Raw genomic sequence first — 56,445 nt, 5'->3', positions numbered from 1 at the left:
CCGATGAATCGCTGTTTCGGCTGTTCAACTATCAGGCTGACCTGGCGTTGCTCGGGCGCGATGTCAGCGATGAACGATTGATCTCGTTGCCGCTGCGCAATGACCCGATGGTGGCGTTTGTTTCGCGCAATCATCCGTGGGCCGACCGCGAGTCGATCTGCCTCGCGGACCTCGACGACACGCCGCTGGTGCTGCGGGAAATCGGTTCGGTGACGCGTCAGACGCTGGAAGAGGAAATGGCCGGCGCCGGGTTTCGGATTCGTCCGGCCATTCAGGTCGAAGGCCGGGAAGCGGCGCGTGAGGCAGTGGTCGTCGGGATTGGCGTTGGCGTGGTTTCGGCGGCGGAGTTTGGCGCGGATTCGCGGGTGTGTGCGTTGCCGATTACCGACTGCAAGCGGCGGATGACGGAAACGCTGGTGTGCTTGCGCGAGCAGAGTTCGCGGCGGGTGGTGGCGACGTTCCTGGAGATGGTTCGCGAGAGTCTGGTGTAGGCCCTTCTGGCCTCATCGCGGGCGAGCCCGCTCCCACAGGATCTATGGCGACCACCTATTTTGTGTACGACGCAAATCCCTGTGGGAGCTGGCTTGCCAGCGATTGCCGCACCTCGGTCTATCGACCTGGCGCCAACCCGAAAAACGCCTGTATCAAACGCAAATCCCGCCGCCGCTCCATGCACCCGATCATGTGCCGGTTCAGCAACCCCTCGCCAATTATCGGCACCGCCGCCACCCGTGGGTCATGGCTGACCTCCACCGATGACACCACGCCAACGCCCAACTGCGCCGCGACGGCCTCGGTCACCGCCTCGCGACTGTCCAGTTCCAGCAACACCCGCGGGTTCACCTTCGCCTGGACGCAAGCCTCATCGAACGTGCGCCGGGTGATCGAACTCGGTTCGCGCAACACCATGATGACCTGATCCAGGTCCTTCAGCGGCACCCCCTTCGAACGTTGCGCCCAAGGATGCCCCTGCGGCACCAGCGCGCAAATCCGCGACTCGCTCAGCGCCTGCAAATGCAAGCCCTTGCGTGGCTCGACTTCGGTCAACACCGCCACATCGGCATGCTCCGATAACAGCGCCGCCAGGGTTTCCTGCGCATTGCCCAGGCGCAGGTTCACGGTGATCCCCGGATACCGCGCGCGCAGGCTCGCGAGCATCGGCATGACCATGTGCGGCCCGTCCGCCGCCACTTCCAGACGCCCGGTGAGCAATTGCCGATTGGCCTCCAGCATCACTTGAGCTTCTTCGGCCAGGCCAAACATCGCCCGGGTGATGGCCGCGAGTTTGGTGCCCTCTTCCGTCAGTTCCACCCGTCGCGCGGTTCGCCGCAGCAAGGTGATCTGGTAGTGCTCCTCCAACGCCTTGATGTGCCCGGTGACCGCCGGTTGACTGATGAACAGCCGCGCGGCGGCCCGGGTGAAGCTGCCCTCGCGGGCCACCGCATCGAAGGCGCGGAGCTGGAATAGGTTCATGAATAACCCTCACTGATGGCTGGCATAACAACAAACAATTTGATTGATAGCACGGCAAATTGCAATTTAAGCCCCGTAGCTTCATCCCATCGATTGCGAGGACACGAGAATGAGTACTGCCGAACCCATCCTGCTCACCCCCGGCCCGTTGACTACATCGGCCCGCACCCGTCAGGCGATGATGGTCGATTGGGGTTCATGGGATGACCGCTTCAATCAACTGACCGCCAGCCTCTGCGAGCAACTGCTGGCGATCATCAACGGCGGCGCCAGCCACCACTGCGTGCCCTTGCAAGGCAGCGGCACCTTCGCGGTCGAAGCGGCAATCGGCACCCTGGTGCCTCGCGACGGCAAAGTCCTGGTGCTGATCAACGGCGCCTACGGCAAACGCCTGGCGAAAATCTGCGAAGTGCTCGGCCGCGCCTTCAGCACCTTTGAAACCGCCGAAGACGAACCAACCACCGCCGCCGACGTTGACCGTCTGCTGCGGGCCGACGCCCACATTACCCACGTCGCGCTGATTCACTGCGAAACCAGCACCGGCATCCTCAACCCGCTGCCGGAGATTGCCCAGGTCATCGCGCAACACGGCAAACGCCTGATCATCGACGCCATGAGTTCTTTCGGCGCGCTGCCGGTGGATGCGCAACAGGTGCCGTTCGATGCGCTGATTGCCGCCTCGGGCAAATGCCTGGAAGGTGTGCCGGGGATGGGGTTTGTCTTCGCTCGCAAAGACGCACTGGCGAATGCCGCCGGTAACTCGCACTCGCTGGCGATGGACTTGTTCGACCAGCACACCTACATGGCCAAGACCGGCCAATGGCGCTTTACCCCGCCGACCCACGTGGTCGCGGCGCTGCACGAAGCCCTGCTGCAATACAACGAAGAAGGCGGTTTGCCGGCGCGGCATCAGCGCTACGCCGACAACTGCAAAGTGTTGCTCGATGACATGGCCAAACTCGGCTTGCGCAGCTTCCTGCCCGCCGCGATCCAGGCGCCGATCATCGTCACCTTCCACGCGCCGAAAGACCCACGCTACCAGTTCAAGGAGTTCTACGAACGCGTCAAGGCCAAGGGTTTCATTCTCTACCCCGGCAAGTTGACCCAGGTCGAAACCTTCCGCGTCGGCTGCATCGGCCACGTCAACCAGGCCGAGATGCACGCGGCGGTGGCGGCGATTGCCGAAGTGCTGCGCGAGATGGAAGTGTTAGAGATCTAAACCACACCGCCTTCCCCTGTGGGAGCGGGCTTGCCCGCGATAGCGGTCTGACATTCGCCATAGATGCCGACTGACACGGCCTCATCGCGGGCAAGCCTGCTCCCACAGTAAAAGCTGTCCTCCAATAGCCAGTTTTCTACAGGAATTTGATCACCATGAACTACACCAACCCAACCAAACTCCAGGCCGCCATCCTCGACTGGGCCGGCACCGTAGTCGACTTCGGCTCCTTCGCGCCGACGCAGATTTTTGTCGAAGCCTTCGCTGAATTCGACGTCCAGGTCTCCATCGAAGAAGCCCGTGGCCCGATGGGCATGGGCAAGTGGGATCACATCCGCACCCTGTGCGATCAGCCGGCTGTCGCCGAACGTTATCGCAAGGCATTCGGCCGCACGCCGACCGACGATGACGTCACCGCGATCTACCAGCGCTTCATGCCGCTGCAGATCGAGAAAATCGCCGAACACTCGGCGCTGATTCCGGGCGCGCTGGACACCATTGCCAACCTGCGCCAGCAAGGGATCAAGATCGGCTCCTGCTCCGGCTACCCGAAACAGGTCATGGACAAAGTGGTCGAGCTGGCCGCCACCAACGGCTACATCGCTGATCACGTGGTCGCCACCGACGAAGTGCCTAACGGTCGTCCGTGGCCGGCGCAGGCCTTGGCCAACGTCATCGCCCTGGGCATCGACGATGTCGCGGCTTGCGTGAAGATCGACGACACCGTGCCCGGCATTCTCGAAGGCCGTCGCGCCGGCATGTGGACCGTGGCGCTGATCTGCTCGGGCAACGCGCTGGGCCTGGACTATGAAGGTTATCGCGCCCTCGACAGCGAGCAATTGGCCAGCGAACGTAAGCGCATCCACGCACTGTTCGACGGCTCGCGCCCGCACTACATGATCGACACCATCACTGACTTGCCGGCAGTGATCGCCGACATCAACCAGCGCCTGGCCAACGGCGAGATGCCGCAAACCAACTGATTCCCCCCCCCCTGCAGGAGCAAGCTTGCTCGCGATAAGGCCCTGTCATTCGATGCAGATGTTGAATGGAAGACCGCCATCGCGAGCAAGCTTGCGCCTACAGCGTACGCGGCGCTTTGGGAAGGCAAATAGCCGCAGGCAAACCTTGCGAAACAGGCTTACAGTTAAAGCACACCGTCGATCAAGAACGGTGGCCTGACCCGACCTGTGAGGAACGCCGTATGCCCTGGAAGAATTCCGACTCTCGCTACAGCACCGTGTCGATCACGCTGCATTGGCTGATGCTGGTGTTGCTGGCGCTGGTTTACGCCAGCATCGAGTTTCGCGGAATCTTTCCAAAAGGCAGTGGTGGCCGAACGCTGATCACCGAAACGCATTTCATGCTCGGTCTGACGGTGTTTGTGCTGGTGTGGTTGCGGCTGTTCGCCCGCAGCCTCGGCCCGGCACCGCAGATATTCCCCGCTTCGCCGCACTGGCAAACCGTGCTGGCCAGATTGATGCACTGGGCGCTGTACATTTTCATGATCGCCATGCCGATTCTGGGTTGGCTGGTCACCAGCGCCAAGGGCCATCAGGTGATGTTCTATGGCTTTGATTTACCGCTGCTGATATCAGAGGACAAGGTGTTGGCCAAACAAATAGAAGGCTGGCATGAACTCGGCGGCACCCTCGGTTATTGGCTGATCGGGCTGCACGCCGTGGCGGGGATTTATCACCACTATGTGGTGGGCGACAACACGTTGCTGCGGATGATGCCCAAACGCGGCTGAACGCCTTTTATTGAAACCCGCGGCGGCCCTGCAAGCCGCCGGTGTGGACGAAGATCAGGCGCGTGTCCTTTGCAAATCGGCCAGCTTCGACCTGCTGTTTGAGCGCCAACAGTGCTTTGCCGGTGTACAGCGGTTCGAGGGGAATGCCGCTGGCCTGTTCGGTTTGCGCGATGAAATCCAGTAACAGCGGATCGACTTTGGCGAAGCCGCCGCGGCTGGCATCGATCAATTCATAGACCGGATGATGCACGCCGGCCTCCTGCACAATCGATTCGACTTGCTGCGCCACGCCATGGTCGTCGGGCACTGCCAGCGCACCATAAACCGGGTGATCCCCCGCTTCGGCCAGCACCAGGCCGGCCAGCGTGGTGCCGGTTCCGCAGGCGAGCCACCAGCCGTTGTAGTCGCTCCAGCCCAGCCCCTTCAGTTGCTCACTGACCATCACCTTCAACCGCATGCAGCCCTTTGCGCCCGGCAATCCGCCGCCACCTTCGGGCACCGCAAGCAGATCAGGATATTGCGCCCGCCAGGGTTCCCAGAAACCCGCGTCGTGCCGCGCGCGATATCCGCCGTAACCCAGCCAGTGCAACTGCATGCCGAAGGCCTGCAAGTCCTTCACTGTGGGGGTTTCCTGCGCATGACCGCGCAGTAACCCAACGGTCGTGAAACCGAAACGTTTCCCGGCGGCAGCCAGTGCATGCAGATGGTTGGAGTGAGCACCGCCGAGGCTGATGATGCCTTTGGCAGCGGCAAGGTCAGCCGCTTTGAAGTGTTCGATGAGTTTGAACCACTTGTTGCCGCTGATCAGCGGGTCGATCTGGTCGAGGCGCAGGATGGCGACTTCGATGCCTGATCGGGTTAACCAATCAAGATGCAAGAGGTCGAGCGGGGCTTGGGGTAGCCAGTCACTGGGAGGGAGAAGCATCGATGCCGGCTCTGGGTAAAGAGCCGGCATCTTAGCAGCCTTGAGGACGCCTTCGCGGGCAAGTCGAACCGTCGCACCGCCGCTCCTACAGGGTTAGCGCCGATCCGCAATTGCGTGAACGACGCCGATCATGTGGGAGCGGCGGTGCGACGGTTCGACTTGCTCGCGATAGCCATTGGCACGATTGGCCTGCTGTTACAACTGCGCAGCCAAGCGCGAACCCTGGTTGATCGCCCGCTTCGCATCCAGCTCTGCCGCCACGTCCGCGCCGCCAATCAGATGCACGTTCTGCCCTGCCGCGACCAGGCCGTCCTGCAACTCGCGCAACGGATCCTGCCCGGCGCAGATCACGATGTTGTCCACCGGCAGCACTTGCGGCTCACCGGTTTCGCCGATGCGGATGTGCAAACCTTCGTCGTCGATCTTCAGGTATTCAACGCTGTTGAGCATCTGCACCTGCTTGTTCTTCAGACCGGTGCGGTGGATCCAGCCGGTGGTCTTGCCCAGGCCGTCGCCGACCTTGGATTTCTTGCGTTGCAGCAGGAACACTTCACGGGCCGGTGCATGGGGTTCAGCCTTGATGCCGGCGACACCACCGCGCGCTTCAAGGTGCGTGTCGATGCCCCACTCTTTCCAGAACGCGTCACGGTCAAGGCTGGTGGCTACGCCCTGATGCACCAGGAATTCGGACACGTCGAAACCAATCCCGCCCGCACCTATCACGGCGACCCGTTTGCCCACCGGTTTACGCTCGAGGATCACGTCCAGGTAGCTCAACACCTTGGCATTCTCGACGCCCGGGATCGCCGGTACACGCGGCGCGATGCCCGTGGCGAGGATGATCTCGTCGTAACCGCCCTCAACCAGTTTTGCCACATCGACGCGAGTGTTCAGGCAGACCTCGACGTTAGTGGTTTGCAACTTGCGGTTGAAGTAGCGCAGGGTTTCAAAGAACTCTTCCTTGCCCGGCACGCGCTTGGCGATGTTGAACTGACCGCCGATTTCACTGGCCGAATCGAACAGCGTCACTTGATGGCCGCGCTCGGCAGCCACGGTCGCGGCCGACAGACCCGCAGGGCCGGCACCGACCACGGCGATTTTTTTGATCTGCTGCACGGGCAGGTAGTTGAGTTCGGTCTCATGACAGGCACGCGGGTTGACCAGGCAACTGGTCAACTTGCCGCCGAAGGTGTGATCGAGGCACGCCTGGTTGCAACCGATGCAGGTGTTGATTTCATCGGCACGGCCCGCGGCAGCCTTGTTGACGAAGTCGGCGTCGGCCAGGAACGGTCGCGCCATGGAGACCATGTCGGCATCGCCTTCGGCGAGAATCTGCTCGGCGACTTCCGGGGTGTTGATACGGTTGGTGGTGATCAACGGAATGCTCACCGAACCGCGCAGCTTGGCGGTGACTTTGCTGAACGCGCCACGCGGCACTTTGGTGGCGATGGTCGGAATCCGCGCTTCGTGCCAGCCGATGCCGGTGTTGATGAGGGTTGCACCGGCCTGCTCGATGGCCTTGGCCAGGGTCACGATTTCTTCCCAGGTGCTGCCGCCTTCCACCAGGTCGAGCATCGACAGGCGGAAAATAATGATGAAGTTCGGACCGACCGCTTCACGTACGCGGCGGACGATTTCCACCGGCAGGCGCATGCGATTTTCGTAGCTGCCGCCCCAGCGGTCGGTGCGGTGATTGGTGTGAGCCGCGAGGAACTGGTTAATGAAATAACCCTCGGAGCCCATGATCTCGACGCCGTCGTACTCGGCTGTTTGCGCGAGGGTCGAGCAGGTGACGAAATCGCTGATCTGCTTCTCGATGCCTTCCTCGTCCAGCTCCTTGGGTTTGAACGGGTTGATCGGCGCCTGAATGGCGCTCGGCGCAACTTGCTTCGGGCTGTAGGCATAACGCCCGGCATGCAGAATCTGCATGCAGATCTTGCCGCCCGCCTCGTGCACCGCGCGGGTCACGATCTGATGTTTGAGCGCTTCTTCTTCAGTGGTGAGCTTGGCCGCGCCGGAATACACACCGCCTTCGTCGTTCGGGCCGATACCGCCTGTGACCATCAGGCCAACGCCGCCTCGGGCACGCTCGGCGAAGTAGGCGGCCATGCGTTCGAAGCCGCCGGGCTTTTCCTCAAGACCGGTGTGCATCGACCCCATCAGGGTGCGGTTGCGCAACGTGGTAAAACCCAGGTCCAACGGAGCCAACAGGTGCGGGTAATGAGCGGCGGTCATCGGTAACTCCACAACGAGCGATCACGGAAAAAGTGTGGGCGCTCTTTGGCGCCCCTCTGTCATGTGTAACAGACTATGAGCAGTCACCCAGCCACTCAATGACCGTAACTGACAACTTAATGATCGAAATGCGCAACACCTCGGGTGTCGGGCTTTTACGCCCACGCCTCTGCAATTAACGACAAAGCGTCAGGTGGCGGCTGTCGGAAGGCAGCGCAAGAGCACTGAGCCCAACGAAAATTCGTATACCATATCTCCAACTCCATCCGAACGACTGCCGCCGTGACCCTACCCAAATTCAACGCTCCAGACTTGGGCAATGCGCCTTCGACCTCTGAAATCATCACCCGCCATCTGCGCGACGCAATCGTCGCCGGGCATTTCGCCGAGGACGAGCCGATTCGTCAGGACGACATCGCCCGGCAGTTCAACGTCAGCAAGATCCCGGTGCGTGAGGCCCTCAAGCGCCTGGAAGCCGAAGGTCTGGTGATGTTCCAGCGCAACCGCGGGGCAATGGTCACACGGGTGTCCGACGCCGAACTGGCGCAGATGTTCGAAGTGCGCATGTTGCTCGAAGACAAGGTGCTGCGCCTGGCCATCCCCAACATGACCGAAGACACCTTCGCCCGCGCCGAACGTATCTGCCAGGAGTTCGTCGGCGAAGATGACGTGGGCCGCTGGGCCGAGCTCAATTGGGAACTCCACGCCTGCCTCTACGAACCGGCACAACGTCCGTTTCTGGTGAGTCTGATTCGTTCGGTCAACGACAAACTGGAACGTTACCTGCGCATGCAGATGAGCCTCTCGGCGGGCAAGGAGCGCGCCGATCACGAACACCGGGAGATCCTCGAAGCCTGTCGCGCCGGTGACGTCGACCGGGCGGTAAAGCTGCTGGACGAGCACATCGCCGGGGTCTGCAAAACCCTGTTCGAGCACCTGCCCCACCACCACTGACCGCTCGCAGTACTGTGCCGATTTCGTCATCGGCACCGGATAAAACCATCAAGCCTGCAAGCCCCCGCACGGGCCACTCTTGCGTTCACTCATCTGAACGGACGTGGCCCATTCATGAAACGTATCACCGTGATTGACTCCCACACCGGCGGCGAACCCACCCGCCTGGTGACCGCCGGTTTTCCCGACCTGGGCACCGGCAGCATGGCCGAACGTCTTCAACGGCTGGCAGAACACCACGACCAATGGCGCACCGCCTGCGTGCTCGAACCGCGGGGCAGCGATGTGCTGGTCGGCGCGCTGTTGTGTGAGCCGGTCGACCCTGCGGCCTGCGCCGGGGTGATTTTCTTCAACAACAGCGGTTACCTCGGCATGTGCGGCCACGGCACCATCGGCCTGGTGGCGTCGCTTGCTCACCTGGGCAAGATCGGCCCGGGTGTGCACAGCATCGAAACGCCGGTCGGCACGGTGCAGGCAACCTTGCACGACGACCGCTCCGTCAGCGTGCGCAACGTGCCGGCCTACCGTTATCGCAAAGCCGTGGCGTTGCAGGTGCCGGGGATCGGCGAGGTGGTCGGTGATATTGCCTGGGGTGGCAACTGGTTTTTCCTGATCGCCGAGCATGGCCTGCGCGTCGCCAGCGACAACCTGGATGCGTTGACCGCTTACACCTTCGCCGTGCAGCAAGCATTGGACGTTCAGGGGATACGCGGCGAAGACGGCGGGGTGATCGACCACGTCGAACTGTTCGCCGAGGATGAACAGGCCGACAGTCGCAACTTTGTGCTCTGCCCCGGCAAGGCCTACGACCGCTCGCCCTGCGGCACCGGCACCAGTGCAAAACTGGCGTGCCTGGCCGCCGATGACAAATTGCAGCCGGGCCAGATCTGGCGGCAGGCCAGCGTCATCGGCAGCGAGTTCGAAGGCTCCTACGAACCGCACGGCGAGCGCATCGTACCGACGATTCGCGGGCGTGCCTTTATCAGCGCCGAGTCCAGCCTGATCATCGAACAGGACGACCCGTTCGCCTGGGGCATTCGTCCATGAGCCAAGGCCTGGTGGCCGATGTGATCGTGATCGGTGCCGGCATCATCGGCGCCGCTTGCGCTCAGGCGCTGGCGCGGCGCGGCTTGCGCGTGCTGGTGCTGGACGCCGGCTTGCACGGCGCGACGGCCGCCGGAATGGGCCACTTGCTGGTGCTCGACGACAACCCGGCCGAGCTGGCCCTGAGCCAATACTCGCTGCAACGCTGGCGCGAACAGGCACCGGACATGCCGGATGGCTGCGCCTACCGCTGCAACGGCACTTTGTGGCTGGCAGCCAATGCCGAAGAAATGGCCGTGGCCCACAGCAAATACCTGAACCTTAAGACCCAGGGCGTTGCCTGCGAGTTAGTCGCTCGTCACGCCTTGCGCGCCCGTGAACCTGAATTGTGCGAAGGCCTCGAAGGGGGTTTGTTGATCAACGGCGATGGCATTCTCTATGCCCCGGCAACCGCCAACTGGATGCTCGACACCGCCGACATCGAACAACGCAGGGCGCGAGTCAGCGAGGTCGATGGCAATCGCGTGCGACTCGATGACGGCCAGTGGTTGAGCGCTGAGGCCGTCATATTGGCCAACGGCATCCAGGCCAACGACCTGTGCCCCGAGTTGCCGATCGAGCCGAAAAAAGGCCACTTGCTGATCACCGACCGCTATCCCGGCAAAGTCACCCACACGCTGGTGGAACTGGGTTATGTCACCAGCGCCCACAACGCCACAGGCCCCTCGACCGCCTGCAACATTCAGCCCCGGCCGACCGGGCAATTGTTCATCGGTGCCTCGCGACAATTCGGCACCACCGACCCGCAGGTCGAGGGCTGGATGCTCGCGAAAATGCTCAAGCGCGCGACCGAATACATGCCGGGCCTGGCTCAGCTCAACGGCATCCGCGCCTGGACCGGTTTTCGCGCCGCCAGCCCGGACGGTCTGCCATTGATTGGCCAACACCCACAACGCAAAGGCCTGTGGCTGGCGGTCGGACACGAGGGCCTGGGGGTCACCACGGCCCCAGGCACCGCCGATTTGCTGGTCGCACAACTGTTCAACGAGACGCCGCCCTTAGCGGCGCAAGCCTATCTGCCGCAACGCTTTCTCGGGGAGGCCGTGTATGCCTGATTTGGTCCTGGACGGCCGCGCCCTGCGGGTCGCCGAAGGTACGACGGTGGCTGCGGCACTGGCCCTGGCCGGCGACGGTTGCAGTCGCACTTCGATCAGCGGGCAGCGACGCGCACCGCTGTGCGGAATGGGCATTTGCCAGGAATGCCGGGTGACCATCGACGGACGCCTCCGACTGGCCTGCCAGACGCTGTGCCATGACGGTATGCAGGTGCGGAGCCGACCATGAACGAATTCGCCGACTTACTGATCATTGGTGCCGGCCCCGCTGGAATGAGCGCCGCCCTCGCTGCCGCGTCCAGTGGCGCACGCATCATCGTGCTCGACGACAACCCATTGCCGGGAGGCCAGATCTGGCGCGACGGGCCTCAGGCCAAAGTACCGAATCAAGCGCGGCAGATGCGCGAGCGCCTGCACGCCAACCATCACATCCGCCACCACGGCGGCACCCGTGTGATCGCCTGTTCCGGCCCCAAACAATTGTTGGTGGAAGACGCCGATCACGGATGGCTGATCGGCTACGACAAGCTGATTTTGTGCACCGGTGCCCGTGAGTTGCTGCTGCCCTTCCCCGGCTGGACATTGCCAGGGGTGACGGGGGCAGGAGGACTTCAGGCGCTGATCAAAGGCGGCCTGCCGGTGCAGGATCAGCGTGTGGTGATCGCCGGCAGCGGGCCGTTGTTACTGGCCAGCGCGGCCACCGCGAAACACAGCGGTGCCGACGTGTTGCGCATTGCCGAGCAGGCCTCGTCATCCGCAGTCGCCGCGTTCGCCCTGCAACTGCCGCGCTGGCCGGGCAAGCTTGTGCAATCTTTTAGCCTGTTTGATCGCCATTACCGCACCGGCTCCTACGTCGTGGCAGCCTTGGGTAATGAACGGCTGGAAGGTGTGCGGCTGCGCCAGCAGGGCAACATCGTCGAACTGGCCTGTGACCGCCTGGCCTGTGGTTTCGGCCTGATTCCCAATACCCAACTTGGTCAGGCGCTGGGCTGCGCGCTCGACGGCACGGCGCTCGCGGTTGATACCTGGCAAACCACGAGCCAGGCCGACCACTACGCGGCAGGTGAATGTACCGGTTTCGGCGGCAGTGAACTGGCGTTGGTCGAAGGTGCAATTGCCGGGCATGCCGCCGTCGGCAACATCGCAGCGGCGCGTCAATTGCGGCCACGTCGGGCGCGCTGGCAAGGTTTCGCCAAGGCGTTGAACCGCGCCTTCAGCCTCGACCCGCAACTCAAGTCGCTGGCGCAGGCCGACACGCTGGTCTGTCGTTGCGAAGACGTGCCCTACGCTGCACTGGCCAGCCACGTTGACTGGCGCACGGCAAAACTGGCCAGTCGTTGTGGCATGGGCGCCTGTCAGGGACGCGTGTGTGGCGGCGCCGTGCAGTTTCTGTTCGACTGGCAACCCTCGGCCCCGCGCCCACCGTTCAGCCCGGCACGTATCGAAACCCTGATGTGCCTGGACGACACCCCGCCCGCGTAAACGCTCGCCCTGGGCTTTCGGGGGCGCTGCCGAGTCTTTATGATCCCGGTAGTTGCCACCAGGCCCCCAGCGCTATGTTCCCCTCACTCAATCAGTTCAAACCCTGCGATTTGCCGACGCTGCTGAGCAGTCTGCAACCCATCGCGACGCTGCTCGACACCCTCGCGGACGTGGTGTTCTTCATCAAGGACAGCGAGGCGCGCTATGTCTTCGTCAACCAGACTCTGGCCCGGCGCTGTGGCTTCAAGCACCGTGAACAACTGCTCGGCTTGACCGCCGACCAAGTCTTTCCAGAGCGTTTCGGCCCGCTGTACACCGCGCAGGATCAACGCGTGTTGTCCACCGGCCGTGAACTGGCCGATCAACTGGAAATGCACCTGTACTTCGGCAACCAGCCGGTCTGGTGCCTGACCCATAAGCTCGCGCTGCGTGACGAACAAGGGCGGATCGTCGGCCTCGCCGGCATTTCCCGCGACCTGCAACTGCCCCAGTCCAACCATCCGGCGTTCCAGAAACTGGCGGCCGTCGACGCGCACATCCGCCGCCATTTCGCCCGACCGGTCAGTCTTGCTGAGCTGACGGCCATCGCCGGGTTCTCTGTGGCGCAACTGGAACGCCATTGCAAACGGGTGTTCCAGCTCACGCCACGGCAGATGATCCATAAGTCCCGTCTGGAAGAAGGCTCGCGCCTGTTGCTTGACACCGACTTGCCGATCACCGAAATCGCTCTGCGCTGCGGATACACCGACCACAGTGCCTTCAGCCGCCAATTCCGCGCCCTCACCAGTCTGTCGCCCAGCGAGTACCGCGATAGCCGTCGTTAAAATGTTCCTTTAAGGGGCGCTGAGCCCCCGCTGTGCTCCCTTCCGTAACACCTCCTTGATCGACACCCTCGCGCCATTGCCCATTCGCTTGCGCTGAGCCGCCCTGCTTCAAGGATTGGCAAAAATTCGGCGGTAAAAGCAAAACCGGCACGGCCATTGCTATTATTAATATCGTATACGAAATCCCCAATACGATATCTAACAGCACTTTCCCAGAACGAGGCCTCTATGAAAAACCCCGCATTTGCCGTAGCCCTCAGCGCTGTTCTCAGTACCGCCTTCATTGCCACCGCGCACGCTGACAAGCTCGACGACATTATCGGTTCCGGCAAGCTGCGCTGCGCCGTGACCCTGGACTTCCCGCCCATGGGTTTCCGCGATGCCAGCAACGCGCCGGCCGGTTTCGACGTGGACTATTGCAACGACCTGGCGAAGATCCTCGGGGTTGAGGCCGAAGTGGTGGAAACGCCGTTCCCCGACCGCATTCCGGCACTGATCTCCGGGCGGGCTGATGTGATCGTCGCCTCAACCTCCGACACCCTCGAACGGGCCAAGACTGTCGGCCTGACCGTGCCGTACTTCGCCTTCCAGATGGTCGTGCTGACCCGCGACAACACCGGCATCAACAGCTTCGACGACATCAAGGGCAAAGCGCTGGGCAACACCAGCGGCACATTTGAAGCCATCGCCCTGGAAGGCGATGTGAAGAAATGGGGCAGCGGCACCTTCCGCGCCTACCAGTCACAAAACGACACGCTGCTGGCCGTGGCGCAGGGTCATATCGACGCCACGGTGGTGACCAATACCGTGGCCGCCGCGACGATCAAGTCGGGCAAATACAAAAACCTGAAAATCGCCGGCAACGCGCCTTACACCATCGACTATGTGTCTCTGGGCGCCAAACGCAGCGAGTACGGCCTGCTCAACTACCTCAACCTTTTCGTCAATCAGCAGGTACGCAGCGGTCGTTATAAAGAACTGTTCGTCAAATGGGTCGGCACCGAGATCCCGCCGACCGACCTGACCGTGCCGAACGTTTATTACTGAGGTGTCCGACATGCCTGGGTCCACTGCACTCATCGGTCGTAACCTGATCTCGGGCTCCGCCCAAGGCGCGCTGCTGTTTGCCGATGTCGGGCTGAGCTTCTGGGGCGGCGTCGACCCTTGCACAGGTGAAGTCATCGACCGTCACCATCCGCTCAGTGGCGAACATCTGAGCGGTCGTGTGCTGGCCATTCCCAGTGGCCGCGGTTCGTGTACCGGCAGCAGCGTGCTGATGGAGCTCATCAGCAACGGTCATGCACCGGCCGCTTTGGTTATGGCCGAAGCCGATGAGATCCTGACCCTGGGCGTGCTCGTGGCACAGACCATTTTCGAGCGTTCACTGCCGGTGCTGTGCATCGGCCAGGAGGCCTTCGCGACCTTGCGCGGCAAAGCCTTCGCCCGAGTTGAAGGCCCCTCGCTGGCGACGTTCGATCACGTGCCCATCGATGGCTGGCAGCCCACCGAAACACTGACGCACACAGGTAAAACCAACGAGTCGATTGAGCTCACCGGGTTCGATCGTTCGCTGCTCGACGGCGAGCATGGCAAAGCGGCGCAGGTGGCCATGCAGATTGTTCTGCGCATGGCCGAACTGCAAGGTGCCCACCAACTGGTGGATATCACTCAAGCCCACATCGACGGTTGCATTTACACAGGACCTGCGAGCCTGCGCTTTGCCGAACAACTGGTGCACTGGGGCGCGAAGGTTCGCGTGCCCACCACCCTCAATTCAATTTCCGTGGACCAGCGCCGCTGGCGAGAGTTGGGCATCGACCCATTGCTCGGCGAACCGGCCAGTGCCTTGGGCGATGCCTACATGGCGATGGGCGCGCAGCTCAGTTTCACCTGTGCCCCCTACTTGCTCGACACCGCACCGAAGGCCGGCGAGCAGATCGTCTGGGCCGAATCCAACGCGGTGGTCTACGCCAACAGCGTGCTCGGCGCACGCACGCTGAAGTACCCGGATTACCTGGACATCTGCATCGCCCTGACCGGCCGCGCGCCCCTGATCGGTTGTCATCTGGACGCGCCACGCAAGGCCCGTCTGCGCGTCGAATTGCCGGAACTGGGCGAGCTGGACGATGCGTTTTACCCCTTGCTCGGCTACCACATCGGTGCCCTCGCGGGCAGCCGGATTCCACTGGTGCTCGGGCTGGAACGACGCCAGCCAGACCTCGACAATCTGAAAGCTTTCGGGGCCGCGTTCGCCACCACGTCGGCCGCGCCGTTGTTTCATATCGCCGGGGTCACACCCGAAGCACTCGACCCTGCACACGTGCTGGAAGCTGACGTCCCGGTACCTGTGGAAACAATCCGCCTGGAGGACTTGCTGCGCAGTTGGCGCGAGCTCAACAGTGCCCGTGACAACCACGTGGAGGTGGTCTCGCTGGGCAACCCGCATTTTTCGCTCAGCGAGTTCGCCCACCTCGCACGGCTGTGTCGCGGCCGGCACAAACACCCCGCTGTGGTGCTCGCCATCACGTGCGGTCGTGCGGTGCTGGAACAGGCGCGTGACGCCGGACACATCAGTGTGATTGAAGCCTTCGGCGCCACCCTGGTGACCGACACCTGCTGGTGCATGCTCGGCGAACCGGTGATTCCGCCGGCCGCCACAACGTTAATGACCAACTCGGGCAAATACGCCCATTACGCACCCGGTCTGGTGGGACGCAGAGTGCACTTCGCCAGCCTCGCCGAGTGCGTTGACGCCGCGTGCACTGCCAGTGCCAGCGGGCGACTGCCGAGCTGGTTGCAACCCGCCTTGCTGATGGAGAGCCTCGCGCATGTTTGATTACACCTTCCAATGGCGCGCCACCCTGCGCGCCTTGCCGGACATGCTCGCCGGCGCCTGGGTCACCTTCGAGACCGCCGCGCTGTCGATGATTTTCGGCGTACTGATCGCCCTGGCCCTGACAGTCATGCGCGAAGCCAGACACCCGCTGCTGCGCGGCATCGGCAACGGCTGGGTGTCGATTGCGCGCAACACCCCGTCGCTGTTCCAGATCTACGTGCTGTATTTCGGCCTCGGTTCACTGGGTCTGCACGTCAGTTCCTGGTTCGCTCTGCTCGCCGGGATCACCTTCAACAATGCCGGCTATCTCGCGGAAAACTTCCGCGGCGGGCTCAAGGCGGTGCCTGGCACGCAAGTGCGTGCCGCACGCTCGCTGGGCATGAGTGCCTTCCAGACCTACCGCATGATCGTCGTCCCGCAGCTGTTGCGGATCGTGTTCTACCCGTTGAGCAACCAGATGGTCTGGGCGGTATTGATGACCTCGCTGGGAGTGATTGTCGGGCTCAACAACGACCTCACCGGCGTGACCCAGGACTACAACGTCAAGACGTTCCGCACCTTCGAATATTTCACCATCGCCGCGGTGCTGTATTACCTGATTGCCAAGGCGATCGTCGCGACGGCTCGGCTGATGGCCTGGCGGTTGTTCCGTTACTGAGGACGTGACTATGTTTTCCACCAGTTTTTCCTGGAACGACCTGCAGTTCCTGCTTAACGGCGCCTGGGTCACCCTGCAACTGACTTGCTGGGCCATCCTGCTCGGCACGTTCGCGGGTCTGATTTTCGGGTTGCTGCGCGCCCTGTTGCCACGGGCCAGCCTGCCACTGGCGTGGGTGCTGGATGTGTTTCGCAGCGTACCGCTGCTGATCCAGTTCGTGCTGTTCAACTCGCTCAAGAGCATCGTCGGCCTGAACATCAGTGCGTTTAGCGTCGGCTGCATCGTGCTCGGGGTTTACGCCGCCGCGTACTTCACCGAGATCGTGCGCGGCGGCGTGCTGTCGGTACCGCTGACCGTGCGCCGGGCCAGCCGTTCGCTGGGCCTGAGTTTCTTCCAGGACCTGCGCTGGATCGTCCTGCCGATGGCCTCGCGGGTGGCCTTCCCCGGCTGGCTGAACCTGGTGCTCGGGGTGATGAAAGACACCGCGCTGGTGATGTGGATCGGCATCGTCGAACTGCTCCGCGCTTCGCAAACCATCGTGACCCGAATTCAGGAACCGTTGCTGGTGCTGTGCATCGCGGGCCTTATCTACTACGTCATGAGCCTGGTGGTCGCACGCCTCGGCGCTCGTCTGGAAAGAAGGTGGCAAGAAAATGATTGAGATCGACAACGTACACAAATCCTTCGGCGACCTTGATGTGGTCAAGGGTGTCAGCCTGACGGTGAACAAGGGCGAAGTGGTGTCCATCATCGGCGGCTCCGGTTCGGGCAAATCGACCCTGCTGATGTGCATCAATGGCCTGGAGCCGATCCAGAAAGGCAGCATCCGCGTGGATGGCGTCGAGGTGCATCACCGCGCAACCGACCTCAATCACCTGCGGCAGAAAATCGGCATCGTGTTCCAGCAATGGAACGCCTTCCCGCACCTGACCGTCCTGGAAAACGTGATGCTCGCGCCGCGCAAGGTCCTGGGCAAAAGCAAGGCCGAAGCCGAGGCGCTGGCCGTGCAGCAACTGACTCACGTCGGCCTCGGTGACAAGCTCAAGGTGTTCCCCGGCAAGCTCTCGGGCGGGCAGCAACAACGCATGGCCATTGCCCGCGCCCTGGCGATGTCGCCGGACTACATGCTGTTCGACGAAGCCACCTCGGCCCTCGATCCACAGTTGGTCGGCGAAGTGCTGGACACCATGCGCATGCTCGCCGAAGACGGCATGACCATGGTGCTGGTGACGCACGAGATCCGTTTCGCCCGGGACGTGTCGGACCGCGTGGCGTTCTTCCGCAACGGCCTGGTGCACGAGATCGGCTCGCCGGATCAAGTCATTGGTCATCCGGTGCATGCTGAAACCGCGGCGTTCCTCAAATCGGTGAAGTAGCTAATGGCCCCATCGCGGGCAAGCCCGCTCCCACAGGATTCGGCGGTGTACAGACAATTGCAGGCCAATACAGAAACCTGTGGGAGCGGGCTTGCCCGCGATGGGGCCCTGACAGACCAAACAAGGAGCAAAGCATGCGCTCATCAAAAGTGATTCACATCGTCAGCTGCCACGCCGAAGGTGAAGTCGGCGACGTGATTGTCGGCGGGGTCGCACCACCGCCCGGCACCACGGTGTGGGAACAATCGCGCTGGATCGCCAGGGATGAAACCCTGCGCAACTTCGTGCTCAACGAACCGCGTGGCGGGGTATTCCGCCACGTCAACCTGCTGGTGCCGGCCAAGGATCCGCGGGCGCACATGGCCTGGATCATCATGGAACCGGCGGATACCCCGCCGATGTCCGGCTCCAATTCATTGTGCGTGGCCACCGTGCTGCTCGACACCGGGATTGTGCCGATGACCGAACCGCAAACCCGCTTGGTGCTCGAAGCCCCCGGCGGCCTGATCGAGGCCGTCGCCGATTGCCGTGACGGCAAGGTCGAACGGGTGGAAATCAAAAACGTGCCGTCCTTCGCCGATCGCCTCGACGCGTGGATCGAAGTGGAAGGCGTCGGCACACTCAAGGTCGATACCGCCTATGGCGGCGACAGCTTTGTGATCGCCGATGCCAACAGCTTGGGCTTTGCAATCAGTCCCGATGAAGCCGCCGATTTAGTGGCGGTCGGACTGAAAATCACCCGTGCCGCCAATGAGCAATTGGGTTTCGTGCATCCGCTGAACCCTGAGTGGTCGCACATTTCCTTTTGCCAGATCGCCGCGCCCATCGATTATGAGAACGGCATCGCCACCGGCGCCAATGCAGTGGTGATTCAACCGGGCAAGATCGACCGCTCGCCGACCGGTACGGGTTGCTCGGCACGCATGGCGGTGATGCACGCCAAAGGTTTGATGCGCGTCGGCGAGCGCTTTATCGGGCGCTCGATTATCGGCTCCGAATTCCACTGTCGGATTGACTCACTGACCGAAGTGGCCGGGCGTCCCGCAATCTACCCGTGCATTTCCGGACGGGCCTGGATTACCGGCACCCATCAACTGCTGCTCGATCCAAGTGATCCGTGGCCACAAGGCTATCGACTGTCAGACACGTGGCCCGGCGCCTGATCGCTGAAGCACCGAAGACCCCGACCGACGGCTGGCAGAAATCCCGCAAACCTGAAAAAAGCACTAGCCGATTCTTTTCATTTTAAATATCGTATACGAAATACAATAAATAACCCGGAGGCAACAATGAGCAAGCGTATTAACTGGAGTGGCGTCTTCCCCGCGGTGACCACTCAATTCAACGATGACTTCTCGATCAACCTGGAGAAAACCCATCAGGTCATTTCCAACGTGATCCGCGATGGGGTGTCGGGCCTGGTGGTGTGTGGCTCGGTAGGCGAGAACACCTCACTGACCGCTGAAGAAAAAATCGCTGTGACCGAAGTCGCGGTCGATGCCTCGCGCGGCCGTGTGCCAGTGATTTGCGGTGTGGCCGAATTCACCAGTGTGCAAGCGGCCAAGGTCGCCAACGCCGTGCGCAAGGTCGGTGTCGATGGCGTGATGCTGATGCCGGCGCTGGTCTACGGTTCCAAGCCGTTCGAAACCGCCGAGCATTACCGCTACGTGGCAAAAAACGCCGACGTGCCGCTGATGGTCTACAACAACCCGCCGATCTACAAAAACGACGTGACCCCGGACATCCTGATTGCCCTGGCCGACTGCGACAACGTGGTGTGCTTCAAGGATTCCTCTGGCGACACCCGCCGCTTCATCGACATTCGCAACGAAGTCGGTGACCGTTTTGTGCTGTTCGCCGGCCTCGACGATGTGGTGCTGGAAAGCCTCGCCGTGGGCGCTGAAGGCTGGGTGTCGGGCATGTCCAACGTGTTCCCGAAAGAAGGCGAAACCATCTTCCGACTGGCCAAGGCCGGACGCTATGCCGAAGCCATGCCGATTTACGAATGGCTGATGCCGATCCTGCACCTCGACGCCCGTGCCGACCTGGTGCAGTGCATCAAGCTGTGCGAAGCCATCGCCGGTCGCGGCAGCGCGCTGACCCGTCCGCCACGCCTGGCCCTGCCAGAAGAAGATCGGGTCTTCGTCGAGCAGATCATGGCCAAGGCCTTGGCCAACCGTCCGCACTTGCCGGACGTCGGTCTCTGAGTGATTGCCGGGCGGGTCTTTGCGGACCCGGCCCGGCTACCTGTTTTTTGCGCCCCTACAGGAACCGCCAGCATGCCCAACGCTCAACACACTCACAGCGCAACCACACCCTCGGGACTCAAGCGTGTCGTGGCCGCCGCCATGGCCGGCACCGTCGCCGAATGGTATGAATTCTTCCTTTATGGCACCGCGTCGGCACTGGTCTTCGGCCAGTTGTTCTTCCGTCAGACCGACAGCCCCATCGACGGCATCATCGCCGCCTTCGCCCTGTACGCCGTGGGTTTTCTCGCCCGCCCGCTGGGTGGCCTGGTGTTCGGTCACTACGGCGACAAATACGGCCGCAAGCGCCTGCTGCAACTGAGCCTTGTGGTGGTCGGTATCACCACCTTCCTGATGGGTTGCCTGCCCGGCTTCAACCAGATCGGCTATGCCGCGCCGGTGTTGCTGGTGCTGCTGCGGTTGATCCAGGGTTTTGCCTTTGGCGGCGAATGGGGCGGTGCGATTCTGCTGGTGTCCGAGCACTGCCCGGACAATCGTCGAGGTTTCTGGGCCAGTTGGCCGCAGGCCGGTGTCCCGGCCGGTAACCTGGTGGCGACGGTTGCGCTGCTGCTGTTGTCGTCGAATCTGTCGGAGGAGCAATTCCTCAGCTGGGGCTGGCGCGTGGCGTTCTGGTTCTCGGCCATCGTGGTGCTGATCGGCTACTGGATTCGCACGAGCGTCGATGACGCGCCGATTTTCAAGGAAGCCCAGGCCCGTCAGGCGCAGACCAGTCAACAGCAACTGGGCGTGGTTGAAGTGCTGCGTCACCACTGGCGCTCGGTGCTGGTCGGTATCGGGGCGCGGTTTGCCGAGAACATCCTCTACTACACCGTCGTAACCTTCTCGATTACCTACCTGAAACTGGTGGTGCACAAAGACACTTCCGAAATTCTGTTGCTGATGTTCGGCGCCCACCTGCTGCACTTCTTCATGATTCCGCTGATGGGTTATCTGTCCGATCTGGTCGGGCGCAAACCGGTTTACCTGACAGGCGCGGTGCTCACGGCGTTCTGGGGTTTCATCGGTTTCCCGATGATGGACACCGGCAACAACTGGCTGATCATGGCCGCCATCACCCTGGGCCTGGCGATCGAGTCGATGACCTACGCGCCCTACTCGGCGCTGATGGCCGAAATGTTCCCGACCCACGTGCGCTACACCGCGTTGTCCCTGTGCTACCAGGTGGCGCCGATCTTCGCCGGCTCCCTCGCCCCGCTGATTGCGATCACCTTGCTCAACAAGTATCACAGCTCGACACCGATCGCGTTTTACCTGGTCGGTGCATCGCTGATCTCGATTGTCGCTGTCGGCCTTACTCGGGAAACACGGGGCAAGTCGTTGCATCTGGTGGACAGCGAATCCGCCGCGCGCATCGCCGCCCTGACCGACGCCGAACCTGCGCCTGTGCGCCGCAGCGATTCACTGGCCTGACACGATGCCCTGTAGGCGCCGGCTTGCTGGCGCCTACAGGGTCTCTACATTCCGACAGGAGCTTTTCATGCCCGAGATCATCGGACACAACTACATCGGTGGTGCGCGCAGCGCCGCCGGCAAGGTCATCGTGCGTAGCCATGACGCCAGCACCGGTGAGGCGCTGCCCTACACGTTCATGCAGGCCACCGTGGATGAAGTCGACGCTGCCGCCCAGGCCGCCGCAGCCGCCTACCCGACCTTTCGTACGCTGTCGGCCGAACGCCGCGCAGAGTTTCTCGACGCCATCGCCACACAATTGGAGGCACTGGACGATGATTTCGTCGCGCTGGTGACCCGCGAGACGGCGCTGCCGAACGGACGCATTCTGGGTGAGCGTACTCGCACCAGCAGCCAGATGCGCCTGTTTGCCCACGTCCTGCGGCGTGGCGATTTTTATGCTGCACGCATCGACCGGGCCCTGCCTGATCGCAAACCGCTGCCACGGGTTGATCTGCGCCAATACCGGATCGGCGTCGGCCCGGTCGCCGTGTTCGGTGCGAGCAATTTCCCGTTGGCCTTTTCCACCGCTGGTGGCGATACCGCTGCGGCGTTGGCCGCAGGCTGTCCGGTGGTGTTCAAGGCCCACAGCGGGCATATGGCAACCGCTGAACGAGTGGCCAACGCGATCCTGCGGGCGGCCGAGCAAACCGGTATGCCCAAGGGTGTGTTCAACATGATCTACGGCGCGGGCGTCGGCGAAGCGCTGGTCAAGCATCCGGCCATCCAGGCGGTGGGCTTTACCGGCTCACTCAAGGGTGGCCGCGCGCTGTGCGACATGGCTGCGGCACGACCCCAGCCGATTCCCGTGTTCGCTGAAATGAGCAGCATCAATCCGGTGGTGCTATTGCCCGAAGCCCTGCAACGGCGAGGCGAAAAAATTGCCAGCGAACTCGCCGCCTCCGTGGTGCTCGGCTGTGGCCAATTCTGCACTAACCCGGGACTGGTGATCGGTATTCGCTCGCCCGCGTTCAGTGCCTTTACCCAATTGCTCGGCGCATTGATGGCCGAACAACCAGACCAGACCATGCTCAACCACGGTACGCTCAACAGCTACGTCAACGGTGTGCAGGCCTTGTGCGCACATCCGAAAATCACTCACCTGGCCGGCCGCGATCATCAAGGCCCGCAAGCGCAGCCGCAACTGTTCAAGGCTGACGTCAGTCTGTTGCTCGATGGCGACCCGCTGTTGCAGGAAGAAGTGTTCGGCCCCGCGACGATCCTGGTGGAAGTGGCCGACAAAGCCGAACTGCAACGGGCACTTCAGCATTTGCACGGGCAACTGACGGCCACACTGATGGCTGACGCCGACGACCTGCACAATCACAGCGAGCTGTTACCGCTGCTGGAGCAAAAGGTCGGCCGAGTCTTGTTCAACGGCTACCCGACCGGCGTCGAAGTCTGCGATGCGATGGTGCACGGAGGCCCCTACCCGGCCACCTCCGATGCGCGTGGCACCTCGGTCGGCAGCCTGGCCATCGAGCGATTCCTGCGCCCGGTGTGTTACCAGAACTGCCCGGACGCGCTCTTGCCGGACCCGCTGAAAAACGCCAACCCGCTGGGTATCGCCCGGCTGGTGGATGGCATTAGCCAGCGGGACCCGCTGTAAAAAAAACGCCACCGGGTTTTCCGGTGGCGTATTCGTTCAGTCATTCCAGCAGTGCTTTGAGGTCGTTGTACAAGCCCTCGGAAATCTCCACGCCCTCCACCAGGCTACGCGCTCGCGCCTCGTAGCGCCGTTGCGAGGGCAACCGTGCGCCCTGCCCTTCAATGCTCTCGAACAAGACCTCGGCGCGGGCCAGATGCTGCTCGGTGGAGTCGCCGAGAAAACGTCGCGGATCAAGAGCGATGATCAACTCGCCATGGTACGGCGACGACTTGCTCCCGGCGTCGTAAGCCAGTGACTCGGCACTGGTCAGGTCACCGATCAGCGGTCCGGCGATCAGCTCCACCATGGCCGCCAGCGCCGAACCTTTGTGCCCGCCGAACGTCAGCATCGCGCCCGCATCCAACACCACGCTGGCGTCGGTGCTGGGCCGCCCCTGAGCGTCTACGCCCCAGCCCTCGGGAATTGCTTTACCGGCGCGCCGGTGCAACTCGATATCGCCACGAGCGATCGCGCTGGTGGCGAAGTCAAACACAAACGGGTCCTTGCCCGCGCGTGGCCAGCCGAACGCAATGGGATTGGTGCCGAACACCGGCTGACTGCCGCCCGCAGGCGCCACCCAGGCATGACTGGGATTGCAGGCCAACGCCACGAGACCGGCCGCCGTCAGTTGTTCGATCTCCACCCACAGCGCAGAGAAATGCACACAGTGATTAATGGCCAACGCGGCAATACCGTTTGCCCGGGCTTTGTGCGCCAGCACCGGCAGCCCGGCCTGGAATGCCAATTGCGAAAAACCACCCGCCGCATCCACACGCACAATCGATGGCGCTTGATCGATGACTTGCGGCTGTGCATCAGCCGCTACTTTGCCGGCCCTCAGCGAGTTGACGCAGCCAAGAATCCGATACAAACCATGGGAGGCGCAGCCATCGCGTTCGCCGGCAATCACCGTGGCAGTCACCGCTTGAGCGTGGGCCCGGTTGAAACCGTTATGCAGCAAGATCGATTCGGCCAGCTCACGAGCTTCGGCCAGAGACAGTCGGATCATAATGACCTCCTTGAACAGACCGTCCAGACTGGCTCACTCCAACTCCCACGGCTTGATCGCTTTAGGCCGGGGCGATGACGAATTCAGCACATATCGATCATGGCAACACGACTTTGCGTTGATTCGACGTCGTCGGCCATCATTCCGGTCAAAACCGCAAAAAAATCAAAAAAACAGCCCCTCGACTCGCTGTTTTACCGTAGCCTCGTTCCCCATCTGCACGCCAATCATGAAACCTGCAAACGGCCGTCGACTGTTTTCCCATGCGCAAACTTCTGTACCTGTCTTTCTCCCTGGCATTGATTGCCGTCCTGACAACCTACGCCATGTGGGCCGCGGATCGCCCGGTGGGTCACTATCTGTCGGACCTGCGTATCGATCTCGCCATCGATCAGGGCCTGCCTGCCGATCGTGGCAATCTTCTGGGCATCCAGCCCGAACTGTTTCCCACCGACTACCAAAGCCCTGAACGCTTGCACCGCAAACTCGCGGCCTATTTGCAAAAAGCCCAGGAACAGGGACTGTTGAATGAAAAAACCATCGTCGTGCTGCCTGAACATGTCGGCACCTGGCTGATGGTCAGCGGCGAGAAAGACGAGTTGTATCAGGCGACCACGCTCAAGGAAGCCATGAACTGGCTGGCGGTGAGCAACCCGCTGAAGTTCATCCGCGCGTTGATCAGTGCCAAGGGTGACAACCGCCTCGACGATGCGCACCTGCGCATGAAAGCCAAGAGCATGGCCAAGGATTACCAGGCGCTGTTTGGTGGTCTGGCGAAGGAGTTTCACGTGACGCTGGTAGCGGGCTCCATCGTGTTGCCGGAGCCGAGCATCATCGATGGCACCCTGAAAATCGGGCGCGGTGCGCTGTACAACAGCAGCGTGGTGTTCGGCCGCGATGGCCTGCCGATTGGCCAGCCACAGCGGCAGATGCACCCGATCTTCGATGACAACGACGTGATCGAAGCCAATGGCGAACACACGCTCAACGTCGTCGACACCCCGGCCGGACGCCTGGGCGTGCTGATCGGCAGCGATAGCTGGTACCCGGATAACTACCGCAAACTCGACAATCAGGGCACGCAACTGGTCGCGGTCCCGGCATTCGTCAGCGGTCGCGGCACTTGGGACAAACCATGGCGCGGCTACAAGGGTTTATCGACGCCCGGTTCCGTCAGCCTCAAGGCCGGCGAACTCAGCGAAGGCCAGGCCTGGCATCGCCTGACGCTGACCGCTCAACCGCCCAGCAGCCAGGCCATCGCTGGCATGAGCGTGTTCCTGCGCGGGCAATTCTGGGATCAGGGCAGCGCCGGGCAGAGCTTTCTCAGCAGCAACGGGCAGCATTTCGCCGGTGGAAATGTCCGTGGTGCGCGCTTGCTGAATCTTTGGTTGTGAGCCATGAAACCGTTGCCGATGCGACTGGGCGATTTGTCGGTGGGCTTTGTTCATAGCCTGGCCGACGCGGTGCGCAGTCACGGCATCGATCCTCAGCCTCTGCTCGACCAGTATGGCCTCGACCCCGCCCGACTTGGCGAAGCCTGCGCCCGGCTGTCTATCCCGCGCTACATGCGCCTGGGCCACGGTGCCATCCAACTGACCGCCGACCCGGCACTGGGTTTACGCATGGGCCGGCTCAGCCGTCTGAGTCAGGCCGGCCTGGCCGGAGTTACTGCCGCGCAGGCGCCGACAGTGCGCGAAGCGGCACGTTGCCTGATTCGCTTCGAGGCCTTGTACGGCTCCAACTATCGCGGTCAATCGAGCTTCCATGAAGATGCCCAAGGCGCGTGGCTGCGGTTCTATTCCATCAGCCCTTACAACGCCTATAACCGCTTCGTGGTGGATTCGATCATCGCCGGCTGGTTGCATCAATTGTCCAGCGTCAGCCCTGCGCCCTTGAGCGCTGAGCGCATCGAGATCGAATTCGACGAACCGGATTACCGAGAAGCGTACGCGGTGCTGGGGGATTGTCCGATCCAGTTCGGCGCCGAACAGAATCAACTGCGTCTGAGTCTGTCCAGTCTCGCTCAGCGCAACCCGCTGCACTGCCCGAGTACGTGGCGACATTTGCTGCAACTGTGTGAACGGGAACTGGAACAGCTGACACGCACCCGCAGCCTGCGTGAACGCATCACTCAGTTGCTGGGGCCGTTGCTCAATGGTGGCCGGGAACCCGACCTGGAAGAAGTGGCGGCACGCCTGAAGCTGCCTACCTGGACCCTGCGCCGCAAACTCGCCGAGGAAGGCACGCAGTTTCGTGCAATTCTCAACGACACGCGTCGCGACTTGGCCATGACCTACATTCGTGACACCGAACTGGCGTTCGGTGAAATCGCCTACCTGCTGGGCTTTGCCTCAGCCGAAGCGTTTCAACGTGCTTTCAAACGCTGGAGCGGTCAGACACCCGGCGAATTTCGCCGCAGTCACCGCCAATCGACCTGACGCTTACAACTCGGTAGCGTCTTCGGCCGGTTCCAGCGGGTCGAGTTCAAATGCCTGAAACTCGAGCAGCTCTTCTTGATAATCGTCCATTGTGAATCTCCCGCAGCTCATTGAAAAAACGCTTGAATAAATGACCAGCGCCTTGAGCATAAAGTGCCCGCGTGAAAGAAAAATGACGCAGGCATGACGCTTCGTCGCTACTGAATAAAACGTAGCAGGTGGTCAGGAATTTATCACAGGATTTTTTCGATACAGGCCATAGGAATATGGCCGGAGTTGACGCGGATCAAACTTGAACACTGTTCCGGGATCGATGGGCTGCCAGCCGATCCCGGAACGCCAGTCACCGACTACTGGCTAGTGACGGGCATGACCGGAATCGGTTCGCTCGGCGGAGGCAAATCCGACTGCGGCGGTGGTGTGACGTTTTCGGTCAACGGCGTCGATTCGGTGTTTTCGGCCGGGGCAACCGGTGCAGGCTCAGGTGGCGGTGCAACCGGTTCCGCAGCAGGTGCCGATGCAGGCTCAGCTGCCGGGGCTGGAGCTGGTTCCGCAGGCGGTGCCGGAGTCGGCACTAACGGAGCAGGTGCAGCCTTGGTTTCAGGCACGCCCAGGTCGGTTTTCGGCTTCTCGACGATGTGCGCGGCTTTTTTCGCTTCCGGCGGCAGGAACAACTCCACCAGGGTGAAGAAGCGCTCGTAGAACTTCGCCGACGAGACCGTTTCGCTGGCAACCTTGACCATTGAGTCGTCGGACGAGCCGATCGGCATCGATACCGAACCCAATACGCCGACACCGAGGCTGGCGGAGTTGTTGGTCTTCTTCAGCGCATAGCGATCCTGCAATGCGTTGGCGAACATGGTCGCGTGATGCCCTTCGCTGCCATCATCGGCACAGACCACACTGAAGCTGATCTCCATGTGGGTCTCGCCAGTCTGCTGAAAGCTCTTGTGACCACTGATCAGCTTCGGATCGCTGCTGGTGATGATGTAGCCCTGGCTGAGCAACGCACGACGAGCGGCTTCGCAGCTCTGCGCATCGGTCACCGGGTAATTGCGCGAAAACGTTCCGGAGTCGTCGAAGTTCTCGTGCTCATAGATCGGGGCTTTTTTCGACGAGCAACCGGCCGCGATGGCCAGCATCAACGCCAGCCCGGCAACCCGCACGGGAAATGATTTAAACATTGAACATCCTGAGGAAAACAGTCCGGGGCGTATTGTGCAACAGATCGATGCTTAGCGTCGCACCGATTAGTGTCTTGAAACAGTTACACGTGTGTTGACTACCATTGACCAGAAAAAGTCGTTCGAAAAAAAACCAGGCGACGGACAGTGCCTGTCGACTTTTCCCACGCCCACAAAAAACCCCGGCCTTTCAGCCGGGGTCTTTATGTCGCGGGAAACTCAATCAGGCATCAGAAACGCTTGATGTCCGCTTCCGCTTCGAGTTGCTTGCGGTAGGCCGCAAAGTCTTGCTGGCCAATACGCGAGGCGAGGAAGCGACGGTATTGAGCCTTCTCTTCTTCGGTCGGTGCAGCGGCTTCATTGACGCCGTTCAGACGCACGATCACCAGGCTACCATCGGCCAAGGTCACGCTGCTGAAGGTCGGCTTGTCTTTGGCAACCGGTTTCGGCATGCGGAACAGGGCTTGCAGCACAGTCGGGTCGATCCCTTCCTGAGCACGAGTCGCTGCAGCGGTGACTTTCCAGCTCTGGCCGTCGATCGCCTTGTCCAACGGCGTCTTGCCCTCACGCAGGCTGGCAATCAGCTCATCAGCCTTGGTTTTGGCGGCAGCACTGGCGTGCTCTTTGGCCAATTGCCCACGGATGGCGGCAGACACGCTTTCCAGCGGCAGTTGCGCGGGCTTCAGGTGTTCCTTGGCGCGCAACACGATCACGGTTTCCGGATCGAGTTCGATGGCGGTGCTGTTGGCACCCTCATCCAGCACTTCAGGACTGAACGCGGCAGTGATCACAGCACGGTTGGCCGTGACGCCGTCGCCACCTTCCCGGCCGAACGGCTTGGAGGTGTGAACGGTCAGTTTCAGGTCCTGCGCCGGCTGAGCCAGATCGGAGGATTCGAACGACGAGTCTTCCAATTGCTTGGTCGCCTCGACGAAACGCTGCTCGACCTGCTGGGTTTTCAGCTCTTTGGTCAGCTTGTCTTTCAGGCTGGCGAGGGTCGGAACTTCTGGAGCCTCGACACCCAACAGCTTGATCAAGTGGAAACCGAAATCAGTGCGGACCGGGGCCGAAACCTGATCCTTGGCCAACGCATACAGCGCGGTTTCGAACGCTGGGTCGTAGACGCCCGGACCTGCGTAACCGAGGTCACCGCCGTTGTTCGCCGAACCCGGGTCCTGAGAGAATTCCTTGGCCAGGGCCTCGAACTTCTCGCCTTTGGCCAGACGGACCTGAACCTCTTCGATTTTGGCCTTGGCTTGCGCCTCGGTCACCTTGTCGTTCACTTCGATCAGAATGTGCGCCGCCCGACGTTGCTCGGACAAGTTGGCGATTTCTTTCTGATACGCCGCTTGCAGGTCTTCGTCTTTCACTGCGACCTGATCAAAGAAGGAAGATTTCTTCAGTTCGAGGTAATCAATGATCACCTGATCCGGGGTCATGAATTCCTTGGCGTGCTCGTCGTAGTAGGCCTTGACCTCATCATCGGTCAGCTTCACAGCCGCCGGGTCAGCCTTGACGTTCAGGGTAGCGAAATCGCGGGTCTGTTTTTCCAGACGGGCGAAGGCCAGAACCTGTGCGTCGGTGACGAAACCGCTGCCTGCCAGACCTGCGCGCAACTGGCCGATCAGCATTTCCTGAGCCAGCATCTGGCGGAATTGCATGCGGCTGTAGCCGAGTTGACGAATGACCTGATCGAAACGCTCGGAGCTGAACTTGCCGTCCACCTGGAACTCAGGAGTTTGCAGGATCACTTGGTCCAAAGCCGCTTCGGAAAAAGCGAATTTCGAGTTTTCTGCCCCTTGCAGCAGCAGTTTGCGGTCGATCAAGCCTTTCAGGGCCGATTCGCGCAGCATTTTTTCGTCGAGCAAGGAAGCATCGAAATCCTTGCCCAGCTGTTGCATGAGCTGACGGCGTTGCATATCGACCGCCTGGCTCAGCTCGTTCTGACTGATTTCTTCGCCGTTGACCTTGGCCGCGTTCTGGCTGTTGGTCGTCGCCTGGAAAATGGCCTCGACACCGGTGAACGCCATCAGTACAACGATGATCCCGATAATGGTCTTGGCAATCCAGCCTTGTGAATTGTCCCTGATATTCTGCAGCATGCGTCCCCCAGAAACGGTTGAACTTCAAAATTAGGCAACCGTGGAGCGTGGGTAGAATCCGGATAGAAGAAAGGCGCATCCGAGGATGCGCCTTCTCGTAACTGGCGGAACGGACCAAGGGTTCGAACTTGCGACCCTCGGCGTCTCGGACCGGCTACTCGCCGACTGGACTACCGCTCCGCTGCCAGGTCAGGCATGACCCCGACCCGGATAGGCAAAAACCTGAATCGAACTTAGTTGACAGCTTCTTTCAGTGCTTTACCGGCTTTGAAACCTGGTTTTTTGGCTGCTGCGATTTCCAGCGTCTTACCGGTCTGTGGGTTACGACCAATGCGAGCTGGACGATCAGTCACGGAGAAAGTACCGAAACCAACCAGAACAACAGAGTCGCCAGCCTTGAGAGCGCCAGTGACGGATTCGATTACAGCGTCCAGCGCACGGCCAGCAGCAGCTTTCGGGATATCAGCGGATGCAGCGATAGCATCAATCAGTTCCGACTTGTTCACTCTAAGTCCCCTTATATCTATTTGAGTATGATTCTAAGTTTTTTGGTGAAAGCAAAAACGAGTGCTGAATGGCCTACAGACACTTAAGAGCCGCTTTATAACAAGGGCTCTAAAAAGCTGTCAACAAGCCCCCCAGGCAAATGCGTACTAATGCGTGCTAATTCTTTCCTTAGAGTCAGACTCGCGTTTTTCATCCTTTGCAACTATCTCCGGAGCTACATCGGGTAAGGGCTCCGGCGCGTATTGCAGCGCAATTTGCAGGACCTCGTCAATCCATTTAACCGGTTTAATCTGCAGATCTTGCTTGATATTGTCAGGAATTTCCTTCAGATCGCGTACGTTCTCTTCAGGAATGATCACCGTCTTGATTCCGCCACGGTGAGCCGCGAGCAGTTTTTCTTTCAGACCGCCGATCGCCAGCACTTGACCGCGCAGGGTGATTTCACCGGTCATGGCCACGTCAGCGCGCACCGGAATGCCGGTCAATGCCGACACGAGGGCCGTGCACATGCCTACACCGGCGCTAGGGCCGTCCTTCGGGGTGGCCCCTTCCGGCATGTGGATGTGCGTGTCGCGCTTCTCGTGGAAGTCCAGGGGAATCCCCAGGCTCTTCGCGCGGCTGCGGACAACGGTCAACGCGGCGGTGATCGATTCGACCATCACGTCACCCAGCGAACCGGTCTTGATCAACTGCCCTTTGCCCGGAACGACAGCGGCTTCGATGGTCAGCAATTCGCCGCCCACTTGAGTCCATGCCAGCCCAGTCACCTGACCGATCTGATCCTGCGATTCAGCCAGGCCGTAGCGGAATTTACGCACGCCGAGGAAGTGTTCCAGCATGTCGGCAGTGACCTTCACCGAGAAGCGTTTTTCCAGTGCATGCTCTTTGACCGCCTTGCGGCAAACCTTCGCAATCTGGCGCTCCAGCCCACGTACACCGGCTTCGCGGGTGTAGTAGCGGATGATGTCGCGGATCGCTTCAGCGTCGAATTCCAGCTCGCCTTTCTTCAGGCCGTTGGCCGTGATCTGCTTCGGCGAAAGGTATTTGACGGCAATGTTGATCTTCTCGTCTTCGGTGTAACCCGGCAGTCGAATCACTTCCATCCGGTCAAGCAACGCCGGTGGAATATTCATCGAGTTCGAGGTGCACAGGAACATCACATCGGACAGGTCGTAATCGACTTCCAGATAGTGATCGTTGAAGTTGTGGTTCTGCTCAGGGTCGAGCACTTCCAGCAACGCCGACGCTGGATCGCCACGCATGTCGCTGCCCATTTTGTCGATTTCATCGAGCAGGAACAGCGGGTTGCGGACGCCCACTTTTGTCATCTTTTGAATCAATCTTCCTGGCATCGAACCGATATAAGTCCGGCGATGACCACGAATTTCCGCTTCATCGCGCACACCGCCGAGGGCCATGCGTACGAATTTGCGGTTGGTCGCGTGAGCAATCGACTCCGCCAGCGAGGTTTTACCCACACCAGGAGGACCGACCAGGCACAACACCGGCCCCCGAATCTTCTTCACACGCTTTTGCACGGCGAGGTATTCGAGGATCCGCTCTTTGACTTCTTCCAGACCGTAGTGATCTGCGTCGAGGATGTCTTCTGCACGCGCCAGGTCCAGGCGCACTTTGCTCTGGGCCTTCCACGGCACCTGAACCAGCCAGTCGATGTACGAACGCACCACGGTTGCTTCCGCGGACATTGGCGACATCTGTTTCAGCTTGTTCAGTTCGCCCTGGGCCTTGGCCAAGGCATCTTTCGGCAGGCCAGCCGCATCGATGCGCTTTTTCAGCTCTTCGATTTCGTTGTGGCCTTCGTCGCTGTCGCCGAGCTCTTTCTGAATGGCCTTCATCTGCTCATTCAGGTAGTACTCGCGCTGGCTGCGCTCCATTTGTTTTTTAACGCGGCCGCGAATGCGTTTTTCGACTTGCAGCAAATCGATCTCGGCATCCAGCAACGCCAGGACGTGCTCGACCCGGGCCGACAAATCGATGATTTCGAGGATTTCCTGCTTCTGCTCGATTTTCAGGGCCATGTGCGCGGCCATGGTGTCGACCAGGCGGCCTGGCTCGTCGATGCTGTTGAGCGACGACAGAACCTCAGCGGGGACTTTCTTGCCCAGCTGCACATATTGTTCGAACTGAGCCAGCAGGCTGCGGACAAACACTTCCGACTCGCGCTCAGGCGCGTCGACTTCGTCGATCAATGAGACTTCGGCACGGCAGTGGCCGTCCACTTCGCTGAAGCGCTCCACGGCGCCCCGCTGCTCACCTTCGACCAAAACCTTGACCGTGCCGTCAGGCAGCTTCAGCAACTGCAGAACGGTAGCGATCGTACCTACGCGATAAAGTGCATCTTCACCGGGATCGTCGTCAGCAGGGTTTCTCTGAGCCAGCAGGAGAATCTGCTTGTCGCCCGTCATCGCGGCCTCGAGGGCTTCGATGGATTTCTCGCGCCCCACGAACAGCGGGATAACCATGTGCGGATAGACCACAACATCACGCAATGGCAGGAGAGGCAATTCGATGGTTGTCTTCATGATTTCGCCTCTACGGCGGCCATAAGGCCGTAAACAGATGGAAGTAAGCTTGAAACCAAGATGGGGGCTCGTTTGGAAAAAAACAAGCGGATAAAAGAACCACTTAGAAGATTGCAGGTACCGTAGCTTCTGCAACGGTATGAATACATCCCGAAAATCGGGTCGACGGTCAGGCCGCCTTCGCTGGCAAGCCAGCTCCCACAATAGCAAAGGGGCCCGAAGGCCCCTTCTTTATTCCAGCTGCGTGACGCTTAAGCGTCTGGCGCAGCCTTGGCAGCCGGCTCACTGTTTTCGTAGATATACAGTGGCTTGGACTTGCCTTCTATAACGCTTTCATCGATCACTACTTTACTCACCTCGGACTGCGAGGGGATCTCGTACATAGTGTCGAGCAATACGCCTTCGAGAATCGAGCGCAGTCCACGGGCACCGGTCTTGCGTTCCAGGGCACGTTTGGCGACCGATTTCAGTGCGTCGGCCCGGAATTCCAGGTCCACGCCTTCCATCTCGAACAGCTTGGCATACTGTTTGGTCAGAGCATTTTTCGGCTCGGTGAGGATCTGCATCAATGCAGCTTCATCAAGCTCGTCCAGCGTGGCGAGGACCGGCAGACGACCGACGAACTCCGGGATCAGACCGAACTTGACCAAATCGTCAGGCTCGACTTCACGCAGGGATTCACCGACCTTCTTGCCTTCTTCCTTGCTGCGCACTTCTGCGTTGAAACCAATGCCGCCCTTGGTGGAACGGTTTTGAATAACCTTTTCCAGACCGGAGAATGCACCGCCGCAGATGAACAGGATGTTACGGGTGTCGACCTGAAGGAATTCCTGCTGCGGATGCTTGCGACCACCTTGAGGCGGAACGGAAGCGACCGTGCCTTCGATCAACTTGAGCAGGGCCTGCTGTACGCCTTCACCGGAAACGTCTCGGGTAATCGACGGGTTGTCAGACTTGCGCGAGATCTTGTCGATCTCATCGATGTAGACAATGCCCATCTGGGCTTTTTCTACGTCGTAATCGCACTTCTGCAGCAGCTTCTGAATGATGTTCTCGACATCTTCACCCACGTAACCCGCCTCGGTGAGGGTGGTTGCGTCGGCGATGGTGAACGGAACGTTCAGCAAGCGAGCCAAGGTTTCGGCAAGCAGGGTTTTACCCGAGCCTGTCGGGCCGATCAGCAAGATGTTGCTCTTGCCGAGTTCGACATCGTCATTCTTTTTGTCGCGCTGGTTCAGGCGTTTGTAGTGGTTATACACCGCTACGGCCAGAACCTTTTTCGCACGCTCCTGACCAATCACGTACTGATCAAGGATGCCGCTGATTTCTTTAGGCGAAGGCAATTTATGCGCGCTGCTTTCGGCCTGGGCTTCCTGCACCTCCTCACGGATGATGTCATTGCACAGGTCGACGCACTCGTCGCAGATAAAGACCGAGGGGCCGGCAATCAATTTGCGCACTTCATGCTGGCTTTTGCCACAGAAGGAGCAATAGAGCAGCTTGCCGTTGTCCTCGCCGTTGCGGGTGTCAGTCATTCGTTCGATCCAAATCCGATAGGCTTGCAACACAAGATGAAGGCTATTGCGGGCTTTTTCAAGCCCGCAAGTGATCGGACCAGCCGACCCACCTTATTTTGAGCTGCTTATTTTAAGCGGGGCGCTGGGAGATCACTTCATCGATCAACCCGTACTCACGCGCGGCTTCTGCACTCATGAAGTTATCGCGGTTGGTATCACGTTCGATCTCTTCAAGCGTGTGCCCGCTATGCTTGGCCATCAGCGTGTTGAGACGCTCACGAATGAAGAGGATTTCCTTGGCATGGATTTCGATATCCGACGCCTGCCCCTGGAAACCGCCCAGTGGCTGGTGAATCATCACGCGTGAGTTCGGCAGGCAGTAACGCTTGCCAGGAGCACCGGCGGTCAGCAGGAATGCGCCCATGCTGCACGCCTGACCGATACACGTGGTCGACACGTTTGGCTTGATGAACTGCATGGTGTCGTAGATCGACATGCCCGCCGTCACCGAACCGCCCGGGGAGTTGATATAGAGATGGATGTCCTTGTCCGGGTTTTCCGCTTCAAGGAACAGCAGTTGCGCACAAATCAGGTTGGCCATGTAGTCCTCTACCGGACCAACCAGAAAGATCACTCGCTCCTTGAGAAGACGCGAGTAGATGTCATAGGCGCGCTCGCCACGAGCAGATTGCTCGACAACCATCGGGACCAGGCCGCCTGCGGCCTGGATATCAGAGTTCTGCTGAATATACGAATTACGGAACATGCTCTGCAGTCACTCCCAAATAGTTATGTCTTGAATACGCATAAGCCAGCACGAAGGCTGGCTTATGGTGTGTGCTTCTTACCGCAAGAAAGATCAGTCGGCTTGTGGAGCTTCTACCGGCTTGACCGCTTCTTCGTAAGAGACCGATTTGTCGGTCACGCTAGCTTTCTGCAGAACAGTATCCACAACTTGCTCTTCCAGCACAACCGAACGGACTTCGTTCAGTTGCTGGTCGTTCTTGTAGTACCAGGACACAACCTGCTCAGGCTCTTGGTAAGCCGAAGCCATTTCCTGGATCATTTCGCGAACGCGGGCTTCGTCAGGCTTGAGGTCGAATTGCTTGACCACTTCAGCCACGATCAGACCCAGAACAACACGACGCTTGGCTTGTTCTTCGAACAGCTCGGCCGGCAGTTGGTCAGGCTTGATGTTGCCGCCGAACTGCTGAACAGCCTGCACACGCAGACGGTCAACTTCGTTGGACAGCAGAGCCTTTGGCACTTCAATCGGGTTGGTGGCCAGCAGACCGTCCATTACCTGATTCTTGACCTTGGATTTGATCGCCTGACGCAGTTCGCGCTCCATGTTCTTGCGAACTTCGGTGCGGAAGCCTTCCAGACCGGTTTCCTTGATGCCGAATTGAGCGAAGAATTCTTCGTTCAGCTCTGGCAGTTTAGGCTCGGACACAGTGTTCACAGTCACGGTGAACTCAGCGGTTTTGCCCGCCAGGTCGAGGTTCTGATAGTCCTCTGGGAAGGTCAGGTTCAGAACGCGCTCTTCACCCGCCTTGGCGCCAACCAGACCGTCTTCGAAACCAGGGATCATGCGGCCGGAACCCAGAACCAGCTGAGTGCCTTTGGCGGAACCGCCAGCGAACACTTCACCGTCAACCTTGCCGACGAAATCGATGTTCAGTTGGTCGTCGTTCTGAGCAGTGCGATCGGCCACTTCGAAACGGGTGTTCTGCTTGCGCAGCACGTCCAGCATCTTGTCCAGATCAGCGTCAGCCACGTCAGCGCTCAGGCGCTCAACGGTGATGCCTTCGAAACCGGCAACGGTGAACTCAGGGAACACTTCGAAAATCGCGACGTATTCCAGGTCTTTGCCAGCTTCCAGGGATTTCGGCTCGATCGAAGGAGCGCCAGCCGGGTTCAGCTTTTGCTCAACGACCGCTTCGTAGAAAGAGGACTGGATGACGTCGCCGACAGCTTCCTGACGTGCATCAGCACCAAAACGGCGCTTGATTTCGCTCATCGGCACTTTGCCTGGACGGAAACCAGCGATCTTGGCCTTTTGGGCGGTCTGCTGCAGACGCTTGTTGACCTGAGTCTCGATGCGCTCAGCAGGCACGGTGATGCTCATGCGGCGCTCGAGAGCAGAAGTATTTTCAACAGAAACTTGCATGGATATTCCTCGTTGCACAGACGTTGGCCGGCCGTTTCCGACCCCAGAATCAAGGGCATGCATTCTAGTAGGTCAAACTCAAGAAGTCACCCTACTGAAAACGGGCAACAACGCAGCAGGCAATTTATAGGTGCGAATGCACGAATGCATCTCGCCCCGGTGGCAAATACAGCCAATCATGCCAGGGCTCTGCGCCAACCCTTCTATATATAGAAGCAGTTGCCAGGCATCGCCCTGACAGCCGATCTCGCGAGCAAGACCAGCGGGCAGCAAGGCATCATCGAGAAACAAAAATACGACGAAACGCCCTGCGCCTGCGACTCAGAACCTGCAGTCGCGGAACACTCAAACCGCTAAAACAAAAAAGGCGCCAGACTGTTAAATCTGGCGCCTTTCGAAATATGGGGTGGACGATGGGGATCGAACCCACGACAACGGGAGTCACAATCCCGTGCTCTACCAACTGAGCTACGCCCACCATATCGCGCTACTTGTGCCAAAGCTGCCTAATGGCGCACCCGGCAGGACTCGAACCTGCGACCATCCGCTTAGAAGGCGGATGCTCTATCCAGCTGAGCTACGGGCGCCTTTTTAATCTGTACCCTTGAAGGACTACAAACTAAGTGCTTTCCAGCCTTGCAGAATCGTAATTCCACTCGACCTTCTTAACCAGTGCTAGGCTGTGCCCGACAAGTGCGACGAATAGTATAGAGCCCCCCGTAGGGCGTCAAATCCTTTTTAAAAAAAATTCATTTAATTAAAGGGGTTAGAGGAATTTGCAGACCAAGCGCCTTTGCCCTCACCTCATGACATGCGAGAATGCGTTCTCTTTTTTTCCCCTCTCGATGGTTAATCACGCGCAATGACTGCACAACTAATCGACGGCAAATCGATCGCCGCCAGCCTGCGCCAGCAGATCGCCAAACGCGTCACCGAGCGTCGCCAGCAAGGCCTGCGCACTCCCGGCCTCGCGGTGATCCTGGTCGGCAGCGATCCCGCCTCTCAGGTTTATGTCTCGCACAAGCGTAAAGACTGTGAAGAGGTCGGCTTTATTTCCCAAGCCTACGACCTGCCTTCCGAAACCACTCAAGAAGCACTGACCGACCTGATCGATCGCCTTAACGACGACCCGGCAATCGACGGCGTTCTGCTTCAGCTTCCGTTGCCTGAACACCTGGACGCTTCCAAATTGCTGGAACGCATTCGTCCGGACAAAGACGTCGACGGTTTCCACCCTTATAACGTCGGTCGTCTTGCCCAGCGCATTCCGCTGCTGCGCCCATGCACGCCCAAAGGGATCATGACCCTGCTGGAAAGCACCGGGGCAGATCTCTACGGGATGGACGCCGTGGTCGTCGGCGCCTCCAACATTGTCGGGCGCCCGATGGCGATGGAGTTGCTGCTGGCCGGTTGCACCGTGACCGTCGCCCACCGTTTCACCAAGGATCTGGCGGGCCACGTCGGTCGTGCCGATCTGGTGGTGGTTGCCGCAGGCAAGCCGGGCCTGGTCAAGGGTGAGTGGATCAAGGAAGGCGCGATCGTGATCGACGTCGGCATCAACCGCCAGGAAGACGGCAAACTGGTTGGCGACGTGATCTACGAAACCGCCCTGCCCCGCGCTGGCTGGATCACTCCAGTGCCGGGCGGCGTCGGCCCGATGACCCGCGCCTGCCTGCTGGAAAACACGCTGTACGCGGCAGAAACGCTGCACAGCTGAGTTCACGCTTGAGCATCAGCGATGAACAAAAGAACCCCGCCATGAGCGGGGTTCTTTTTGCCCGGAGAATGAACACTACCATTCGCCGGAAACCCGCTGTTTTGTAGGGGGTTTCAAGGACTTTTACCGGTTGATTGAACAACCATCGACAGTTCTTCAGCCATACTCCTAAAATGCGTCGGTTTTCAAGAAACAGCCCGTTACAGAACGGCAAATCCAAACCTTATGAGTCTGCCAGCGTGAAAATCCGTCTTTCCATCCTGAGCCTATTTTTTGCAATCACAGGGACGTTCATCACGCCAACGGTCAATGCTGCCGATACCACCGCGGCACCTCGAGATACGAAACAACTCAAGCTGGCTTCCGGCAGCTCTTTGCTGCTGGATATGCAGACCAACAAAGTCATCTATGCCAGCAACCCCGATGTCGTTGTCCCTATCGCCTCCGTCAGCAAATTGATGACTGGTCTTGTGGTGGTCGAAGCCAGGCAGAACATGGACGAGTACATCAATATCAACATCAGCGATACGCCAGAAATGAAAGGCGTCTTTTCCAGGGTGAAACTCAAAAGCGAATTGCCGCGCCGGGAAATGTTGCTGATCGCCCTGATGTCCTCGGAAAACCGCGCCGCCGCAAGCCTGGCCCACCACTATCCGGGCGGCTATGTCGCATTCATTGCCGCGATGAACGCCAAGGCCAAGGCGCTGGGCATGACCAGCACCCACTTCGTCGAACCGACCGGCCTCTCCCCTCGTAACGTCTCAACCGCCCGCGACCTGAGCAAATTGCTGGTCGCTGCGCACAAATATCCGATCTTGACCGAGCTGAGCACCACCAAGGAAAAAACCGTCTCGTTCCGCAAGCCCAACTACAGCCTCGGCTTCCGTAACACCGACCATCTGGTCGGCAAGCCGAACTGGGACATCAAGCTGACCAAAACCGGCTTCACCAACGAGGCCGGTCATTGCCTGGTGCTGGTGACCAGCATGGGTAATCGTCCGGTGGCGCTGGTGATCCTCGACGCGTTCGGCAAGTACACGCACTTCGCCGATGCCAGCCGGATTCGCAATTGGGTCGAAACCGGCAAGGGCACCAACGTTCCGTCTGTAGCCTTGCAGTACAAATCGGAAAAGAACCTCAAGCACCGTCAGAGCGGTGTGGTTGAAGCCTCGAAGTAACGACGCAGGTAGCAAAAGCCCCGATCAGTCGGGGCTTTTTTTCGTCCAGCGTTAATCATTCGGCAGCGGCATCTGGTCGTCATCCGGAATGCCATCGCCGGCACTCGGATCCCTCCTGCCCTGCGGATGTTCGGTCGGTGCCACCGCAGGTCTGGCCAACGGGTCGCGCATCGGACTGTTCGGATCCATCACCGGATCAACGTCATCTTCGGGAGTGGTGGGAACACTGTCAGGACGTTTGTCGTCGAAACTCGAATCGGTAGACATATACACCTCGCACTGAACGTCAGGGTTTCAGATTAGCCAGCGGGTCGTAAGGCTTCGCAGGGGCCTTGTTATTCTCGCCCGGCTTTACGTCCTTGGGTGCCCTGGCAGGTCCGACGGGGTCGACCTGTGGGTCGGCGAGGTCCGGAGAGTCGGGGTCGAACCCCAAGTCGTTGCCCGATGAATGCTCAGATGAGTGCGGGCCGGTGGGTGCTTTGGGATTTGTCATGAATGCCTCCTTGGAACTGACCCGGAAAAATCCGGGCCCTTATTCCTCAGAGGCCAAGCGCGCGCGGCAGTGCAATGCAGATGACGAACGGAAACTATTGAGCGCCCAGCGCCCTCTTCGCACGGGCAGCTGCCTGTTCCTGGCCGGCCTGCGCCAGGTCGTTCGCTGCTTTCAACCAACGCGACTGATCAACATTCGCCGGAATCTGCTCCGGCTTCTGGATCAGCACCGCCCAACCACCGGCATCCTTGAGCGACGATTCAAACGAGCTGAAGCTCATCAACTCCCGACGATTCATTCCCGCACGCAGCAGCACGGTCTGCTTCTTACGGTTGTACCCGGCAAGAATCGCGTAGCGTGGCTCTGCCCAGAACGCCGAGCCTTCAGTGAAGCGCACCATCACCGGGTAACCGGCGGCAACCTGGGTCAGCAGCGCAGGCAAATGCCTTTCGAGCGGGTAAACGACCATGCCGTACTCGCGGGCGAGGTTCTGCATGTTCTGCTGCAATTGCGCTTCGGCGCCCGGCAAATGCAGGGGTTTTTCAAGCAACCCCGGGGTAATCACGATGCCCTGCTGGGCCAACAGACTGGCCAGCACCTGAGGCCCGCTTTGAAAGCTTTGCCCGCGGTAGAACGTACCGCTGAGCTCCACGCGTTCCGGCAGACGCTTGACCTCCGGCGCCACACTGCCCGCGCAACCTGCCATACCCGCAACACAGCCAACAATCAGTGCTGCCGTTCGAATTCGCGAAAATACCCGCACCATCATCAACTCTCTTGTTCAGACGCCAGGTGTCCGTGCTCCCGGCTTGGCCGTTGATCATAGGACGCCGCACGACAGCGGTATAGCCTTTAGCGGCAGTTGTTTGCTTTCGATAGAGCGAACGGGTTGGTCATTAACGACCTTTGGTCAATAGCCTGCAACATGGCAGCGACTAGACTGTCACTTGCAACGCGTGTGTATGCCCGCAGCAGGGCGAAGAGGAGGCACTGATGAGCCTGACAATGACCATAGTGATGTTGATTTGCGGCTGGCTGGCTGTTGCCACCGCCATGTTGTGGGGAGTCCTGCGAATTGCCCGCCGACACCATCACCACCCCGTCCAGCCGGCTCGGGTGGTGAAAATCGATAAATCGAGTGCACGTCACGCCACTGTGCACTGACGGACACTTTTTAATGCCCCGAACAAAAACGGCCGCCTGAACTCTCGCGAGTGCAGGCGGCCGTTTTCATTTCAGCTCAGGTTACGCTTCAGCGGCGATGCGCTTCTGCCTGGCCCGTCGCGACATCATGTTCAAGCCTTCAATCGTTGCCGAGAACGCCATGGCTGCGTAGACGTAGCCTTTCGGTACGTGGGCGCCGAAGCCTTCGGCGATCAGCGTCATGCCGATCATGATCAGGAAGCCCAGCGCCAGCATCACCACCGTCGGGTTGTCGTTGATGAACTTGGCCAGCGGGTCAGCCGCGAGCAACATCACCAGCACCGACACCACCACCGCGATGATCATGATCGGCAAATGCTCGGTCATGCCGACCGCAGTAATGATGCTGTCGATGGAGAACACCATGTCCAGCATCAGGATCTGACCGATCGCGGCAGCGAAGCCCAGGGTCACGGTCGAGGTCGCCGACTTCGGATCTTCCGGCGCCGGGTCCATGCTGTGGTGGATCTCGGTGGTGGCCTTCCACAACAGGAACAGGCCGCCGGCGATCAGGATCATGTCCTTCCAGGAGAACGCGTGGCCGAGGAGCTCGATCACCGGCGCCGTCAACTGGACGATAAACGCGATGGTACTCAGCAGTGCCAGTCGCAGGATCAGCGCCATGCCGATACCGATGCGCCGAGCCTTCTGCCGATGCTGCTCCGGCAGTTTGTTGGTCAGGATCGAGATGAAGATCAGGTTATCGATGCCGAGCACGATTTCCATCACCACCAGCGTGGCCAGGGCGACCCAGGCGGTGGGGCTTGCAGCAAGTTCTAAAAGGTATTCCATGGGTCAGTCCTGACTCGTTTTAAGACGGTTTAGATTTCCTGGGACGACGATTCGGCTTTCTCTTTATCGTCACCCGATGATTCTTTCTTGCTGATCAGCCCGCCGGTGGCATCGCTGATCGCTTGCTCGGCGGCTTTGTGAGTGTCGTCAATCGCCTGCTTGGCGGTTTCGGCAGCCTTGCCCATCAGTTGCTGAGCGCTTTTTTCGGCCTGGTCGCAACCGGCCAATACCAGTAAAGACGCAATCAGCAATGCCGTGGTTTTAAGCTTCATGATGCATTCCTCGATAGAACAGAACGGGCCGAAACGATGGCCCGTTGATAGCGAGGCATTCTAGGGAGGCAAATACTTCAGGAAAATTCGTATTTTTAGCGGTTATACTTCGGCTTTTACGAACTGTAGGTCGCCATGCTCAACTATCGACAATTGCATTACTTCTGGGTCGTGGCCAAGACCGGCAGCATCGTGCGCGCCTGCGAGCAACTGAACCTGACACCGCAAACCATCAGCGGGCAGATTTCCCTGCTTGAACAAACCTACGGTATCGAGTTGTTTCGCCGGGTCGGCCGACAGCTGGAGCTCACCGAAGCCGGGCGCCAGGCCCTGCCCTACGCCGAGCAAATGTTTCAGCTTGGCGGCGAACTGGAATTGATGCTGCGGGCGCAACCCAATGAACAGCAGATTCTGTTTCGGGTTGGCGTGGCTGATGTGGTGCCCAAATCCATCGTCTACCGCCTGATCGCGCCGACCATGGAGTTGAGCGAACCGCTGCGCATTACCTGTCGCGAAGACAAACTCGAACGTTTGCTCGCCGACCTGGCGATTCAACGCCTGGACCTGGTGATCTCCGACAGCCCAATGCCGTCGCACCTGGACATCAAGGGCTACAGCCAGAAACTCGGGGAATGCGGGATCAGTTTCTTCGCCACCGCTGAACTGGCGGCGCAGTACGGCCAGGACTTTCCGCGCAGCCTGCACGGCGCACCGTTGCTGATTCCGGGGCCGGAAACCGTGGTGCGCAGTCGCTTGCAGCGCTGGTTTGCCGAGCAGCAGATTCAGCCGCGCATCGTCGGCGAGTTCGACGACAGCGCGTTGATGCAGGCGTTTGGTCAATCCGGCAGCGGGATTTTCATCGGCCCGAGCGTGATTGCCGATGAAGTGAAACGTCAGTACGGCGTGGAATTGATTGGCCAGACCGACGCTGTGACCGAATCGTTCTACGCCATTTCGGTGGAACGCAAGGTCAAGCACCCCGGCATTGTTGCGATTACCGAAGGTGCCCGACGCGAGCTGTTCACCGAGATGTGAGGGTCAGGCGCAGACTTCGCGGGGTTTGAACGTCATCAGTGCCATGGCCAACAGGATCGAGATCAGAATAAAACCGGCCGCCGCAAAGCCAAGCCCACCCAGGCCAACGCTGTCGATCACCCGGCCGCCGACCATCGCACCCAAACCGATCCCGAGGTTGGCACCGGCAATATTCAGCGATGCGGCAAAGGCTGGCGCTTCAGGCGCAGCCTTCATCAAACGCACATGGCTGACCAGGAACAGCGCCGCTTGCGTCACGCCCCAGATCCCCATCGCCGCCGCCAGGCCCAGCGGCGAATGGATGTTCGGCACCAGCGCCACCATGCCGGCGATCATGAAGGCGCAGAACGTCACCGAAGCGATCAGCGGATGACGATCCACCGCGCGACCGCCCAGCGAATTGCCGATCAAACCGACCGCACCGAAGCCCATCAGGCACCAACCCACCACCGTGCCGTTGAAACCGGCCAGCCGCTCGAGGATGTCGGCCAGATAGGTGTAAGCGGTGAACATGCCGCTGAACACCAGGATCGACAGCAACACGTGCCCAATCATCAGCGGGCTGCGCAGGATCTTGAACTGCGAGCGGAAGCTCACTTGGTGCTGATGCAAATTGGTTTTCGGCAAGTAGATAAACAGCAGCAACGCCTTGGCGAACGCGATCACCGCGAGAATGCCGAAGGCACTGCGCCAACCGAATGCATCGGAAATCAACGTGCCGACCGGAATGCCGAACACCGTGGCGCAGACGATGCCGAAACCGATCTTGGCGATGGCGCGTCCGGCGTAGTCCGGCCCGACGATGTCCACCGCCGTCTCACTGGCCAGGGCCCAGAACACCGGCAGCCCGAGCGCGGGAATCAATCGCGCAACGGCCATCACCCAGATGTTCGGCGCAAACGCCGCGAGGGTGTTGGCCAGACCGAACATGATCAACACCGAGATGAACAACTTGCGCCGCTCGAACCGGGCGAAGTACGCGGTCAGGAACGGCCCGAACGCCGCGACGGTGAAGGCGAACAAGGTCACCAGCAAACCCGCCTGCGGGATGGTGACTTCGAGATCGCGGGCAATTGCCGGCAACAGGCCGACGATGACGAATTCCGTGGTCAGCACCGTGAAGCCGGCGGCGGACAACAGAAGAATGGGCAACAACATGCAGAACTCCAGAAAACGACAACACCAGCGATAGCCCGAAGGCCCACTGGCAGAGATGAAAATGAGGATGGGCAATCTTAACAGAGTGTTTCCAAACACGGTTGCACGAACCTGCACATCGCGTTTAACCGGCAGGTGGCAGATCGTCACAGGTCTGAAGGATCAAGCCGACGCTGTGATAAAGTCCGCGCCCTGCGATTCGTACACCTGTTCATCCGCCCGTTAATGGCCGTGATGTCGCGACACCTCCGCACCTAATAAAATCAGAGATGCCGTTTTATGACTGCTTCATCCCCTTCGCTATTGCAACGTTTGAAACGCTTGAGCCTGGTTACGCAAATCGTTATCGGCCTGCTCGCCGGGATAGCCTTGGCGCTGGTTGCGCCTGAGGTGGCGAAGTCCACCGCGTTTATCGGCAAAGTGTTCGTCTCGGCGCTGAAAGCCGTCGCGCCGATTCTGGTGTTCGTGCTGGTCATGGCGTCGATCGCCAACCACAAGCACGGCCAGGAAACCCACATCCGGCCGATTCTGTTTCTGTACCTGCTGGGCACATTTGCCGCGGCCGTGGTCGCGGTCGTGGCCAGCATGATGTTCCCGTCGAACCTGGTGCTGTCCACCCACGACGTCGCGGTGACAGCGCCGGGCGGCATCAGTGAAGTGTTGCAAAGTCTGATGCTGAGCGTGGTCGACAACCCGGTCAGCGCCCTGATGAATGCCAATTTCATCGGCATTCTGGCGTGGGCCATCGGTATGGGCATCGCCATTCGCCATGCCGGCGACACTACGCGCGAAGTCCTCGGCGACTTGTCCAACGGCGTGACCCTGATTGTGCGCCTGGTGATCCGTTTTGCGCCGCTGGGGATTTTCGGCCTGGTGGCATCGACCCTAGCCACCTCCGGTTTCGGTGCCTTGATCGGCTACGCGCATCTGCTGGCGGTATTGCTGGGTTGCATGCTGTTTGTGGCGCTGGTGATGAACCCGGTGATCGTGTTCTGGAAGCTGCGTCGCAACCCGTATCCGCTGGTGATCACGTGCTTGCGTGAAAGCGGCATTACGGCGTTTTTCACCCGCAGCTCGGCAGCGAACATTCCGGTCAATCTGGAACTGAGCAAGCGTCTGGGGCTGCACGAGGACACTTATTCGGTTTCCATTCCGCTGGGCGCGACCATCAACATGGCGGGCGCGGCAATCACCATCACCGTGCTGACCCTGGCAGCCGTGCACACGCTAGGCATCGCCGTGGACATTCCGACCGCCATCCTGCTGAGCGTGGTCGCCGCGATCTGTGCCTGTGGCGCTTCGGGTGTGGCAGGCGGTTCGTTGTTGCTGATTCCACTGGCGTGCAGCCTGTTCGGCATTCCGAGCGAAATCGCCATGCAGGTGGTGGCGGTCGGGTTCATTATCGGCGTGCTGCAGGACTCGGCGGAGACTGCGCTGAATTCTTCGACTGATGTGCTGTTTACGGCGGCGGCTTGCTTGGGTGAGGACGAGAAGGCTCAGCGTTTGGCATGATAACCGGCCGGCCTATCTCTTCAAGCGTACGCATTCCCCCTGTGGGAGCTAGCCCGCTAGCGATGGGCGTTAACGATAACGCGTGCGGTCTGAATGAACGCGGTGTCTGGACGTCCATCGCTAGCAGGCTAGCTCCCACAGGGGGATTGTTGTCCGGCATTACCTCGGGTTAGCCCCCCCCCCGGCCACGGATGGCCGATGGCGGCGGGCCCATGGAGCAGGAACGGAGCGAGGCACCGTACGTCAGGGACGCGGGCGCTGGGTTACTTGGGGTCGGGCGGCGTTCCGTTTTTCCAAGTATCCCGCGGTAAGAGCAGAACCAATAGCCGCCATTACCGCAGGAATGGATATGTACACCATCAAAACCTAAGCCACCTGACACACCGCCTTCGCGAGCAAGCTCGCCCCCACAAGACCAATAAAAAGCCCGCCAAGGCGTCAACCTTGGCGGGCTTTTTTGTACGTGGGCGGGTTAGAACGCGCCCATGTAATCGCGCTTGCCCACTTCCACACCGTTGTGACGCAGCAGTGCGTAAGCGGTGGTGACGTGGAAGAAGAACTGCGGAAGGCCGTAGCTCAGCAAGTAAGCCTGGCCACTGAAGCGCTTCTCTTTCGGCGTGCCCTGACGGGTGATGATCTCGATACCTTCCTTGCCGTTGATCTGCTCGGGCTTGATCTCGCCGATGTAGGCCAGAACCTTGGCGATCAGCGCTTGCAGCTCGGCGAAGGTGGTTTCGGTGTCGTCATATTTCGGCACTTCGATCTCGGCCAGACGCGAGGAAACACCTTTGGCGAAATCAACCGCGATCTGCACCTGACGCACCAGCGGGAACATGTCCGGGTACAGACGGGCTTGCAGGAAAGCGTTCGGATCGATGTTCTTGGCTGTAGCGTGGGCTTCGGCCTTGTTCAGAACGTCGCTCAGGGCATTGAGCATTTGTTTGAAAACCGGGACGGAAGCGTCATACAGGGAAATGGTCATGGCAGTCTCGTGTTGTGACAGGAGGGAAACGTGGGCCGATTATAGCCATGCGCGACGCTCCTGCGGCTTGTCTTTTATCCAGCAAGGATTAGGCTAGGCGGCTTCGACTGCATGCTTCGACAGCAAAGGGAAAAGCGTGATGAGCACTGAGCAAGAGACCACCTTCGACGAGCCGCGGCTCAACAGCACGGAAATCCGCATTCTGGGTTCGTTGATCGAAAAACAGGCCACCAGCCCGGAAACCTACCCGCTGACCCTCAATGCCCTGGTGATTGCCTGCAACCAGAAAACCAGTCGCGAACCGGTAATGAACCTCACCCAGGGCCAGGTCGGCCAGAGCCTGCGCGCCCTTGAAGGTCGCGGCTTTACCAAACTGGTGATGGGCAGTCGCGCCGACCGCTGGGAACACAAGGTCGACAAGGCACTGGAACTGGTGCCGGCACAGGTCATTCTGACGGGGCTGCTGTTTCTGCGCGGCCCGCAGACGGTCAACGAGCTGCTGACCCGCAGCGGCCGCATGCATGAGTTCGAAGATGCCGAACAAGTTGTACATCAACTTGAACGGCTGATTGCTCGCGGTCTGGCGTTGCTGATTCCGCGTCAGGCCGGGCAACGTGAAGATCGCTACATGCACGCACTGGGTGATCCGGCGGACATCGAAGCGATTCTGGCGGCACGGCAAAATCCGTCGGAGCGCGGTGCCGGCAGCGGTGTGTCCGTGGAGCGCATCGAAGAACTTGAGGCCCGGATTGCCGCGCTGGAAGAGCGCCTGGCACGCCTCGAATAACCGCACAACACATCAACATGTGGGAGCGAGCAAGCCCCACATTGGATTTGTGGTGCCAGTTGTTACTCGCCGTCCCAGTAATCCACGCCATCGGCCTGTCTGGCGATGGCAACGAAGCCTGAAGCATTGCCTTGGGCATCGACCTTGAAGTCGTCCATCACGGCGTATTTGCCAGAGTCCGGGTACTCGCAAATTTCCGGCGATTGCTGGGTGCTGACCGCCAAATAGCGCAGTTCGGCGTCGCTGGTGTTGATGATCTGGTGCGCCGCTTCCGGACCGCCTGGCGGGCAGGCAATCACGTCACCGGCGCAGATAGGAAAACGCTCGGCGCCGAGACGAATCTCCCCTTCCCCCGCGACGATGTAAAACATCTCCTCGTTGACCCGATGACTGTGAAACGGGCTACCGCGCATGCCCGGTTCCAGCACGTACAAGCGATAGCCGAGTTTCTGCGCACCCAGCCGCTGACCGACGCGTGCCATCCGCTGCTGATAGCGGCCGGCAGTTTCACCGGAAGGCGCCAGTGCTTCTGGCAGCGGTTCGAGATCGACCTGATGCAGATTGAGGATGGCGGGATGCATGAAAAACCTCGGGCATGGTTTTATGGGGGGCAAGTCTTTGCTTGCTCGCGAGCAGTATAGTTATTCGTTGGCTGGACCGGCCCCTGGGCGGGCAAGCCCTCCCACAGGGTTATGCAGTGATCTCAAAATCGAGCAACACCACCTATCACTGTGGGAGCGGGCTTGCCCGCGATGAGGCTCTGACTGAAGACGCACATCTCACTGCAGGAATTCGGCAACCTTGCCCGCCGCCGAAGCCAAATGCTGCTCATGGGTAAACCCTGAAGCCTTCAGCGGCTTCAAATCATGATCCCCCGCCACCAACCAGAACACCTCGATACTCGGCGACAACGCATAACCCTCAACCGCCTCACGATTACCCAACGCATCGCGCTCACCCTGCACAATCAACGTCCGGGTCTTCAGCGCCGCCAAATGCTCGACCCTCGGCTTCTGCGGTTTACCCACCGCATAAAACGGATACCCCAGGCACACCAACGCATCCACCCCCAGCTCATCGGCTAACAGGCTCGCCATCCGCCCGCCCATGGACTTGCCGCCAATAGCCACACGCCCAGTGACATGGCGTCGCACCACCGCATACACCTCGCGCCAGCATTCCAGCAGTTTCGGCGCCGGGTTCGGCGGACGTTTGCCGCCATCGACACGCCGTTGCGCCATGTACGCAAACTCAAAGCGCAACACGTTGACGCCAAGCGCAGCAAGGCGCGCAGCCATGTCGTTCATCCAGGCGCTGTCCATCGGCGCCCCGGCGCCATGCGCAAGAATCAGCGTGACAGGCTCGACCGAAACCGTCGAAGCGGCCTCGTTCCACAGCCATCCATATTCCCGCACACACTGCGCCCATTGATCCCCGTCAATACTGGCCTTGTGCTCTTTGTCCATGCTTGCCTCGCTTTTAGTCTGCCTATAACTCCAGGCGAAGGGAGCGTCTGCCTTGCGCGGCTTACTCGCAAAGACGGGCCTTCACTTCGGCTGAACCGTGGATGGGGAACCATGAACACTTCTATCAGTACCGCCTACAACTACAAGGTGGTCCGCCAATTCGCCATTATGACGGTGGTGTGGGGCATCGTCGGCATGGGGCTCGGGGTTTTTCTCGCGGCCCAATTGGTCTGGCCTGAACTCAACTTCAATTTGCCGTGGACCAGTTTCGGCCGGTTGCGCCCGTTGCACACCAACGCGGTGATCTTCGCTTTCGGCGGTTGCGCCCTGTTCGCCAGTTCGTTCTATTCGGTGCAGCGCACCTGCCAGACCCAACTGTTTGCACCAAAAATCGCCGCGTTCTGCTTCTGGGGCTGGCAAGTAGTGATTCTGCTGGCTGCTATCAGCCTGCCGCTGGGTTACACCAGCTCCAAGGAATACGCCGAACTGGAATGGCCGATCGATATCCTGATCACCATCGTCTGGGTCGCCTACGCCATCGTGTTCTTCGGCACATTGGCCAAGCGCAAGACCAAGCACATCTACGTCGGCAACTGGTTCTTCGGTGCATTCATCATCACCGTGGCCATCCTGCACATCGTCAACAACCTTGAACTGCCGGTGAGTTTCACCAAGTCCTACTCGGTGTACGCCGGTGCGACCGATGCCATGGTTCAGTGGTGGTACGGGCACAACGCCGTAGGCTTTTTCCTCACCGCCGGTTTCCTCGGGATGATGTACTACTTCGTGCCGAAACAGGCCGAGCGTCCGGTGTATTCCTATCGCCTGTCGATCGTGCACTTCTGGGCATTGATCACCCTGTACATCTGGGCCGGTCCGCACCACTTGCACTACACCGCGCTGCCGGACTGGGCGCAGTCGTTGGGCATGGTGATGTCGCTGATCCTGCTGGCGCCAAGCTGGGGCGGCATGATCAACGGGATGATGACGCTCTCGGGCGCCTGGCATAAGTTGCGCAGCGACCCGATCCTGCGCTTCCTTGTGGTCTCCCTGGCGTTCTACGGCATGTCGACCTTCGAAGGTCCGATGATGGCGATCAAGACCGTCAACGCACTCTCCCACTACACCGACTGGACCATCGGCCACGTTCACGCCGGTGCACTCGGCTGGGTGGCAATGATTTCCATCGGCGCGCTGTACCACATGATCCCGAAAATCTTCGGTCGCCCGCAGATGCACAGCATCGGCCTGATCAACGCGCACTTCTGGCTCGCCACCATCGGCACCGTGTTGTACATCGCGTCGATGTGGGTCAACGGCATCGCCCAGGGCCTCATGTGGCGCGCAGTCAACGAAGACGGCACGCTGACCTACTCCTTCGTCGAAACCCTGGTGGCCAGCCACCCAGGCTTCGTCGTGCGACTGGTGGGCGGTGCGATCTTCCTCAGCGGCATGTTCCTGATGGCTTACAACACCTGGCGCACCGTGCGGGCCTCGCAGCCTGCCGAAGTCGCCGCTGCCGCGCAGATGGCCTGAGGAGTCCGCCATGAAACACGAAACAATCGAGAAAAACGTCGGCCTGCTGATGCTGCTGATGGTCCTGGCCGTGAGCATCGGCGGTCTGACGCAGATCGTCCCGCTGTTCTTCCAGGACGTGACCAATAAACCGGTGGAAGGCATGAAGCCCTACACCGCGCTGCAACTGGAAGGTCGCGACATTTACATCCGCGAAGGCTGCGTCGGCTGCCACTCGCAGATGATCCGGCCGTTCCGCGCCGAGACCGAACGTTATGGGCACTACTCGGTGGCCGGTGAGAGCGTCTGGGATCACCCGTTCCTCTGGGGTTCGAAACGTACCGGGCCGGACCTGGCACGGGTCGGCGGCCGTTACTCTGAAGACTGGCACCGCGCGCACTTGTACAACCCGCGCAACGTGGTGCCGGAATCGAAGATGCCGGCCTATCCATGGCTGGTGGCCAATCAGCTCGACAGCAGCCACACCGAAACCAAGATCAAGGCAATGCGCACGCTTGGCGTGCCGTACACCGATGCCGACATCGCAGGCTCGGTCGAATCGCTCAAGGGCAAGACCGAAATGGACGCATTGGTCGCCTACCTGCAAGTGCTCGGCACTGCCATCAAGAGCAAGAGGTGAGCCATGGTCATTGAGATGAGCAGTGGAATGATCCGCGGCCTGGGCACGGTCGTGGTGTTCGTGGCCTTCGTCGGCCTGACGTTGTGGGTGTTCAACAACAAGCGCAATCCGGAGTTCGCCGAAGCGCGTTTGCTGCCGTTCGCCGATGAACCCCTGGCCGACGACGCCACCCAAGAACCTGAAACAAGGAGTACCCGGTCATGACCACTTTCTGGAGTACGTGGATCTGCGTACTGACCATCGGCAGCCTGATCGGCCTGACCTGGCTGCTGATCGGCACTCGCAAGGGCGAAACCAAGGGCAGCGTCGACCAGACCATGGGCCACAGCTTCGACGGCATCGAGGAGTATGACAATCCGCTGCCGCAGTGGTGGTTCATGCTGTTCGCCGGCACACTGGTGTTTGCCGTGGGTTATCTGATTCTTTACCCGGGCCTGGGCAACTGGAAAGGCGTCCTGCCGGGTTACGAGGACGGCTGGACCGGCGTCCACGAATGGGAAAAGGAGATAAACAAGGCCGATGCGAAGTTCGGGCCTATCTTCGCCAAATTCGCCGCCATGCCCGTGGAAGAAGTGGCCAAGGACCCGCAAGCGCTGAAAATGGGCGGCCGCCTGTTCGCGTCGAACTGCTCGGTGTGCCACGGCTCGGATGCCAAGGGCGCTTTCGGCTTCCCGAACCTGGCCGACAGCAACTGGCGCTGGGGCGGTGACGCCGAGATGATCAAGACCACGATCATGGGTGGGCGCATGGCGGCGATGCCGGCCTGGGGTGAAATCCTGGGTGATGCCGGCGTGAAAAACGTCGCCGCGTATGTGCGCCATGAACTGGCCGGCCTGCCATTGCCGGAGGGCGACACCGCCGACCTGCACGCCGGACAGCAAGCGTTCAGCACCACCTGCGTAGCCTGTCATGGGGCAAACGGCCAGGGCACTGAAGCCATGGGAGCGCCGAATCTGACGCAACCGGCCGGATTTATCTACGGTACAAGCCTGGCGCAACTGCAACAAACCATTCGTCATGGCCGCCAGGGCCATATGCCGGCGCAGAACGAACTGCTCGGCAACGACAAGGTGCAACTGCTGGCCGCTTATGTGTACAGCCTGTCCCACGGTCTGAATACAGAGCGTTTGCAGGCTAAAGGCAAAAGCGAATAATTCTTGACCGCTCTGCTGCCGCATTCTTCCCCGGATGCGGCAGTTCCCTGCCCCTTTGCGACCCATTGTCGCACCCTCCTATAGTCCGCCTTTCGGTCCACCCGATTCGGGTCTAAGCTTGCCCCGATGCGGACTGGCTTGAGCCGGTTCCAGGTCGACCCGACCCGATGTGTTCGACGAATCTGCTCGATGACAAGCCGCAAAGGCTGGTAGATACCGGCTGTCGTGCCAATTGCCATCGGTCACCCGATCGCTGCGTTTGAACACACCCCGTTACATCTGACCTGACCCTCTCATCATTTTCGTTCGCTGCGACATTTTGTCCGAGGGCGATTTTGTCCTTACGCGGCGCATGGAAAGGCCGCAGAATCAGCTTTTGAAAGCATTGACCCAGGTCATGGCGCGTTGCAATGACCCCCTGCTTTCTCCATACTTGCGGCCGATTTTTACTCCTAATAAAACACCCAAACCGTGGAACCTTAGAATGAGCACAGCAATCAGTCCGACTGCTTATAACTATAAGGTAGTCCGCCAGTTCGCCATCATGACGGTGGTCTGGGGGATCCTTGGCATGGGGCTCGGTGTCTTCATCGCCTCGCAACTGGTCTGGCCGGAGTTGAACTTCGGTCTGCCATGGACGAGCTTTGGACGCCTGCGCCCGTTGCACACAAACCTGGTGATTTTCGCCTTCGGTGGTTGTGCACTGTTTGCCACTTCTTATTACGTCGTGCAGCGAACCTGCCAAACGCGACTGATTTCCGACAGCCTCGCAGCCTTCACCTTCTGGGGTTGGCAAGCGGTGATCGTCGGCGCCATCGTTACCTTGCCGCTGGGTTACACCACCACCAAGGAATACGCTGAGCTGGAATGGCCGCTGGCTATTCTGCTGGCCATCGTCTGGGTCACCTACGGTCTGGTGTTCTTCGGCACCATCACCAAGCGCAAGACCAAGCACATCTATGTGGGCAACTGGTTCTACGGTGCCTTCATCGTCGTGACGGCGATGCTGCACATCGTCAACCACGCCTCGCTGCCGGTCAGTTTCTTCAAGTCCTACTCGGCCTACGCCGGTGCAACGGATGCGATGATCCAGTGGTGGTACGGCCACAATGCCGTAGGTTTCTTCCTGACCACCGGCTTCCTCGGGATGATGTACTACTTCGTTCCGAAGCAGGCCGAGCGTCCGATCTACTCCTATCGCCTGTCCATCGTGCACTTCTGGGCGCTGATCACCCTGTACATCTGGGCCGGTCCGCACCACCTGCACTACACCGCGCTGCCGGACTGGGCGCAGTCGCTGGGCATGGCCATGTCGATCATCCTGCTGGCGCCGAGCTGGGGCGGCATGATCAACGGCATGATGACCCTGTCGGGCGCCTGGCATAAGCTGCGCACCGACCCGATCCTGCGCTTCCTCGTGGTCTCGCTGGCGTTCTACGGCATGTCGACCTTCGAAGGCCCGATGATGGCCATCAAGACCGTCAACTCGCTGTCGCACTACACCGACTGGACCATCGGCCACGTACACGCCGGCGCTCTTGGCTGGGTAGCGATGATCTCGATCGGCGCGATCTACCACATGATCCCGAAACTGTTCGGTCGTGCGCAGATGCACAGCATCGGCCTGATCAACGCGCACTTCTGGCTCGCGACCATCGGTACCGTGCTGTACATCGCTTCGATGTGGGTCAACGGCATCACCCAGGGCCTGATGTGGCGTGCAATCAACGACGACGGCACCCTCACCTACTCGTTCGTCGAAGCGCTGCAAGCCAGCCACCCTGGTTTCATCGTTCGCGCCCTGGGCGGTGCGTTCTTTGCCAGCGGCATGCTGTTCATGGCCTACAACGTATGGCGTACCGTCCGTGCCTCGAACCCGGCCGAAGCTGAAGCCGCCGAACAGATTGCTGTAGTTGGAGCTCACTGATGAAGCATGAAGCAGTCGAGAAGAACATTGGCCTGCTGGCCTTCTTCATGGTTATCGCCGTCAGCATCGGCGGCCTGACCCAGATCGTTCCGCTGTTTTTCCAGGACGTTACCAACAAGCCGGTCGAAGGCATGAAGCCGCGTACCGCCCTTGAACTGGAAGGACGCGACATCTACATCGCCAACGGTTGTGTCAGCTGCCACTCGCAGATGATCCGCCCGTTCCGTGCTGAAACCGAACGTTACGGCCACTACTCGGTTGCCGGTGAAAGCGTCTGGGACCACCCGTTCCTGTGGGGTTCCAAGCGTACCGGTCCGGACCTGGCCCGTGTCGGCGGTCGTTACTCCGATGACTGGCAGCGTGCGCATTTGTACAACCCGCGCAACGTAGTGCCGGAGTCGAAAATGCCGGCCTACCCGTTCCTCGTGGAAAACAAGCTCGACGGCAAAGACACCGCCAAGAAAATGGAAGTCTTGCGCACGCTCGGCGTCCCTTACACCGACGAAGACATCGCCGGCGCCAAGGATGCTGTGAAGGGCAAAACCGAAATGGACGCGCTGGTGGCCTATCTGCAAGGCCTGGGCACCATCATCAAAAGCAAACGGTGATTTAGATGGATATCGGGATGATTCGTGGCCTGGGCACCGTCGTTGTGATGGTGGCCTTCATCGGTCTGGCGTTGTGGGTATTCAGCCCCAAGCGCAAGTCGGAGTTTGAAGACGCGACCTTGCTGCCTTTCGCGGATGATCCCGAAGCCATCAAGCACGTCGAGCAAGCTTCTAGGAGTAACAAAGAATGACTACGTTCTGGAGTCTGTACGTCACAGTCCTCAGTCTCGGCACCATCTTCGCCCTGACCTGGCTGCTGCTGTCCACCCGCAAGGGCCAGCGCGCCGAGCAAACAGAAGAAACGGTTGGCCACTCCTTCGACGGGATCGAGGAGTACGACAACCCACTGCCGAAATGGTGGTTCATGCTGTTCGTGGGCACCATCATCTTCGCCCTCGGTTACCTGGTGCTGTACCCGGGCCTGGGTAACTGGAAAGGCCTGCTGCCGGGTTACAACTACCTGGATAACGAGAAGCAGACCGCGTTCGCCAACGGCCAGAGTGGCTGGACCGGCGTTCACGAATGGGAAAAGGAAATGGCCAAGTCGGACGCCAAGTTCGGTCCGATCTTCGCCAAATTCGCTTCCATGCCGATCGAAGAAGTCGCCAAGGACCCGCAAGCCCTGAAGATGGGTGGCCGTTTGTTCGCCTCCAACTGCTCGGTCTGCCACGGCTCCGACGCCAAGGGCGCCTATGGCTTCCCGAACCTGACCGACGCCGATTGGCGCTGGGGCGGCGAAGCGGAAACCATCAAGACCACCATCATGGGCGGTCGTCACGCAGTGATGCCGGCATGGGCTGAAGTGATCGGCGAGCAAGGCGTTGCGGACGTTGCCGCGTTCGTGCTGACCAACCTCGATGGCCGCAAGCTGCCGGAAGGCACCAAGGCTGACCCGGTTGCCGGGCAGAAACTGTTCGCCGCCAACTGCGTAGCGTGCCACGGTCCGGCCGGCAAAGGGACGCCAGCAATGGGCGCACCTGACCTGACCCACCCTGGCGCGTTCATCTACGGTTCGAGCTTCGCTCAACTGCAGCAGACCATCCGTTACGGCCGTCAGGGCCAGATGCCTGCGCAGGAACAGCTGCAAGGCAACGACAAGGTTCACCTGCTGGCCGCTTACGTCTACAGCTTGTCTCACGGTGAGAAGGCTCCGGCGCAAGACGCTCAATAAGGCAAACGCCTGATGCAAAAAAAGGCCCCGTCAGTGATCTGGCGGGGCTAATGAGATGGTCACCCCCACACCCTGCGAGGGCTACGCTTTCGCAGGGTGTTTTGTTT

The 56,445-nt window shown here is 60.1% G+C and carries 55 protein-coding genes, 2 tRNA genes and 1 pseudogene (1 of these 58 only partly in view); 35 read left to right on the top strand and 23 right to left on the bottom strand.

What is annotated here, in order from left to right; all coding sequences use genetic code 11:
- Positions 1-491 carry the 3' portion of a LysR family transcriptional regulator gene (locus Q7W83_RS08450; protein ID WP_150632578.1) on the top strand. It extends 382 nt beyond the left edge of the window, so the window shows 491 of its 873 coding nt (coding positions 383-873); the start codon falls outside the window, past its left edge; the stop codon is at positions 489-491.
- Between the two features lie 118 nt (positions 492-609).
- Here Q7W83_RS08450 and Q7W83_RS08445 read toward each other — a convergent pair whose 3' ends face one another.
- Complete coding sequence (locus Q7W83_RS08445; RefSeq protein ID WP_150632577.1) at positions 610-1,473, bottom strand: LysR substrate-binding domain-containing protein; 864 nt, start codon at positions 1,471-1,473, stop codon at positions 610-612.
- Positions 1,474-1,582: 109 nt separating this feature from the next.
- On the opposite strand from Q7W83_RS08445, the gene Q7W83_RS08440 reads away from it, so the two are divergent.
- From Q7W83_RS08440 to Q7W83_RS08430, 3 genes are all read left to right on the top strand, one after another.
- Entirely contained in the window at positions 1,583-2,692 is a 1,110-nt protein-coding gene (locus tag Q7W83_RS08440) for a 2-aminoethylphosphonate--pyruvate transaminase (RefSeq protein WP_150638799.1), read from the top strand.
- A 155-nt stretch (positions 2,693-2,847) separates the two neighbouring features.
- Positions 2,848-3,675: a phosphonoacetaldehyde hydrolase gene (phnX, locus tag Q7W83_RS08435; RefSeq protein WP_150632575.1), complete on the top strand. Its 828-nt coding sequence runs from the start codon at positions 2,848-2,850 to the stop codon at positions 3,673-3,675.
- Between the two features lie 221 nt (positions 3,676-3,896).
- Positions 3,897-4,445 carry a cytochrome b gene (locus Q7W83_RS08430; protein ID WP_150632574.1) on the top strand — a complete coding sequence of 183 codons (549 nt, stop codon included), beginning with the start codon at positions 3,897-3,899 and terminating at the stop codon, positions 4,443-4,445.
- 7 nt (positions 4,446-4,452) lie between these two features.
- Here the strand turns inward: Q7W83_RS08430 and Q7W83_RS08425 are convergent, their stop codons facing one another.
- Complete coding sequence (locus tag Q7W83_RS08425; protein ID WP_150638801.1) at positions 4,453-5,370, bottom strand: 1-aminocyclopropane-1-carboxylate deaminase/D-cysteine desulfhydrase; 918 nt, start codon at positions 5,368-5,370, stop codon at positions 4,453-4,455.
- Between the two features lie 195 nt (positions 5,371-5,565).
- Complete coding sequence (locus Q7W83_RS08420; RefSeq protein WP_150638803.1) at positions 5,566-7,605, bottom strand: oxidoreductase; 2,040 nt, start codon at positions 7,603-7,605, stop codon at positions 5,566-5,568.
- 282 nt (positions 7,606-7,887) lie between these two features.
- On the opposite strand from Q7W83_RS08420, the gene Q7W83_RS08415 reads away from it, so the two are divergent.
- From Q7W83_RS08415 to Q7W83_RS08345, 15 genes are all read left to right on the top strand, one after another.
- Positions 7,888-8,559 (top strand): GntR family transcriptional regulator, encoded by a 672-nt coding sequence (locus tag Q7W83_RS08415; RefSeq protein WP_008029632.1) that lies wholly within the window; start codon positions 7,888-7,890, stop codon positions 8,557-8,559.
- Between the two features lie 114 nt (positions 8,560-8,673).
- Positions 8,674-9,606 (top strand): 4-hydroxyproline epimerase, encoded by a 933-nt coding sequence (locus Q7W83_RS08410; RefSeq protein ID WP_150632570.1) that lies wholly within the window; start codon positions 8,674-8,676, stop codon positions 9,604-9,606.
- Entirely contained in the window at positions 9,603-10,718 is a 1,116-nt protein-coding gene (locus Q7W83_RS08405) for an NAD(P)/FAD-dependent oxidoreductase (RefSeq protein ID WP_150632569.1), read from the top strand. Before Q7W83_RS08410 ends, Q7W83_RS08405 begins: the two co-directional genes overlap by 4 nt.
- Positions 10,711-10,947 carry a 2Fe-2S iron-sulfur cluster-binding protein gene (locus Q7W83_RS08400; protein WP_150632568.1) on the top strand — a complete coding sequence of 79 codons (237 nt, stop codon included), beginning with the start codon at positions 10,711-10,713 and terminating at the stop codon, positions 10,945-10,947. The genes Q7W83_RS08405 and Q7W83_RS08400 overlap by 8 nt, the downstream gene beginning before the upstream one ends.
- Positions 10,944-12,200, top strand: a complete 1,257-nt coding sequence (locus Q7W83_RS08395; protein WP_458377672.1) for an FAD-dependent oxidoreductase — start codon at positions 10,944-10,946, stop codon at positions 12,198-12,200. Before Q7W83_RS08400 ends, Q7W83_RS08395 begins: the two co-directional genes overlap by 4 nt.
- A gap of 74 nt (positions 12,201-12,274) precedes the next feature.
- Positions 12,275-13,024 (top strand): AraC family transcriptional regulator, encoded by a 750-nt coding sequence (locus Q7W83_RS08390; RefSeq protein ID WP_150632566.1) that lies wholly within the window; start codon positions 12,275-12,277, stop codon positions 13,022-13,024.
- Positions 13,025-13,252: 228 nt separating this feature from the next.
- Complete coding sequence (locus tag Q7W83_RS08385) at positions 13,253-14,071, top strand: ABC transporter substrate-binding protein (RefSeq protein ID WP_150638807.1); 819 nt, start codon at positions 13,253-13,255, stop codon at positions 14,069-14,071.
- 10 nt (positions 14,072-14,081) lie between these two features.
- Positions 14,082-15,860, top strand: coding sequence for a cis-3-hydroxy-L-proline dehydratase (gene lhpI, locus Q7W83_RS08380; RefSeq protein ID WP_473655894.1), 1,779 nt, complete (start codon positions 14,082-14,084; stop codon positions 15,858-15,860).
- Positions 15,853-16,518 carry an amino acid ABC transporter permease gene (locus Q7W83_RS08375; RefSeq protein ID WP_150632563.1) on the top strand — a complete coding sequence of 222 codons (666 nt, stop codon included), beginning with the start codon at positions 15,853-15,855 and terminating at the stop codon, positions 16,516-16,518. The genes lhpI and Q7W83_RS08375 overlap by 8 nt, the downstream gene beginning before the upstream one ends.
- 10 nt (positions 16,519-16,528) lie before the next feature.
- Entirely contained in the window at positions 16,529-17,179 is a 651-nt protein-coding gene (locus tag Q7W83_RS08370; protein WP_150632562.1) for an amino acid ABC transporter permease, read from the top strand.
- Positions 17,172-17,894 (top strand): amino acid ABC transporter ATP-binding protein, encoded by a 723-nt coding sequence (locus Q7W83_RS08365; RefSeq protein ID WP_150632561.1) that lies wholly within the window; start codon positions 17,172-17,174, stop codon positions 17,892-17,894. The genes Q7W83_RS08370 and Q7W83_RS08365 overlap by 8 nt, the downstream gene beginning before the upstream one ends.
- Before the next feature lie 134 nt (positions 17,895-18,028).
- Positions 18,029-19,057, top strand: coding sequence for a trans-3-hydroxy-L-proline dehydratase (locus Q7W83_RS08360; protein WP_150653070.1), 1,029 nt, complete (start codon positions 18,029-18,031; stop codon positions 19,055-19,057).
- 126 nt (positions 19,058-19,183) lie between these two features.
- The gene (locus Q7W83_RS08355) at positions 19,184-20,101 is read left to right on the top strand and encodes a dihydrodipicolinate synthase family protein (RefSeq protein ID WP_150632559.1); all 918 of its coding nucleotides are present in this window, start codon (positions 19,184-19,186) and stop codon (positions 20,099-20,101) included.
- 72 nt (positions 20,102-20,173) lie between these two features.
- A complete protein-coding gene (gene abaF, locus Q7W83_RS08350) occupies positions 20,174-21,571 on the top strand; it encodes a fosfomycin efflux MFS transporter AbaF (RefSeq protein WP_150632558.1) in 1,398 nt (465 codons plus the stop codon).
- A 67-nt stretch (positions 21,572-21,638) separates the two neighbouring features.
- Positions 21,639-23,219, top strand: a complete 1,581-nt coding sequence (locus tag Q7W83_RS08345; protein ID WP_473655893.1) for an aldehyde dehydrogenase (NADP(+)) — start codon at positions 21,639-21,641, stop codon at positions 23,217-23,219.
- 40 nt (positions 23,220-23,259) lie between these two features.
- On the opposite strand, the gene Q7W83_RS08340 is transcribed toward Q7W83_RS08345, so the two are convergent.
- Positions 23,260-24,267: an Ldh family oxidoreductase gene (locus tag Q7W83_RS08340; RefSeq protein ID WP_473655892.1), complete on the bottom strand. Its 1,008-nt coding sequence runs from the start codon at positions 24,265-24,267 to the stop codon at positions 23,260-23,262.
- Positions 24,268-24,530: 263 nt separating this feature from the next.
- Here Q7W83_RS08340 and Q7W83_RS08335 point away from each other — a divergent pair, with 263 nt between their 5' ends.
- Positions 24,531-25,661, top strand: coding sequence for a nitrilase-related carbon-nitrogen hydrolase (locus Q7W83_RS08335; RefSeq protein WP_150638819.1), 1,131 nt, complete (start codon positions 24,531-24,533; stop codon positions 25,659-25,661).
- Between the two features lie 3 nt (positions 25,662-25,664).
- Entirely contained in the window at positions 25,665-26,705 is a 1,041-nt protein-coding gene (locus Q7W83_RS08330) for an AraC family transcriptional regulator (RefSeq protein ID WP_150638821.1), read from the top strand.
- A gap of 3 nt (positions 26,706-26,708) precedes the next feature.
- On the opposite strand, the gene Q7W83_RS08325 is transcribed toward Q7W83_RS08330, so the two are convergent.
- The 10 genes from Q7W83_RS08325 to Q7W83_RS08280 form a co-directional block, all read right to left on the bottom strand.
- Positions 26,709-26,855 carry a hypothetical protein gene (locus Q7W83_RS08325; RefSeq protein ID WP_191623712.1) on the bottom strand — a complete coding sequence of 49 codons (147 nt, stop codon included), beginning with the start codon at positions 26,853-26,855 and terminating at the stop codon, positions 26,709-26,711.
- 200 nt (positions 26,856-27,055) lie between these two features.
- Positions 27,056-27,889 carry a DUF2242 domain-containing protein gene (locus Q7W83_RS08320; RefSeq protein WP_150632553.1) on the bottom strand — a complete coding sequence of 278 codons (834 nt, stop codon included), beginning with the start codon at positions 27,887-27,889 and terminating at the stop codon, positions 27,056-27,058.
- Between the two features lie 230 nt (positions 27,890-28,119).
- Positions 28,120-29,991 (bottom strand): SurA N-terminal domain-containing protein, encoded by a 1,872-nt coding sequence (locus Q7W83_RS08315; protein ID WP_150638825.1) that lies wholly within the window; start codon positions 29,989-29,991, stop codon positions 28,120-28,122.
- A gap of 233 nt (positions 29,992-30,224) precedes the next feature.
- Positions 30,225-30,497 carry an HU family DNA-binding protein gene (locus Q7W83_RS08310; RefSeq protein WP_002552737.1) on the bottom strand — a complete coding sequence of 91 codons (273 nt, stop codon included), beginning with the start codon at positions 30,495-30,497 and terminating at the stop codon, positions 30,225-30,227.
- 147 nt (positions 30,498-30,644) lie between these two features.
- On the bottom strand, positions 30,645-33,041 hold the full coding sequence (lon, locus tag Q7W83_RS08305; protein ID WP_052909694.1) for an endopeptidase La: 2,397 nt from the start codon (positions 33,039-33,041) through the stop codon (positions 30,645-30,647).
- Positions 33,042-33,292: 251 nt separating this feature from the next.
- Positions 33,293-34,576, bottom strand: a complete 1,284-nt coding sequence (clpX, locus tag Q7W83_RS08300) for an ATP-dependent Clp protease ATP-binding subunit ClpX (RefSeq protein WP_007946893.1) — start codon at positions 34,574-34,576, stop codon at positions 33,293-33,295.
- 112 nt (positions 34,577-34,688) lie between these two features.
- The gene (gene clpP, locus Q7W83_RS08295; RefSeq protein WP_046047575.1) at positions 34,689-35,324 is read right to left on the bottom strand and encodes an ATP-dependent Clp endopeptidase proteolytic subunit ClpP; all 636 of its coding nucleotides are present in this window, start codon (positions 35,322-35,324) and stop codon (positions 34,689-34,691) included.
- 93 nt (positions 35,325-35,417) lie between these two features.
- Complete coding sequence (tig, locus tag Q7W83_RS08290) at positions 35,418-36,728, bottom strand: trigger factor (protein WP_150632551.1); 1,311 nt, start codon at positions 36,726-36,728, stop codon at positions 35,418-35,420.
- A 402-nt stretch (positions 36,729-37,130) separates the two neighbouring features.
- A tRNA-His gene (locus Q7W83_RS08285) sits at positions 37,131-37,206 on the bottom strand.
- Between the two features lie 32 nt (positions 37,207-37,238).
- Positions 37,239-37,315, bottom strand: a tRNA-Arg gene (locus tag Q7W83_RS08280).
- Between the two features lie 275 nt (positions 37,316-37,590).
- On the opposite strand from Q7W83_RS08280, the gene folD reads away from it, so the two are divergent.
- Both folD and pbpG read left to right on the top strand, forming a co-directional pair.
- Complete coding sequence (gene folD, locus Q7W83_RS08275) at positions 37,591-38,445, top strand: bifunctional methylenetetrahydrofolate dehydrogenase/methenyltetrahydrofolate cyclohydrolase FolD (protein WP_150632549.1); 855 nt, start codon at positions 37,591-37,593, stop codon at positions 38,443-38,445.
- A gap of 239 nt (positions 38,446-38,684) precedes the next feature.
- A complete protein-coding gene (gene pbpG, locus Q7W83_RS08270; protein ID WP_150632548.1) occupies positions 38,685-39,623 on the top strand; it encodes a D-alanyl-D-alanine endopeptidase in 939 nt (312 codons plus the stop codon).
- Between the two features lie 51 nt (positions 39,624-39,674).
- On the opposite strand, the gene Q7W83_RS08265 is transcribed toward pbpG, so the two are convergent.
- The 3 genes and pseudogenes from Q7W83_RS08265 to Q7W83_RS08255 all read right to left on the bottom strand — a co-directional run bounded on the left by Q7W83_RS08265 (position 39,675) and on the right by Q7W83_RS08255 (position 40,940).
- Positions 39,675-39,890 carry a hypothetical protein gene (locus Q7W83_RS08265; RefSeq protein ID WP_473655891.1) on the bottom strand — a complete coding sequence of 72 codons (216 nt, stop codon included), beginning with the start codon at positions 39,888-39,890 and terminating at the stop codon, positions 39,675-39,677.
- A 19-nt stretch (positions 39,891-39,909) separates the two neighbouring features.
- Positions 39,910-40,116, bottom strand: coding sequence for a DUF6021 family protein (locus Q7W83_RS08260; protein WP_150632546.1), 207 nt, complete (start codon positions 40,114-40,116; stop codon positions 39,910-39,912).
- A 94-nt stretch (positions 40,117-40,210) separates the two neighbouring features.
- Positions 40,211-40,940, bottom strand: a pseudogene (locus Q7W83_RS08255) (cysteine peptidase family C39 domain-containing protein).
- 169 nt (positions 40,941-41,109) lie between these two features.
- On the opposite strand from Q7W83_RS08255, the gene Q7W83_RS08250 reads away from it, so the two are divergent.
- Positions 41,110-41,280 (top strand): hypothetical protein, encoded by a 171-nt coding sequence (locus Q7W83_RS08250; protein ID WP_191623711.1) that lies wholly within the window; start codon positions 41,110-41,112, stop codon positions 41,278-41,280.
- A gap of 81 nt (positions 41,281-41,361) precedes the next feature.
- Here the strand turns inward: Q7W83_RS08250 and Q7W83_RS08245 are convergent, their stop codons facing one another.
- A complete protein-coding gene (locus tag Q7W83_RS08245; RefSeq protein WP_150632545.1) occupies positions 41,362-42,111 on the bottom strand; it encodes a TerC family protein in 750 nt (249 codons plus the stop codon).
- A 29-nt stretch (positions 42,112-42,140) separates the two neighbouring features.
- Positions 42,141-42,383 (bottom strand): hypothetical protein, encoded by a 243-nt coding sequence (locus tag Q7W83_RS08240; RefSeq protein WP_150632544.1) that lies wholly within the window; start codon positions 42,381-42,383, stop codon positions 42,141-42,143.
- A gap of 135 nt (positions 42,384-42,518) precedes the next feature.
- Here Q7W83_RS08240 and nhaR point away from each other — a divergent pair, with 135 nt between their 5' ends.
- Positions 42,519-43,418, top strand: a complete 900-nt coding sequence (gene nhaR, locus Q7W83_RS08235; RefSeq protein ID WP_150632543.1) for a transcriptional activator NhaR — start codon at positions 42,519-42,521, stop codon at positions 43,416-43,418.
- 3 nt (positions 43,419-43,421) lie between these two features.
- Here the strand turns inward: nhaR and Q7W83_RS08230 are convergent, their stop codons facing one another.
- Positions 43,422-44,576: an MFS transporter gene (locus Q7W83_RS08230; protein ID WP_150640088.1), complete on the bottom strand. Its 1,155-nt coding sequence runs from the start codon at positions 44,574-44,576 to the stop codon at positions 43,422-43,424.
- Positions 44,577-44,855: 279 nt separating this feature from the next.
- On the opposite strand from Q7W83_RS08230, the gene sstT reads away from it, so the two are divergent.
- Positions 44,856-46,088, top strand: a complete 1,233-nt coding sequence (sstT, locus tag Q7W83_RS08225; protein WP_473655890.1) for a serine/threonine transporter SstT — start codon at positions 44,856-44,858, stop codon at positions 46,086-46,088.
- 472 nt (positions 46,089-46,560) lie between these two features.
- On the opposite strand, the gene Q7W83_RS08220 is transcribed toward sstT, so the two are convergent.
- Entirely contained in the window at positions 46,561-47,070 is a 510-nt protein-coding gene (locus Q7W83_RS08220) for a DUF1993 domain-containing protein (protein WP_150632540.1), read from the bottom strand.
- 139 nt (positions 47,071-47,209) lie between these two features.
- Between Q7W83_RS08220 and Q7W83_RS08215 the strand changes: the two genes are divergently transcribed.
- Positions 47,210-47,857: a YceH family protein gene (locus Q7W83_RS08215; RefSeq protein WP_150632539.1), complete on the top strand. Its 648-nt coding sequence runs from the start codon at positions 47,210-47,212 to the stop codon at positions 47,855-47,857.
- Positions 47,858-47,919: 62 nt separating this feature from the next.
- On the opposite strand, the gene Q7W83_RS08210 is transcribed toward Q7W83_RS08215, so the two are convergent.
- Complete coding sequence (locus Q7W83_RS08210) at positions 47,920-48,438, bottom strand: cupin domain-containing protein (protein ID WP_473655889.1); 519 nt, start codon at positions 48,436-48,438, stop codon at positions 47,920-47,922.
- A 198-nt stretch (positions 48,439-48,636) separates the two neighbouring features.
- Entirely contained in the window at positions 48,637-49,323 is a 687-nt protein-coding gene (locus Q7W83_RS08205) for an alpha/beta family hydrolase (protein WP_150637935.1), read from the bottom strand.
- 111 nt (positions 49,324-49,434) lie between these two features.
- On the opposite strand from Q7W83_RS08205, the gene ccoN (Q7W83_RS08200) reads away from it, so the two are divergent.
- The 8 genes from ccoN (Q7W83_RS08200) to ccoP (Q7W83_RS08165) all read left to right on the top strand — a co-directional run bounded on the left by ccoN (Q7W83_RS08200) (position 49,435) and on the right by ccoP (Q7W83_RS08165) (position 56,338).
- On the top strand, positions 49,435-50,859 hold the full coding sequence (gene ccoN, locus Q7W83_RS08200) for a cytochrome-c oxidase, cbb3-type subunit I (RefSeq protein WP_150632536.1): 1,425 nt from the start codon (positions 49,435-49,437) through the stop codon (positions 50,857-50,859).
- Positions 50,860-50,869: 10 nt separating this feature from the next.
- The gene (gene ccoO, locus Q7W83_RS08195) at positions 50,870-51,478 is read left to right on the top strand and encodes a cytochrome-c oxidase, cbb3-type subunit II (protein WP_008028522.1); all 609 of its coding nucleotides are present in this window, start codon (positions 50,870-50,872) and stop codon (positions 51,476-51,478) included.
- A 3-nt stretch (positions 51,479-51,481) separates the two neighbouring features.
- A complete protein-coding gene (locus Q7W83_RS08190; RefSeq protein ID WP_150632535.1) occupies positions 51,482-51,682 on the top strand; it encodes a cbb3-type cytochrome oxidase subunit 3 in 201 nt (66 codons plus the stop codon).
- Positions 51,679-52,632 (top strand): cytochrome-c oxidase, cbb3-type subunit III, encoded by a 954-nt coding sequence (ccoP, locus tag Q7W83_RS08185; protein ID WP_150632534.1) that lies wholly within the window; start codon positions 51,679-51,681, stop codon positions 52,630-52,632. Before Q7W83_RS08190 ends, ccoP (Q7W83_RS08185) begins: the two co-directional genes overlap by 4 nt.
- Before the next feature lie 484 nt (positions 52,633-53,116).
- Complete coding sequence (gene ccoN, locus Q7W83_RS08180) at positions 53,117-54,559, top strand: cytochrome-c oxidase, cbb3-type subunit I (RefSeq protein ID WP_150632533.1); 1,443 nt, start codon at positions 53,117-53,119, stop codon at positions 54,557-54,559.
- A complete protein-coding gene (ccoO, locus tag Q7W83_RS08175; protein ID WP_008028530.1) occupies positions 54,559-55,167 on the top strand; it encodes a cytochrome-c oxidase, cbb3-type subunit II in 609 nt (202 codons plus the stop codon). Before ccoN (Q7W83_RS08180) ends, ccoO (Q7W83_RS08175) begins: the two co-directional genes overlap by 1 nt.
- A gap of 5 nt (positions 55,168-55,172) precedes the next feature.
- Positions 55,173-55,358, top strand: coding sequence for a CcoQ/FixQ family Cbb3-type cytochrome c oxidase assembly chaperone (locus Q7W83_RS08170; protein WP_003175465.1), 186 nt, complete (start codon positions 55,173-55,175; stop codon positions 55,356-55,358).
- Positions 55,355-56,338 (top strand): cytochrome-c oxidase, cbb3-type subunit III, encoded by a 984-nt coding sequence (ccoP, locus tag Q7W83_RS08165; protein WP_150632532.1) that lies wholly within the window; start codon positions 55,355-55,357, stop codon positions 56,336-56,338. The genes Q7W83_RS08170 and ccoP (Q7W83_RS08165) overlap by 4 nt, the downstream gene beginning before the upstream one ends.
- The last annotated feature ends 107 nt before the right edge of the window (positions 56,339-56,445 follow it).

This window comes from Pseudomonas sp. 300, from assembly GCF_055803035.1.
This window is presented reverse-complemented; position numbering and strand designations above follow the sequence as displayed.

Coding starts and splice junctions, on each gene's coding strand:
- Q7W83_RS08190 (WP_150632535.1), top strand. CDS start 51,482: ATGGTCATTGAGATGAGCAGTGGAATGATCCGCGGCCTGGGCACGGTC.
- ccoN (WP_150632536.1), top strand. CDS start 49,435: ATGAACACTTCTATCAGTACCGCCTACAACTACAAGGTGGTCCGCCAA.
- Q7W83_RS08240 (WP_150632544.1), bottom strand. CDS start 42,383: ATGAAGCTTAAAACCACGGCATTGCTGATTGCGTCTTTACTGGTATTG.
- Q7W83_RS08355 (WP_150632559.1), top strand. CDS start 19,184: ATGAGCAAGCGTATTAACTGGAGTGGCGTCTTCCCCGCGGTGACCACT.
- tig (WP_150632551.1), bottom strand. CDS start 36,728: ATGCAAGTTTCTGTTGAAAATACTTCTGCTCTCGAGCGCCGCATGAGC.
- Q7W83_RS08425 (WP_150638801.1), bottom strand. CDS start 5,370: ATGCTTCTCCCTCCCAGTGACTGGCTACCCCAAGCCCCGCTCGACCTC.
- phnX (WP_150632575.1), top strand. CDS start 2,848: ATGAACTACACCAACCCAACCAAACTCCAGGCCGCCATCCTCGACTGG.
- Q7W83_RS08360 (WP_150653070.1), top strand. CDS start 18,029: ATGCGCTCATCAAAAGTGATTCACATCGTCAGCTGCCACGCCGAAGGT.
- Q7W83_RS08370 (WP_150632562.1), top strand. CDS start 16,529: ATGTTTTCCACCAGTTTTTCCTGGAACGACCTGCAGTTCCTGCTTAAC.
- lhpI (WP_473655894.1), top strand. CDS start 14,082: ATGCCTGGGTCCACTGCACTCATCGGTCGTAACCTGATCTCGGGCTCC.
- clpX (WP_007946893.1), bottom strand. CDS start 34,576: ATGACTGACACCCGCAACGGCGAGGACAACGGCAAGCTGCTCTATTGC.
- lon (WP_052909694.1), bottom strand. CDS start 33,041: ATGAAGACAACCATCGAATTGCCTCTCCTGCCATTGCGTGATGTTGTG.
- Q7W83_RS08390 (WP_150632566.1), top strand. CDS start 12,275: ATGTTCCCCTCACTCAATCAGTTCAAACCCTGCGATTTGCCGACGCTG.
- Q7W83_RS08260 (WP_150632546.1), bottom strand. CDS start 40,116: ATGACAAATCCCAAAGCACCCACCGGCCCGCACTCATCTGAGCATTCA.
- Q7W83_RS08445 (WP_150632577.1), bottom strand. CDS start 1,473: ATGAACCTATTCCAGCTCCGCGCCTTCGATGCGGTGGCCCGCGAGGGC.
- Q7W83_RS08375 (WP_150632563.1), top strand. CDS start 15,853: ATGTTTGATTACACCTTCCAATGGCGCGCCACCCTGCGCGCCTTGCCG.
- Q7W83_RS08220 (WP_150632540.1), bottom strand. CDS start 47,070: ATGACCATTTCCCTGTATGACGCTTCCGTCCCGGTTTTCAAACAAATG.
- Q7W83_RS08410 (WP_150632570.1), top strand. CDS start 8,674: ATGAAACGTATCACCGTGATTGACTCCCACACCGGCGGCGAACCCACC.
- Q7W83_RS08345 (WP_473655893.1), top strand. CDS start 21,639: ATGCCCGAGATCATCGGACACAACTACATCGGTGGTGCGCGCAGCGCC.
- sstT (WP_473655890.1), top strand. CDS start 44,856: ATGACTGCTTCATCCCCTTCGCTATTGCAACGTTTGAAACGCTTGAGC.
- Q7W83_RS08430 (WP_150632574.1), top strand. CDS start 3,897: ATGCCCTGGAAGAATTCCGACTCTCGCTACAGCACCGTGTCGATCACG.
- folD (WP_150632549.1), top strand. CDS start 37,591: ATGACTGCACAACTAATCGACGGCAAATCGATCGCCGCCAGCCTGCGC.
- Q7W83_RS08230 (WP_150640088.1), bottom strand. CDS start 44,576: ATGTTGTTGCCCATTCTTCTGTTGTCCGCCGCCGGCTTCACGGTGCTG.
- ccoO (WP_008028530.1), top strand. CDS start 54,559: ATGAAGCATGAAGCAGTCGAGAAGAACATTGGCCTGCTGGCCTTCTTC.
- Q7W83_RS08170 (WP_003175465.1), top strand. CDS start 55,173: ATGGATATCGGGATGATTCGTGGCCTGGGCACCGTCGTTGTGATGGTG.
- Q7W83_RS08440 (WP_150638799.1), top strand. CDS start 1,583: ATGAGTACTGCCGAACCCATCCTGCTCACCCCCGGCCCGTTGACTACA.
- ccoN (WP_150632533.1), top strand. CDS start 53,117: ATGAGCACAGCAATCAGTCCGACTGCTTATAACTATAAGGTAGTCCGC.
- Q7W83_RS08400 (WP_150632568.1), top strand. CDS start 10,711: ATGCCTGATTTGGTCCTGGACGGCCGCGCCCTGCGGGTCGCCGAAGGT.
- Q7W83_RS08340 (WP_473655892.1), bottom strand. CDS start 24,267: ATGATCCGACTGTCTCTGGCCGAAGCTCGTGAGCTGGCCGAATCGATC.
- Q7W83_RS08420 (WP_150638803.1), bottom strand. CDS start 7,605: ATGACCGCCGCTCATTACCCGCACCTGTTGGCTCCGTTGGACCTGGGT.
- nhaR (WP_150632543.1), top strand. CDS start 42,519: ATGCTCAACTATCGACAATTGCATTACTTCTGGGTCGTGGCCAAGACC.
- Q7W83_RS08385 (WP_150638807.1), top strand. CDS start 13,253: ATGAAAAACCCCGCATTTGCCGTAGCCCTCAGCGCTGTTCTCAGTACC.
- ccoP (WP_150632532.1), top strand. CDS start 55,355: ATGACTACGTTCTGGAGTCTGTACGTCACAGTCCTCAGTCTCGGCACC.
- Q7W83_RS08265 (WP_473655891.1), bottom strand. CDS start 39,890: ATGTCTACCGATTCGAGTTTCGACGACAAACGTCCTGACAGTGTTCCC.
- Q7W83_RS08320 (WP_150632553.1), bottom strand. CDS start 27,889: ATGTTTAAATCATTTCCCGTGCGGGTTGCCGGGCTGGCGTTGATGCTG.
- ccoO (WP_008028522.1), top strand. CDS start 50,870: ATGAAACACGAAACAATCGAGAAAAACGTCGGCCTGCTGATGCTGCTG.
- Q7W83_RS08325 (WP_191623712.1), bottom strand. CDS start 26,855: ATGCTCAAGGCGCTGGTCATTTATTCAAGCGTTTTTTCAATGAGCTGC.
- Q7W83_RS08245 (WP_150632545.1), bottom strand. CDS start 42,111: ATGGAATACCTTTTAGAACTTGCTGCAAGCCCCACCGCCTGGGTCGCC.
- Q7W83_RS08250 (WP_191623711.1), top strand. CDS start 41,110: ATGAGCCTGACAATGACCATAGTGATGTTGATTTGCGGCTGGCTGGCT.
- abaF (WP_150632558.1), top strand. CDS start 20,174: ATGCCCAACGCTCAACACACTCACAGCGCAACCACACCCTCGGGACTC.
- clpP (WP_046047575.1), bottom strand. CDS start 35,324: ATGTTCCGTAATTCGTATATTCAGCAGAACTCTGATATCCAGGCCGCA.
- ccoP (WP_150632534.1), top strand. CDS start 51,679: ATGACCACTTTCTGGAGTACGTGGATCTGCGTACTGACCATCGGCAGC.
- Q7W83_RS08395 (WP_458377672.1), top strand. CDS start 10,944: ATGAACGAATTCGCCGACTTACTGATCATTGGTGCCGGCCCCGCTGGA.
- Q7W83_RS08215 (WP_150632539.1), top strand. CDS start 47,210: ATGAGCACTGAGCAAGAGACCACCTTCGACGAGCCGCGGCTCAACAGC.
- Q7W83_RS08210 (WP_473655889.1), bottom strand. CDS start 48,438: ATGCATCCCGCCATCCTCAATCTGCATCAGGTCGATCTCGAACCGCTG.
- Q7W83_RS08405 (WP_150632569.1), top strand. CDS start 9,603: ATGAGCCAAGGCCTGGTGGCCGATGTGATCGTGATCGGTGCCGGCATC.
- Q7W83_RS08365 (WP_150632561.1), top strand. CDS start 17,172: ATGATTGAGATCGACAACGTACACAAATCCTTCGGCGACCTTGATGTG.
- Q7W83_RS08335 (WP_150638819.1), top strand. CDS start 24,531: ATGCGCAAACTTCTGTACCTGTCTTTCTCCCTGGCATTGATTGCCGTC.
- Q7W83_RS08330 (WP_150638821.1), top strand. CDS start 25,665: ATGAAACCGTTGCCGATGCGACTGGGCGATTTGTCGGTGGGCTTTGTT.
- Q7W83_RS08315 (WP_150638825.1), bottom strand. CDS start 29,991: ATGCTGCAGAATATCAGGGACAATTCACAAGGCTGGATTGCCAAGACC.
- Q7W83_RS08205 (WP_150637935.1), bottom strand. CDS start 49,323: ATGGACAAAGAGCACAAGGCCAGTATTGACGGGGATCAATGGGCGCAG.